This is a genomic window from Nonomuraea cavernae, from assembly GCF_040655715.1.
Lineage (GTDB): Bacteria > Actinomycetota > Actinomycetes > Streptosporangiales > Streptosporangiaceae > Nonomuraea > Nonomuraea cavernae_A.
Map to the genome: position 1 here is coordinate 169,189 of NZ_JBFAKL010000001.1, position 56,370 is coordinate 225,558.

Genomic DNA, 56,370 nt, shown 5'->3' on the forward strand with positions numbered 1-56,370 from the left:
GCGATGGCGCCAGGACTCGTGCCGGCGGCGAAGCGCAGCGGCAGGTCGAGCCCGATCCGCGGTCGTGGGGCGGCCAATGCGTGCCTCCTTGGGCGGTGACGCCCAGGGTGACGAGGCCGGCGTTACCCGCGACGTTACGTACCGCGCCCGTAACCCTGCGGTGAACGACGGCCAGTGAAGATCAGGATCCGACCAACCAGGAGGCACGAGGATGACAGTCGAGCGTTTCCCGGTCGAGGGCGGCCACATCATGATGTTCGCGCGGGCCATCGGGGATGCCAATCCGGCTTTCCACGGCGCGCTCACCGGCGCTCCGTCGATCGCGCCGCCGACCTTCGTCTGGGCGGCGGACCACTACGACCCGGACAGCGCGGTCCGCCCGAAGCCGGACCAGCCCTGGATCGGGTCGGGCGGCGAGCCGTCGGGAGCCCCCGTCGACGATCCGGCCGGCCTCGGCCTGCACGCCGAACAGCGTTACGAGTACCACCGGCCGGTGCGCGAGGGCGACGTGCTGAGCGCGGTGAGCCGTCCCGGCCGGACCTGGCGGAAGGCCGGGCGCCGGGGCGGCTCGCTGACCTTCTCCGAGCAGATCACCGAGTACCGCGACCAGGACGGCGAGCCGGTCGTCACCGCGACGATGGTGATGGTGCGGACCTCCCAGACCGTCGGAGCGGGCCGGTGACGGCCGTCGGCGAGGTCAGGGAGCTGGTCGCCGTCCGGGATCTGACGCGGACGCGGATCGTCCAGTACGCGGGCGCCTCGGGTGACTTCAACCCCGTGCACACCGACGAGCGGTTCGCGGTGGAGGCCGCCGGTTACCCGTCGGTGTTCGCGCACGGCATGTTGACGATGGCGATGGCCGGGCGGGTGCTCACCGACTGGTTCGGCCCCGAGGCGCTGGTGCGTTACGAGGCACGGTTCCGCGCGCCGGTGTTCCCGGGCGCGACGCTCACCGTCCGGGCCCGCGTCGAGTCGGTCGACGCCGAGGGGACGGCCGCGGTCGCCCTGACCGTGACCGACCAGCACGACGCGGTCGTGATGACGGGCAACGCGGTCGCGCGCGGCCCTGCCGTACAGAAGTAGCACTCTGTCCCGTACGCGGGTGAAGGAGAGGACAGCCATGCCGGAAGCCAAGCCGCAGGACAAGCCGGGCGGAAACCCCTTGATCGACCGCGTCGGCTTCGGCAGCGGCACCATGATCGCGCAGGGATACGGCGCGGTGGACGAGGACGCCGCGCGGGGCGCCGTGGACGCCGCCTACGAGGCGGGGGTGCGGTTCTTCGACACCGCGCACTTCTACGGCTCCGGCCGGTCCGAGGCGCTCGTCGGCGAGATGCTGGACGGCCGGCGTGACCAGGTCCGGCTGTGCACCAAGGGCGGGGTCCGCTACACCGACCCCACCGACCTGCTGACCCTGGTGCGCGACTCGTCCTACGACGCGCTGCGTGAGTTCATGGAGCAGTCGCTGACCCGGCTGCGCACCGACCACGTCGACGTCTACCTCCTGCACCAGTTCGATCCCTCGCTGACGCCGGAGCAGCAGATGGAGAACCTGGGGCGGCTGAAGGACGAGGGGCTCGCCCGCGACGTCGGCTTCTGCAACTTCGGCGCCGAGGCGAGCAGGCGGGCCCTGGCGACCGGCATCCCGACGGCGGTCGAGTACAGCTTCAGCCTGCTCGACCACCGCTACCTGAACGAGCTCGCCGACGCCGGCCGGCGTGGCGGGCTGCGCGTCACCTACGGCTCGTACGTGCACGGGCTGCTGTCGGAGAACTTCGCCGAGGACCACGAGTTCGAGCCCGACGACTGGCGCGGGCGCAGCCGGCTGGAGGGGCGTTCCGGGACGTCGGGGAACGTGTTCTTCGCCGGTGAGGCGTTCGCCGCCAACGTGGCGATCGCCCGGCGGCTGCGCGCGCTCGCCGACTCGGTGGGGCTGTCGCTCGCGGCGTTCGTGCTGGCGGTGACGGTGCGGCAACCGCATTCGGACATCGCGTTGTTCGGCTGCCGCAACGCGGGCGAGGTGCGCGACGGCCTGCGCGGCCTGTCGACGACCATCGACGACGACCTGCTCGCGCGCGTGGCGGAGATCCTGGCCACCGCGGAGCGCCCGGCCGAGAACCGCCTCGGCCTGCCCGATCACGTTAGCGGGCGATCGTAACGGCCTCGTTAACGAGGCTCCCCCCAGTATCTGGTCCGCCGGCGCTTCGCCGTCACGTTCCAGGTGGCTCCGCTGCGGAGCCGTACAAAACAAGAGGTTGAGATGCGAAAGAGCGACCTGCGTAAGAGCGAACGGCGAACGAGCGAACGGCGAAAGAGCAAGCAGCGCATGAGCAAGCTGGGCGCCATCCTGTGCGCCGGCCTGCTGGTGGCGGCGTGCTCGTCCGGGAACGGCGGCGACGGCGACTCGGCGGCGACGGAGGGGCTTCCGGCCACCGTCAAGGTCGGCGTGCCGCTGGACCTGAGCGGCGCGGCGGGCATCGCCGGAGTGGGCACGGCCGAGCGCGACGGCATCCGGCTGGCCGCCAAGGAGATCAACGACACCGGCTTCCTGGGCGCCACGAAGGTCGAGCTGGTCGAGATCGACACCAAGGCGAGCAAGCAGGAGGCCGTCCAGTCGGTGCTCAAGCTGACCTCCGACGGCGTCGACGCGGTCGTCGGCTTCACCCTCACCCCGTCGTTCCTGGCCGCTGGACCGCAGCTCCAGCAGGCGGGCATCCCGACGGTGACGGTCGGGCTCTCCGCCTCCGGAGTCACGGAGGTCGGCGATTACATGTTCCGCCTCTATCCGGACATGGCGAACGTGATGCCGCCCGCGGACAAGGAGTTCGCCGAGGCGTTCGGCAACGTCAAGACCGCCGCCTACATGTACCAGAGCGACTCCGAGGCGGCCAAGGTCGTCACCGACAAGCGCAAGGAGGTGCTGGAGGGGATGGGCATCCAGACCGTGGGTGAGGAGACCTTCGTCGGCACCGACACCGACGTGCGGGCGCAGCTCACCAACATCAAGGGCAAGAACCCCGACGTCCTGGTGACGATGCCGCTGCCCGGCATGATGAGCACGATCTACCTGCAGCTGGAGGAGGTCGGCTACGACGGCCTGGTGTTCGCCGCCCCGGACGCCAGCGACGCCACCCTGGAGCAGGCGGGCAAGGCCATGCAGTGCCTGGTGTACGCGACGGCGTGGAACGGGCAGAGCACCGAGGGCAACAACACCCACTTCCTGGAGTACTGGAAGGCGAACGGCGAGAACCGCTCCGCCACGGTGTTCGAGGCGGCGGGCTACGCGTCGCTGTGGTCGCTGGCGCACGCGGTCAAGGCGGCCAACACCACGGACAAGAAGGCCGTCCGTGACGCGCTGGCCGCGGTGAAGGACATCGACTCGCCGTTCGGCAAGATCGGCTACACCGAGAACCGCGCCGCCAGCGTCAAGGGCACCAAGCTGCAGATCGTCGACAGCAAGATCACCCTGTTCGACCCGGCGAAGAGCGTGGCCTGCGAGCGCTAGCCACCGCCCGGACCCGGACGACCGCCGCCCCGGCACTTCCCTCGCGGAGGTGCCGGGGCGGCGGCGTTCCCGTGCCCGCCCCATCCGAATGGAGGAACATCCGCATGCCCCTCGGAGCGGACCATCTGATCCACGCCAACGTCGTCTGCTCGGACTTCGAACGATCGCTGGACTTCTACACCCGCCTGCTCGGCGCGCGGGTGATCGGCGAGGTGTTCGAGTTCGACGCCGGCGAGGACTTCATGACGATCCTGGGCGTCACGGGCGGCGCCCGGTGCCGGGCCGCGCTGCTCACCTGGAGCGACGACGACACCGCCACGTACCTCGACCTGCTCGCCTTCGCCGACGGCGGCGGCCACGCGGCGCGCACGGCCAAGGACACCGGGCTCGCCCGGCTGGGGCTGCGCGTACGGGACCTGGCCGCCGCACTGGCCTGGATCGAGGAGCACGGGGTGCCGGTGGTCGGCGGCCCGGTCACGCTCACTCCGATGCCCGGCCGGCAGCGGCACGTGGTCACCATTCGCGACCCCGACGGGACGCTGCTGACCCTGATGGAGTTTCCGGAGCGACGGTGAGCGGGCGGGGGCGTGGGGCCGCGAGGCGTCTCCCGCCGCCCTCGCCGGCGCACGTAACGGCGCTGTTAACGAGGTCACAGGACGCTGTTACCGGCGTCACAGGTGTGGCGCCCCGCCTGACCCGGGGCGGGAACGAGGAACGGGGTTCCGTGTGCAGCAGACCATCAACGGCCTGGCCTTGGGCAGTACGTACGCACTTCTCGGGGTGGGTGTCACCCTGGTGTGGGGAGTGCTCGGCATCCTCACCTTCGCCCACGCCCAGATTCTGACCTGGGGCAGCTTCGCCGCCCTCGTGGCGCTACGGATGGGCGTCCCGGTGCCCGCCGCCATCCTGGTGGGGATGGTGACCGCCGGCCTGCTGTCGGTGCTCGTCGACCTGCTCATCCTCGCGCCGCTGCGCGCCCGCAAGGCGCCCGAGTTCTCCTTCGTGGTCGCGACGATCGGCGTCGGGCTCGTGCTCGCGACGGTGCTTCGCTGGCGTACGGACGCCCAGACCGAAGCCTTCCCTCGCGAGGGTTTCCCCGTGGGCGCCTTCGAGCTGGCCGGCCAGAACGTGCCGCGGCTCCAGGTCGTCATGCTGGCGATCGCCGTCGTGGCCATGGCGGGACTCGGCTACTGGCTGAACCGGACGAGATCCGGCCGCTCGGTGCGGGCCGTGGCCTACAACCGCGAGACCGCCGAACTCCTGGGCGTGAACAGCCAGCTCGTCTTCTCCATCTGCTTCTTCGTGGCCGGCGGCCTCGCGGCGGTGTCGGGGATCTTCGTGGCGGCCTCGGCCGCGCAGGTGTCGTACTCGTCCGGCGACGGCCTGCTGCTGGTCGCCTTCGCGGTCATCATCCTCGGCGGCATGGGTTCGGTGAAGGGCGCCATCGTCGGCGGCCTCGTCCTCGGGGTCATCGAGGTCTACGCCACGGCCTACGTCTCCAGCGTGTTCCGGGAGATCGTCGCCTTCGCCACCATCCTCGCGGTCCTGGTGGTGCGGCCCTCGGGGTTCTTCGGCAACAAGGAGGCCACCCGTGTTTGACTGGCTCGACCCGCTCCAGCTCTTCCGGCTGGACACCGCGCTCATCCTCACCCTGCTGGTGGTGAGCGTGCACCTGACGTTCCGGGTGGGCATCTTCTCGCTGGCGCCGATGGGGTTCGCCGCGGTGGGCGGCTACACCGCCGCGCTCATCGCCATGAACTCGGAGCTGCCGCTCGTGGCGGGGCTCGTCCTCGCCACGCTGGCGGCGGGCGGGATCGGCGCGCTGTTCGCCCCGCCGGTGCTGCGCCTGCGCGGCATCTACATGGCGCTGGGCAGCCTGGCCCTCGCCCAGGCGATCGTCGTCCTGATCCGCATCAGCGACGTGACGAACGGCCCGAACGGCATCGCCGGGATCCCCCAGGGGGTGAGCACCGAGCTGCTGCTCGGCCTGCTGGTCGTCACCTTCTGCGTCCTGCAGCTGAGCCATCGCTCCTACTACGGAAGGGCCGCCAAGGCCGTACGGCTGGACGAGCGCACCGCCGAGGGGCTCGGCATCAACGTGTTCCGCGTCCGGTTCATGAGCTTCACCATGGCCGCCGCCACGGCCGGGCTCGCCGGCGCCCTGGAGGCGCACCGTACCAGCGTGATCAGCCCCGACCAGTACGGCTTCGCCACCCTGGTGATCGTGTTCACCTACGTGCTGGTCGGCGGCAACGGGCACTGGCTCGGGCCGGTGCTCGTCACCTGGGGGCTGACGATCGTCCGCGAGGAGCTGAAGGTCGCCGGCTCGAACTGGGAGGACGTGATCTACGGCGTGCTGCTCGTCCTGGTCCTGCTGGTCGCCCCGAACGGCCTGTCCGATCGCGCGCTCTACCGCGGTCCCCGCCGATGGTGGCGATCCATACGGTCACGGCCGGAGAGCGACACCCCTAGCGCGAAGGTGGCGAACTGATGGCCGCTCTGCTGGAACTGCACGAGGTCAGCAAGTCCTTCGGCGGCATGAAGGCCGTCAGCGACGTGTCGTTCGCGGTGGCCGAAGGGTCGATCTACGGCCTCATCGGCCCGAACGGCGCGGGCAAGACGACGGTGGTCAACCTCATCAGCGGCTACCTCACGCCGACCGCCGGGACCATCCGGGTGGGGGGCGTGGACGTGGCGAACCTGCGCCCGCACCGGCTGGCGGCGGCGGGCATCGCCCGGACCTACCAGAACCTGCAGCTGTTCGACGAGAGCACCGTGCTGGAGAACGTGCTCATCGGCCGGCACATGTCGTTCCGCGGGCGGCGCTGGCAACTGGGCCGGGTGCGCAGGCGGGAGGAGGCCGAGCAGCACGAGGTGGCCCGGCGGCTGATCGACCGGGTGGGCCTCAGCGACGTGGCCGACGCCGACGTGGCCGAGCTCTCCTACGGCATGCGGCGCCGGGTCGAGATCGCCCGGGCGATGGCGACCGAGCCCAGGCTGCTGCTGCTCGACGAGCCGACCGCCGGGATGAGCCGGGCCGAGTCCGACGAGATCGGCGAGCTGATCCGCGCCGTCAACGACGAAGGCGTGACGGTGCTGCTCGTCGACCACAACGTCCGGCTCGTCACCGAGGTCTGCCACCGGGTGGTCGTCCTGGACTGGGGTCAGGTCCTCACCGAGGCCGGTCCGACCGAGGTGTGGCAGGACGAGCGGGTCAAAACGGCCTACCTCGGTACGAACGAGCGGCTCAAGGAGGAGACCCCCGATGCTCGTGGTTGAGTCACTGGTCGCCCGGTACGGCGCCGTCGAGGCGTTGCACGGCGTGAGCCTGGAGGTCGGCGCGGCCGAGGCGGTGGCCATCGTCGGGCCCAACGGCGCCGGCAAGACGACCCTGTTGCGGACCATCTCCGGCCTGGTGCGCCCGGCGAGCGGATCGGTGCGGATCGACGGCCGCCCGCTGGGGCGGATGTCGGCCTACCGGGTGGCCCGGCTGGGGGTCAGTCACGTGCCGGAGGGCCGGGCGATCCTGTCCGCCCTCTCCGTGAAGGACAACCTGCTGATGGGCGGTCACCGGCTGCCCGGAGCCGATGTCGAGGCCCGGATGGAGGAGATGATCGAGCTGTTCCCCGTGCTGGGGCGGCGGCTGGACTCCCTCGGCGGCGTCCTGTCCGGGGGTGAGCAGCAGATGCTGGCGATCGCCCGCGGGCTGATGGCCCGGCCGCGGCTGCTCATGATCGACGAGCCCTCGATGGGGCTGGCGCCGCGCATCGTGGGCGACGTGCTGGACACGCTGCACCGCGTGGTCGAGACCGGCACCGCCGTACTCGTGTCGGAGCAGAACGCCGGCCTGGCGCTGGAGGTGGCCGCCCGCGCCTACGTCATGGTGGTCGGCAACGTCGTCGCGTCCGGCCGCAGCGAGGACCTCCAGGACAACCTGCTCGAAACGTACCTCGCGTAACGGCGCCGCCGTCTGCCATCAGACCGGCGGCCGGGCCGTGCCCGGCCGCCGGTCCGGCCGCTTCGCCGTCACTGTGACGAAGGGGCCGGAGCCGCGTCGGAGCCGCGTCAGAGCCGCTCGATGATCGTGACGTTGGCCTGGCCGCCGCCCTCGCACATCGTCTGCAGCCCGTAGCGGCCGCCCGTCCGCTCCAGGTGGTTGAGGAGCGTCGTCATCAGCCGCGCGCCGGTCGCGCCGAGCGGATGGCCGAGCGCGATCGCCCCGCCGTTGGGGTTGACCTTCTCCGGGTCGAAGCCGGTCTCCTTGAGCCAGGCGAGCACGACCGGCGCGAACGCCTCGTTGATCTCGACGGCGTCGATGTCCCCGGGCGTCATCCCGGCCCGTCGCAGCGCGCGCTCGGTCGCGGGGATCGGCGCGGAGAGCATCATGATCGGGTCGTCGGCCATCACGCTCATGTGGTGGATCCGCGCCCTCGGCATGAGCCCGAGCCGCTTCACCGCCCGCTCGCCGGCGATCAGCAGAGCGGCCGAGCCGTCGCTGATCTGGCTGGCGCAGGCGGCGGTGATGCGGCCATCCGGCAGCAGGGTGGGCAGCGAACGGATCTTGTCCCAGTCGGGCTCGCGCGGACCGTTGTCGGCGTCGAGCCCGTTCAGCGGCGCGATCTCCGGCTCGAAGAGCTTGGCGGCGTTCGCGCGCAGCGCCCGGAGATGCGACTCGACCGCGAACCGCTCCATCTCCTCACGGGAGATGTCCCAGTGCGTCGCCATCATCTCCGCGCCCCGGAACTGGCTGACCTCCCCGGTCCCGAAGCGAGCGGTCCACGCCGGCGAAGTGGAGAACGGGTCGTCGAAGCCCAGCGCCCGGCCGGAGTCGGCCGCCGACATCAGCGGCACCATGCTCATGTTCTGCACGCCGCCGGCGACGACGAGGTCCATCGTGCCGCTCATCACGGCCTGGGCGGCGAAGTGCACCGCCTGCTGCGCCGAGCCGCACTGCCGGTCGATGGTGACGCCCGGGACGTGCAGCGGATACCCGGCGGCCAGCCAGCAGGTGCGGGCGATGTCGAACGACTGCGGGCCCACCGAGTCCACGTTGCCGAAGACCACGTCGTCGACCAGGGCGGGGTCAATGCCGGTCCGCTCAACCAGGGAGCGGATGCTGTGCGCTCCGAGATCGGCGGGGTGAACCGTGCTCAGCGGCCCGCCACGCCTGCTCACGGGGGTTCGGACGGCGTCGATGATGAATGCTTCAGCCATGCCGCCGACCGTACGGACACGGCGTTAACCAGGGGCTCGCCGGGCGCCGGCCCGCGTTACGCGGATCGTTGCCGACTCGGACGCCGGGCGCGTGATCTGTTATCGGGGCCCGCCGTCGCGGTCGGTAATGCCGGGGGTAACAGAGCGCGACCACGCTCCCCCCTACCGCGTCGGGGGACCAAACACCGTGACCAGCCGATGGGACCATCGCCATGCCGAACAGAACCTCCCGCACCAACCGCCCCCGACGGCTCGCCGCCGTCGCCGTGGTGGCGTCCACGCTGGCACTGACCGCAGCATGTTCATCCGCGGACGACGTCTCGTCCGCCGCGGCGCCCGCCGCCTCGTCCGGGGCGGCGGCTCCGCTCAAGCTCGTCGGCATCCTGACCGTGTCCGCGCCGTCGGTCGGGTTCCCGGACCAGGCGGCGGCGATCGAGGCCGCCGTATCGGCGGTGAACGACGCCGGCGGCATCGCCGGCCGCAAGGTCGAGCTGACGGTCTGCAACGACCAGGCCGACCCCAACGTGAGCGCGAAGTGCGCTCAGGACGCGGTCGCCCAGGGGGCGATCGCCGTGATCGGCGGCCTGTCGGTCGGCGGCAGCGGCATGGTGCCGGTGCTCGAACAGGCCGGCATCCCGCTGCTCAGCCACCCGATCAACCCGCTTGAATTCACCAGCGCGAACTCCTGGCCGATCCCCGGCGGCACGCCGGTGTCGTTCAGCGGGGCCGCGATCGGGCTGGTCAAGACCTACGGCTGCAAGAAGGTCGACGCGATCACGCAGTCGCTGCCGTCCTCGATCGCCTCGGCCGACTTCGCCGACGCCGGGCTGAAGTCGCTGGGCATGAAGCTGAACGCGAAGATCGCGGTGCCGACCACCAACGCCGACTACGGGGCCCCGGTCGCCCAGGTCGTGTCGAACGGCGCCGACTGCGTGGTGATCGCGCTGCCGCCGGGCGAGGCCGGCAAGGCGATCGCGGCCCTGGGCGCGGGCGCGCCGGGCGTGAAGGCCGGGCTCGCCGCCGCGTCGCTCACCCAGGCGCTGATCGACCAGGTGGGCAAGGCCGCCGAGGGCGTGCTGCTGTCCGACTCGTTCCTGCCGGTGAACAGCGAGGAGCCCGGCATGGTCGCCTTCCGTGACGCGATGAAGAAGTACCAGCCGGAGGCGAAGCCGACCTCGGCGGGCGTGGTCGTGTGGTCGGCGGTGGCGGCGGTGAAGTCGGCCGCCGAATCCGTCCAGGGCCCGATCGACGCCAAGGCGGTCCAGCAGGCGCTGGGCACGCTCAACGCCGTCGAGACGGGCGTCGGACCGGCCCTCGACCTCACCACGCCGCTCGGCATCAAGGACTTCAGCCGGATCCTCAACACCAACGTCGTCACGTACACGGTCAAGGACGGCACCTACGGCCCGGCCGCCGAGCCGTTCAGCGTGCTCACCGCCGTCAAGGAGAACGGGTGATCCAGACCGGGGACCGGGCGGCGGCCGAACCCCGCCCGGTGGCCGAGCCGATCCTCGAGGCGATCGACCTCGAGGTCGGCTACGGCCACCTCCCCGTGCTGAAGGGGCTGTCGGTGGCGGTGCGTCCGGGCGAGATCGTCGCGCTGCTCGGCGCGAACGGCGCCGGCAAGACCACGACCCTGCTGGCCCTGTCCGGGGTCCTGACACCGATCTCCGGCTCGGTCCGGCTCGACGGCCGGCCCGCGCCGGAGGGGCTGCATCGCAGGTCCGACGCCGGCGTGGCGCTGATCTGCGAGGACCGCTCGGTCTTCATGGGCCTCACCTGCCGGGAGAACCTCCGGCTCGGCCGTGGCGGCGTCGCGGAGAGCCTGGCGCTGATGCCCGAGCTGGAGCCGCTGCTGGATCGCAAGGTGGGGCTGATGTCGGGCGGCGAGCAGCAGATGCTCACCCTGGCCCGCGCGCTGGCCGGCTCGCCGAAGGTGCTGCTCGCCGACGAGCTGACCCTCGGCCTCGCCCCGCTCATCGTGGCCCGGCTGCTCACCCGGCTGCGCGCCGCCGCCGACCGCGGCGTCGGCGTGCTCATCGTCGAGGAGCGGGTCAAGCGCGCCCTCCAGGTGGCCGACCGCGTCTGCGTGCTGCGGCGGGGAGAGATCGTGATCGAGGGCACGGCAGCCGAGATGGGATCGCGGCTGGCCGAGATCGAGGCCAGCTACCTGTCGGCCTCGGCCGACGACCCGGCGGCCGACGACCCGGCGGCCGACGACCTCACGGCCACGATCGGAGGCCACGGATCATGAACGGCGCCATCCAGCTCGCGCTGGTCGGGATGTCCTCGGGGTCGCTCCTGGCGCTGACCGCGCTCGGCATCGTGATCGCCTATCGCGGGTCCGGGATCATCAACTTCTCCCACGGCATCGTCGGGACCGTGGCGGCGTTCGCCTACTGGGAGCTCAACGCGGGCCAGGGGCTCTCCCCCGTGCTCGCGGTGCCCGGCGCGCTGCTCGCCGCCGCACTGTGCGGCTATCTGACCTACCGGCTGGCGATCCAGCGCATGGCGCGCACGTCGACGCTGAGCCGCACCTGCGTCTCGCTGATCGTGCTCGTCGTCGTGCAGTCGGCGCTGACCCTGAGGTACGGCGCGGACGAGCGCATCGTCCAGCCCCTCTTCCCCACCGATCCGGTGTCGCTGTTCGGGATCCACCTGGGCCAGGACCGGATCATCACCTTCCTCATCGCCACCGTGCTCGTCGCCCTGCTCACCGCCGCCTACGGCCGGACCCGGTTCGGGCTGGCCACCTCGGCGCAGGCGGAGAACCCGATCGCGTCGGCGGCGCTGGGCATCTCCCCGGTCCGGATCGCGACCACCAACTGGGTGGTCGGCTCGGTGTTCGCCGGCGTCGCCGGCGTCCTGCTCGCCCCGATCGTCGGCGTGCAGATCGTCACGCTGACCCACCTGATCGTCCCGGCGCTCGCCGCCGCGCTGATCGGCGGGCTGCGCTCGTTCCCGCTGACGTACCTGGGCGCCCTGCTCATCGGGGTGACGCAGGCCGAGGTGACCCGCTACGTGGCCACGCCCGGCTGGGCGGACGCGGTGCCGTTCCTGCTCATCGTGCTGGTGATGGTGTGGCGCGGCGCGGGCGACCGGATCCGCACGGCCATCGTCGAGCGGCGGCCGAAGGTCGGCGACGGTCACCCCCGCCCCCTCGTCCTGCTCGTGCTCGTCGGCGGCGCGATCGTGCTGCTCACGGCGGTGTTCGACCTGTCGTACGTCACGGCGATGACGATCACCTGCACGTACGGGATCATCCTGCTGTCCAGCGTCGTCATCACCGGTTACACCGGGCAGCTGTCGCTCAGCCAGTTCAGCTTCGCCGGCATCGGCGCGGTGATCACCGGGCTGCTGCTGACCCGCACCGGGATGCCGTTCCTCCTGGCGATCGCGCTCAGCCTGGTCGCGACCTTCGTCGTCGGCGCGCTGCTCGGCGTGCCGCTGCTGCGCACCCGTGGCGTGAACTTCGCGGTGGCCACGCTCGGCTCCGCCGTGGCGATCCAGGGCGTGCTGCTGCAGAACCCGACGTACTCCGGCGCGTACGTGCCCCTGCCGAACCCGCTGGAGGTGTTCGGCTGGCGCGTCGACTCGCTCGCCCATCCCGAGCGGTGGGCGATCGTCTGCCTGGTCGCGTTCCTGCTCGCCGGTCTCGTGGTCGCCAACGTCCGGCGCGGCCGCGTCGGACGCCGCATGATCGCGGTCCGCACCAACGAGCGGGCCGCCGAGTCCGTCGGGCTGAACCCGTGGCGGGTCCGCCTCTACGCGTTCGCCCTCTCCGCGGCGATCGCCGCGCTGGGCGGAATCCTCGTGGTGTTCCGGCAGCCGACCATGGTGTTCGAGCGGGGGTTCGCGGCCTTCGACTCGATCCTGGGGCTCTCCCAGGTCGTCCTGGGCGGCATCGGTTACATCGCCGGCCCGTTGCTCGGCGTGCTCGGGCACCCCGGCGGCTTCATCTCCACGCTGCTCGACTCCGACAGCGCGACGACGCCGCTGTGGATCGCCCTCGTGGGCGGCGTGCTGTCCATCTGGTACCTGCAGGCGCGGCCGGACGGGGCCGCGGAGGGCATCGGGCGGCACCTCCACCTGCCGCGCCGGTCCCGCCCGGCTCCGGTGGCCGTCACGACCACGGCCGCGCCCGGCCGCGTGCCCGAGCGGGTGCTGCGGGGTCAGGGGCTGACGGTCGCCTTCGGCGGTGTGGTCGCGGTCGACGACGCCTCGCTGGACGTCGGGCCAGGTGAGATCGTCGGCCTCATCGGGCCGAACGGCGCTGGCAAGACGACACTGATCGACGCGATCACTGGCGCGACCAGGCCGAAGGCGGGCACGGTCACGCTCGGCGACAAGCCGATCGGGTCCATGCGGATGTACCGCCGGGTCCGCGAGGGGATCGGCCGGTCGTTCCAGAGCCTCGAACTCTTCGATGACATGACCGTGGCCGACAACCTCAAGGCGTCGGTCGACGCGCGGTCCGGCAGCGCCTACGTGACCGACCTGGTCTGGCCGCGCCCGACCGCCTTCACCGCGGGGGCACTCGCCGCCGTCGAGCTGTTCGAGCTCGGCCCCGACCTCGGCCGGCTGCCCACCGAGCTGCCGTACGGCCGGCGCCGGCTGGTCGGCATCGCCCGCGCGGTGGCCGCCGAGCCGTCCATCCTCTGCCTCGACGAGCCGGCGGCCGGGTTGAGCTCGACCGAGTCGGCCGAGCTGGGCGTGCTGCTCCGGCGGCTCGCCGACGAGCGCGGCATGGGCGTGCTGGTGGTCGAGCACGACATGGAGCTGGTCATGCGGGTGTGCGACCGGGTGATCGTGATGGAACGCGGGCGGGTCATCGCCGACGGGACACCGGGCGACGTACGCCGTGACCCCCGGGTCATCGCGGCCTACCTCGGCGACGAGTCGTCGGACACCGAAGCGCAGGAGACCGCGCCCTCGGTGACCGAGCCCCCGGTGACCGAGCCGCAGGAAAGCGAGTCGCAGACCGTCGAGCCGCAGGAGACCGAGGCGCAGACCGTCGAGCCGCAGGAGACCGAGCCACAGTCCGTCGAAGCGCGGAACGAGACCGTGCGGAAGAGAGAGGGAGTCGAGCAATGAGGTCCGACGATCGGATCGAGGCGGCGCTCGCCCGCGCCGTCGAGCTGGGCGAGGTCGGCGTGCAGGTCGCCGCCTACCTCGGCGAGGAGCTCATCGTCGACGCGTGGACCGGCGTCGCCGACGCGCGGGACGGCCGGCCGGTCGACGGCGACACCCTGTTCCCCGTGTTCTCGGTGAGCAAGGCGCTGCTCGCGACGGCGATCCAGCTCCAGTGCGAACGGGGGCTCGTGGATCTGGACGAGCCGATCGCGACGTACTGGCCGGAGTACGGGCAGCGCGGCAAGGAGCGCATCACCGTCGGCCACGTGCTCACGCACCACGCCGGTGTCCCGCACATGCCGCCGGACCTGGACGCCGCCGGGCTGGCGGACTGGGACGCGATCACCTCCTGGCTCTCGGAGGTCGAACCGCTGCACCCGCCGGGCGAACGCTCCATGTACCACTCGATGAGCTTCGGGCACATCCTCGGCGAGGTCATCCGCCGCACCGACCCGGGCCACCGTCCGTACGACCGGTTCCTCCGCGAGGAGCTGTGCCTGCCGATCGGCGCCGAGGACGTCTGGGACGTGCTCCCGGCGGAGCAGGAGCACCGGGTCGCCCGGCTGACCTGGGGACCGAACCCGCCGAAGCGCGCGCCGATGACCGGGGTGTCGCTGCTGTCGATGCCGCCGGAGATCCGCCCGGACGCCGACCGCTGGAACGACCCCCGGTTCCGGTCGTCGTCGGTCCCTGCGGCCGGCGCGGTGATGTCGGCCCGTGCGGGCGCGCGGTTCTTCAGCCTGCTCGCGAACCGTGGCGAACTCGGCGGCCGCCGGTACCTCTCGGCCGGCCGCCTGCTCGCCCTGACCTGGCCGCGGCCGAACGCCGGCGAGTTCGACGAGGTCTACCAGGGCCCCACCTGGATCGGCACCGGCGGCTACTGGCTGGGCGGCGAGTCCCCGCCGGCCGACCCGCTGCTCGGCCGGTCGACTCAGGTGCTCGCCCATGCCGGGGTGGGCGGGTCGATGGGATGGGCCGACCTCGCGAGCGGGCTGGCCGTCGTCATCACCCACAACCGGATGTTCCTCGGCGCCGCGCCGGGCGCCGAACCGTTCGTCCCGCTGGCCGACGCCGTGCGCGCGGTCGCGGGCGTGAAGTGAGGGGTGACCGCGATGGAGTATCGGCCGTTCGGGCGGACCGGCGTACGGGTGAGCGCCCTGGGCCTCGGATGCTGGATGTTCGGCGACCGGGCCGACGAGGCCGAGTCGGCCCGGATCATCGACCGGGCGCTCGACCTCGGGGTCAACTTCTTCGACACGGCGAACAACTACGGCGGAGCCCCCGGGCGCAGTGAGTCGATCGTGGGGGCCAACCTGGCGAGGTCGTCCCGGCGTGACCGGGTGGTGATCAACACCAAGGCGTACATGCCGGTCGACCCCGACGACCCCAACGGGTGGGGCGTGAGCCGCCGGCACCTGATCCGCCAGTGTGAGGAGAGCCTGCGGCGGCTGCGGACGGACCACGTCGACGTGTTCACGCTGCACCGGTTCGACCCCGGCACGCCGGTCGACGAGCCGTTGCGCGCCCTGGACGACCTGGTGCGCGCGGGCAAGGTCCGTTACCTGGGGGTGAGCACGGCCGCCGCGTGGGAGGTCGTGGAGTCGCTGTGGGTGGCCAAGGAGTTCGGGCTCAACCGGATCGTGGCCGAGACCCCGCCGTACAACCTCCTCGACCGGCGGGTCGAGCGTGAGCTGCTGCCGATGGCCGCGACGTTCGGGCTCGCGGTCAACCCGTGGGCGCCGCTCGGCGGAGGGGTGCTCACGGGGCAGTACCGGCGCGGCGAGCCGCCGCCCGAGGGCAGCAGGTACGGCGCGGGCGGCGTGCTCGCCGGTTTCGCCGGTGACCGGTTCAGCGACGCCGTGTTCGACGTGCTCGACGTGCTGCGGGAGATCGCGGCCCGGCACGGCGTGACCGTGGCCCAGCTGGCCTACTCCTGGGTGGTGCGGCAGCCCGGCGTGACGAGCGCGCTGTGCGGGCCGGAGCGGCTGGCCGACCTCGACTCGTGCGCGGAGTCGCTGGCGATCGAGTGGACCGCCGAAGATCTGGCCGCGATCGACGCGGTGGCCCCGCCCGGTGACAAGGTCGCCGGGTGGTACGAAGCGCTCGGCGGCCCGCGCTTCCGGCCACACCCGGACAGAGTCTGACCGGTCCGGCCGCAGGACCGGTCCGGCCGTATCGGGAACCGGTCCGGCCGTATCGGGAACCGGTCCGGCCGTATCGGGAACCGGTCCGGCCGTATCCGGACAGAGTTCGACCGGTCCGGCCCCGTCCGCGCGGCGGGGCCGGACCGGTCGTTCCGGCGGACGGCGACGCGAGCGGCCCGGGATCACCTGGCCGCTCGCGTCGTGATCGGTCTCTCGCCGGAGGTCAAGGGGTCCGTCGTGCCGCCGGTCAGGCGCGGGTGAGGGCGGGGATGGACAGGCCGAACAGGTCGATCGCGTTGTCGTGGGTGATCGCCGCCACCGTGGCCTCGTCGACGCCCTGGAAGTCGTGCGCGACCTGCTCCTGGGCGAACGGGAAGTTGCCCTCGGTGTGCGGGTAGTCGCCGGCCCACATGAGGCGCTTCTCGTCGAGCATGGGCAGGGTGAGGATGCCGGGGCGGTCGTCCTCGAAGGTGGCCCAGAACTGGCGGTTGAAATAGTCGCTGGGCTTGAGGGCCAGCTCCGGGACGGTCCAGCGGTGGTGGTCGGTGAACATGTGGTCCATCGTGTTGAGCTGGAAGGCGATCCAGCCGATGCCGCCCTCGACCAGGATGAACCGCAGCCCGGGGTGGCGCTCGGGGACGGCCCCGTAGACCAGCTGCATGAACACCCAGCCCAGGCTGATCTTGTTGCCGATGGCGGTCGTCCAGAACACGCCGGGAGTGGTCTTGTCGTTGAACATGGCCACCTGGCCCGCGGCCTGGTGGAACCCGACGGGCAGCCCGATCTCCTCCAGCGCCGCCCACAGGGGCTCGAAGTGGTCGTCGCCCCACGCCTTGCCGGGGACCGACTGCGGCAGCAGGAAGGTCTTGGCACCGCGCGCGGCCCACTTCCGCGCCTCCTCGATGGCGGGCTCGATCGGGCCGTCGCCGACGGGGAGCGCGGCGGCGCCGATGAGCCGGGCGGGGTCGTGGGCGCAGAACTCCTCGAACAGCCAGTCGTTGTACGCGCGGACGCAGGCGACCTTGAGGTCGAAGTCGGGGATGCTGTGCACGATCAGCCAGCCGGGGTAGACGATCTCGGCCCGGACGCCCTGACTGTCCTGGTCGATCAGGCGGGCGGCGGGGTCGTAGGCGCCGGGGCGCTGGTCCTCGAAGCGGTAGCCGGTGGCTCGGGTGATCACGCCGTTGATCTTCGTATTGATCATCGCGCCCTCGGTGCCGACCGGCTTCGGCGGCATTCCGGTGTTGGGGACCACGAAGTAGTCGCCCTTGTCGGTCGACTGGACCTGGGGCGCCTGGTGCTGGAAGCGTTGCGGCAGCCGCTTGAGCCAGAGGTCCTTGGGCTCCACGACGTGGGAGTCGACCGAGATGAGGGGGCGGGGGTTACCGGTTGACATGATGTAGCACTCTCCATGGTTGGTCTTGCCACGTGAGGGTGGCCGTGTGGAGGTCGTGGGCGGTTCTGCGCGGCCCCTGTGCGAGCACGGTAGGCACCCGCCGTTAAACCGGTCGTTATCCAGCGGTCGCGCCGAGCCGGTCGGCCAGCCAGCGGTTGATCTCGGGCACCGCGATCGACAGGTTGTCCATCTGGCAGTGCTGCGCGCCGCCCTCCTCGCCGGTGAAGATCCGCAACGTCTTGTCCGCGGAGCCGCAGGCGTCGAAGAGGAGACGGGCGTCCGACACGGGGACCTGCTGGTCGTCCTCCCCGTGCACCAGCAGGAACGAGGACCGCATCCGGGGCACCACCTCGGCGAGCCGGAACCCCTCCAGGACCTCCAGCGCCTCCGTCGTGGACGTGGTGCCCGTCGACCAGACGAGGTGGTCGCCGGGGACCGGCAACTGCTTGGCGAACGCGGCCTCGATGCGTTCGCGCCAGATGCGGTGGTAGTCCCAGATCGCTCCCCAGGCGACGCACGCCTTGAACCTCGGCTCCATGCTGGCGCTGCGCGAGGCGTAGTAGCCGCCGAGGCTCAGGGCCATCACGCCGATCCGGTCCGGGTCCACGTCCGGCCGGGTCTCCAGCCAGTCGACGGCGGCGCTGCCGGCCACCTCGTAGTCGTGCCGCAGCGGGATGCCCCGGAAGCGGATGGCCTCGCCGACGCCCGGGCTGTCCAGCGACAGCACGGAGACGCCCCGGGCGACCAGGTCCTCGATGCCGAGGAACCAGTTGAGCTCCTTGTTGCCGTCGAAGCCGTTCATGAACACCACGACCGGCGCGCGCCCGGCGGTCGAGGTCGTCGCGGAGACGAAGAAGGCGGGCAGCGAGCCCGACTCGTACGGCACCTCGACGAACTCGACGCGATGGCGGTCGTCGAGCTCGGCGGCCCGGCGGAAGGCGTCCAGCATCGCCCGGTAGGTGTCGAGCGCGTCGTCGTCCTTGGGGAAGCGGAACCGTTCGGCCGCGAAGTAGTAGCTCGACGCGCGCCGGTAGTGGGCCACCGCGGCGCGGCGGTCGCCGAGGCCGACGGCCTGCTCGGCGAGGGCGCGGACGTGGTCGCCCATGGCCCGCCACTCGCGGAACCACCGCTCGTCGTCGCCGACGTGACCGGCCAGGCGGCGGCAGATCCGGTCGATCTCGCCGACCTCGCCGCCGCCGGTCGGTATCTGGGCGAGCTCGATCATGACGTTGTACGACCACCGGTAGTCGTCGGGGAACTGCGCGTACCAGTCGGCGTCGCGGATCGCGGCAACCACTCGTCCTCCTCAGCACTGGGACTCCGGGCGTCACCCTGGCGCCGGGTCGGGGGGATTGTCGGGGGCCTGCCGGCTCAGAACAGCCGGTAGGAGCTGCGGTAGAACAGCAGCGGCGACGCCCGCTGGTCGAGCGCGAGGTCGAGCACGCGGCCGATCACCAGGGTGTGGTCACCGGCCTCGTGGGTGTCGGCGATCTCGCATTCGAGGTGCGCGTGCACGGCGGTCAGGACGGGCGCGCCGGTGATGCCCGGAGTGTGGGAGACGCCGGCGAAGCGGTCGCCCTTGCGGGCGAACCCGCGGGCCAGCCCCTCCTGGTCGGCCGACAGCACGTTGGCGCAGAAGTGCCCGGCCGCGTGGATCGCGGGCCAGGTGGTCGAGCCGTTCCCCGCGCAGAACAGCACCAGCGGCGGGTCCAGCGACACCGAGACGAACGAGTTGACCGCCATGCCGACCGGGCCGCCCTCCGGCGGGGCCGCGGTGACCACGACGACCCCGGTCGCGAAGCAGGCCATCGCGCCGCGCAGGTCGTCGCCCGCGATCTGCCGGAGCGCGCTCATGCGACCACCCGGTCCGCGTAGCGCGCGCGGTGCTGGTCGGGGTCGCCGAACAGCAGTGCCGACGACGTGGCCCGCTTGAAGTACAGGTGCGCCGGATGCTCCCAGGTGAAGCCGATGCCGCCGTGAATGTGGATGTTCTCGCCCGCCACCAGCGTGTACGCCTCGGAGCAGTACGCCTTGGCCAGGCTCGCGATCGCGGGCAGCTGCGGCAGGTCCGACGCGGCGGCGTACAGCCCGTAGTGGGCCGCGGACCGGGCCGACTCCACCGCCATCAGCAGGTCGGCGCACTTGTGCTTGATCGCCTGGAACGACCCGATCAGCCGCCCGAACTGGGTGCGGACCTTCGCGTACTCGACGGACATCTCCAGGCACCGCTGGGCGCCGCCGAGCTGTTCGGCGGCCAGGCCGACCGCCGCCAGGTCGAGCAGCCGTTCCAGCACCGGCCCCGCGCCGCCCTCGGCGCCGATCAACCGGGCCGGGGTGCCGTCGAACTCCAGGACCGCCTGCTTGCGCGTCTGGTCCATGGTCGGCAGCGGCGTCCGGGTCAGCCGCGAGGCGTCGGCGGAGACCGCGAACAGCGAGAGGCCGGCGGTGCCCCGGGCGAAGACGAGCAGCAGGTCCGCCACCTGGCCGTCGAGGACGAACGACTTGGTCCCCGACACCCTCCAGATGCCGTCACCGGCCGCCGCGCGCGCGGCGAGGTCGGCGGCCCGCCAGGAGCCGGAGCTCTCGGTGACGGCCACCGTGGCGATGGTGGCGCCCGCGGCGATCCCCGGGAGGAAGTCCTCCTGGGCCCGCTCGTCGCCGGAGAGCAGCAGCGCGTTGGCGGCGAGCACCGCGGTGGAGAAGAACGGCGAGCACAGCAGCGCCCGCCCCATCTCCTCCAGCACCACCCCGAGTTCGAGGAAGGAGGCCCCGGAGCCGCCGAACCGCTCGGGGATGGCCAGACCCTGCAGGCCGAGTTGCTCGGCCATCTGCCGCCACACCGCCGGGTCGTACCCGGTGCCGGTCTCCATGAGGCGGCGCACCTGCGACTCCGGAGAGACGCGCTCGACGAACGACCGCACGCTGTCCCGGAAGTCCTCGTGCTCCTCGGCGAGGCCGGTGAATGCCGCGGTCGCGTCAGCCAGCTGTTGAAGTTCGCTCATGGCCCCGGACCGTACGGCGCGGGTGTGGCGCGCGGCATGAGCGGCCGGAGCCGTAACGACAGCGGTAACTATCCATGCGCGATCGTGCGACCTGGTGCCGTTCCGGTGCCGGTCTGATACGAGCCCGTCGCGAACAAGGAGGAACTTACCGTGGATCTCAGCTTCGACGGTCGCGTTGCCGTCGTCACGGGGGCGGGTGGCGGTCTCGGCCGGGCCCACGCTCTCGAACTCGGCCGTCGTGGCGCGAGGGTGGTCGTCAACGACATGGGCGCCTCGCTGTCCGGTGACGGCGCCGAGCGCGACCGGGCGGCGATCGTGGTCAAGGAGATCGAGGCGCTCGGTGGCACCGCGGTGGCCGACACCCACTCGGTCGCCACGGAGGACGGCGGCAGGGCGGTGATCGAGACGGCCGTCTCCGCGTTCGGCCAGGTCGACATCGTGGTGAACAACGCCGGCATCCTGCGCGACAAGACCTTCCACAACACCGGCCCCGGCGACGTGGACCCGGTGCTGGACGTGCACCTCAAGGGCGCCTTCAACGTCACCCGCCCGGCCTGGTCGCTCTTTCGCGACCAGGGGTTCGGGCGGGTCGTGGTGACCTCGTCGTCGGCCGGTTTCTGGGGCAACTTCGGCCAGGCGTCGTACGCGTCGGCCAAGCTCGGGCTGGTCGGGCTGATCAAGGTTCTCGCCATCGAGGGGCGCAAGTACAACATCACGGCCAACGCGATCGGCCCGGTGGCCATGACCCGCATGACCAGCGGCTTCGAGAACCCGCTCGCGGACCACCTGGACCCCGCGCTGGTCTCGGCGGCGGTGGCGTTCCTGTGTCACGAGTCGTGCGAGCTGTCCGGCGAGGTGCTCAGCGCGGGCGGCGGGCGCGTGGCCCGCGTCTTCGTCGGCGTCACGCGCGGCTACCTCAACGGTGAGCTGACCGCGGAGGACATCCGCGACCATCTGCCCGAGATCTTCGACGACACCGGTTACCAGGTCCCCGGCAACAGCATGGACGAGATGAACCTGCTCGCCGCGATGCTGGGGAAGTGAGATGACGGCTCTGCGTGCCCGCCCGGACCGCATCACCGGCCGTCCCCTGTCGAGGATCCAGATCGGCGAGTGGATCGACATGGCCGCCAGGCGTTCCCCGGGACGGGACTGCTTCGTCACCGAGTCGGGGTCGCGCAGCTTCGCCGAGGTCCGCGACCGGGTGCACGGGCTGGCGCGCGGGCTGCGCCAGATGGGCATGCGGCAGGGCGACCGGGTGGCCGTCCTCGCCACCGACACGCCGGAGTACGTCGAGACGTTCCTCGCCCTGTTCAAGATCGGCGCGGTCGCCGTCCCGCTCAACTACCGGCTGTCGCCCGCCGAGATCACCACGTTGCTGCGCACCGCGGAGGCGTCCTGGATCTTCGTCGGCGACCGGTACGCGCCGGACGTGCTGCGGGCGCGGCCGGAGCTGGAGCACCTCGTGCACGTCGTCGGCTACGAGGGGGCCGAGGGCACCGTCTCGTACGACGAGGTCCGCACCCTGGCCGGTGGCGGGGAGCCGCCCGCGGCCGTGGTCGAGGACGAGGACGTGATCGCGCTCGCCTTCACCAGCGGCACGACGGGCCTGCCCAAGGGCGTCATGCAGTCGCACCGCATGTGGAAGAACATGTCCTCCAACGCGGTCCTGGAGTATCGCTTCCTGCGGGACGAGTTCCGCTACTCCGCCTCCCCGCTCTACCACGTGGCCGGCCTCGGGCTGGTGCTCAACGCGATCTGCCGGGGCTCGGCGTCGCTGCTGGTCCCGCAGTGGGACCCGGCGCTGCTGCTCTCCTGGTTCCGCAGGGGCCTCACCGACGTGTTCCTCGTGCCGACGATGATCAACTCGCTGCTGCGGCAGCCGGACGTGAGCGCCGCCGACTTCGCGACCCTGCGCTCGGTCTTCTACGGCGCCGCGCCCATGTCGCCCGACCTGCTCACCAGGGCGATGGCGATGATGGACTGCGACTTCTACAACGGGTTCGGGGCCGGCACCGAGGCGGGCATGCAGACCGTGCTCACCCCCGAGGACCACGTGCTGGCGCTCAACGGGCACCCGCACCTGCTGGGCTCGGTGGGCCGCCCCGGTTACAACATCGACCTGCAGATCTGGGACATCGACGACAACGAGCTGCCGGTGGGCCAGGTCGGCGAGATCGTCACGCGCAGCGACATGGTCATGAGCGGCTACCACGGCCAGCCGGAGAAGACCGCCCAGGTCGTCGTCAACGGCTGGTTCAAGGGCGGTGACCTGGGCTACCTCGATGACGAGGGCTACCTCTACCTGGCCGGCCGCAAGGACGACATGATCATCCGTGGCGGTGAGAACGTCTATCCGATCGAGATCGAGGCGACCCTCTCCGCCTACCCCGGCGTGGTCGAGTGCGCCGTCGTCGGCGTCCCGGACCCGTACTGGGGAGAGACCGTACGGGCGCACGTCGTCATCGCGGAGGGCACCGGCGCGACGGCGGAGGACATCCAGCGGTTCTGCCGCGAGCGCCTGGCGAAGTACAAGGTGCCCGACCAGATCCGAATCCACGGCGACACCCTGCCCAAGAACGCCAGTGGCAAGGTGCTCCACCGTCTGCTGCGGGAGCAATCGTGAGCGAAGAGACCGGACAACACCTGACCCCGGCGGAGCTCGCGTTCCGGGAGGCCGTTACGGCGTTCCTCGACGCGCACGCCAAGCCGATCGCCGAGTGGGAGGCCCGCTGGGGCAACGGCCCGGACGAGCTGAGCGCGGGCGCCGAGCCGACCCGCGAGGAGGAGCTGCGGATGGTCGAGGCCGCCGCGGCCTTCCGCCGCGAGCTCTTCGACGCCGGGTTCGGCTGGCTCACCGGCCCGCCGGAGTTCGGCGGCGGTGGCCTGGACCCGCGTTTCCAGGAGCTGTTCGACGAGGTCGCGCAGGCGTACGAGCTGCCCTCCGAGGCGTGCTTCGTGGTCGGCCATCACATCGTCGCGCCCACGCTGCTCGCGTGGGGCACGCCGGAGGTCAAGGAGAAGTACCTCCGCGCGCTCTACCGGGCGGACCTGTTCGCCTGCCAGCTCTTCTCCGAGCCCGAGGCGGGCTCCGACCTGGCCGGCGTCAAGAGCCGGGCGGTACGCGACGGCGACGGCTGGCGGGTGACCGGCCAGAAGGTGTGGACGTCCGGCGGCCACTTCAGCGACATCGGCGAGATGCTGGTCCGTACCGATCCCAGTGCCTCGAAGCACGCCGGGCTGACCATGCTGATGATCGACATGCACGCCCCCGGCGTCGAGGTCCGCCCGCTGCGTCAGATGACCGGCGGCGAGGCGTTCAACGAGGTGTTCGTGGACGACGTGTTCGTCCCCGACAGCCACGTGCTCGGCAAGCCGGGCGACGGCTGGAAGGTGGCGATGACCACGCTCGGCAACGAGCGCGTGTCCATGGGCTACCGCACCGCCCCGCCCACGTCCGACCCGGTCGAGCGGCTGCTCGCCATGATCAGGCACTTCGGCCTGAGCGACGACCCGGTGATCCGCCAGGACTTCGCGAGGATCGCGATGCGCCGTGACGTCATCCGGTGGACGGCCGCGCGCGCCGCGACCGCCCTGGCCGCCGGCGGCGAGCCCGGCGCCGAGTCCTCGATCATCAAGCTGATGGACTCGGAGAACCTGCTCGCCATCGGCACGCTCGCCGGCCGGATCCTCGGCACGCGGATGACCGCCGACACCGGCGAGTGGGGCACCTACGTCTGGGCCGAGCTGGTGCTCAGCGTGCCGTCACGGCGGATCGCCGGCGGCACCGACGAGATCATGCGCAACATCATGTCCGAGCGCATCCTCGGCCTCCCCCGGGAGTCGGCGCCCAACCGCTGACCCCCCGCCAACGTCCCCCGCCAAGGCCACCCACCAAGGCCACCCACCAACGCCCCGCCCCCGGCCGGCGCGCCGCGTCTGGCCGGCGCGCCGGCACTTCGCGCACACGAGGAGAAGCCACATCCATGGTTGACCGCACCCCAGTGATCGCCGGCATCGGCCTGAGCGACTATCCCAAGGCACCGCATCTGGACGCGGTCGGGCACCACGTGCTCGCCGTCCAGCGGGCACTCGCCGACAGCGGCATGAAGAAGAGCGACATCGACGGGTTCATGTGCGCCCAGGGCGACTTCTCGCTGCCCGACAACGCCGGCAGCATGGCGGAGTACCTAGGCATCAACCCGCGCTACTTCGACGGCACGGCCGTCGGCGGCTCCAGCTTCGAGTTGCACGTCCAGCACGCGATGGCCGCGATCCGGGCGGGCATGTGCACCAACGTGCTCATCGTCTACGGCTCGGACCTGTACACGAAGTCGGGCACCAACCCGGGCTTCGGGGCCAGGGAGGCGGGCGCCAAGGTCGCCGGCGCGCTGCAGTTCGAGGCGCCGTGGGGCAACAGCCTCATCGGCGCGTACGCGATGGCCGCGCAGCGGCACATGCACGAGTACGGCACCACGTCCGAGCAGCTCGCGGCCATCGCCGTGGCCTGCCGTACGCACGCCGGGCTCAACCCTGACGCGCAGTACCGCAAGCCGATGACGGTCGAGGACGTCGTCAACTCCCGCATGATCGCCGACCCGCTGCACCTGCTGGACTGCTGCGTGGTCTCCGACGGCGGCGGCGCGGTGATCGTCACCACCGCCGAACGCGCCCGGGACCTGAGGCAGCCGCCCGTGCACATCCTGGGCGCCGCGTCGGCCCAGACGCACTGGAACATCAGCCAGATGCCCGACTACACCCGGACCGCGGCCGAGCGCAGCGGCCAGGAGGCCTTCGCCCAGGCCGGCCTCACCCCGGACGACGTCGACACGGTCCAGCTCTACGACAGTTTCACGATCACCGCGCTGCTCATGCTGGAGGACCTGGGGTTCTGCAAGAAGGGCGAGGGCGGCCCCTTCGCGGCGTCGGGCGCGCTGCAACTCGGCGGCGCGCTGCCGCTCAACACCGACGGCGGCGCGCTCAGCTCGTGCCACCCCGGCATGCGCGGCATCTTCCTGCTCATCGAGGCCACCCGGCAGCTGCGCGGCCAGGCCGGCGCCGCGCAGGTGAAGGACGCCGAGGTCGCGCTGGCCTGCGGCTCCGGCGGCTGGCTCTCGGCGATGGGCACCGTGATCCTCGGAAAGGACAAGGCATGACGAACCTGGGCGCACCCGAGACCGACGGCCGTCCCGTCCCCCTGCTGGACGCCTCGACGAGACCGTACTGGGAGGCCACCCTCCGCGGCGAGCTGCTGGTGCAGGAGTGCGCCGCGTGCGGTCACCGGCAGTTCTACCCCCGGTCCATCTGCGTCGAGTGCGGCGACACGCCCGGCTGGCTGACCACGGCGGGCAAGGGCACCGTCCACACCTACTCGGTGGTGCGGCAGTCCGGCGCGTTCCCGTTCAACCAGTGGACGCCGTACGCGGTCGCCATCGTCGAGCTCGACGAGGGTCCGCGCGTGATGGGCAACGTGATCGGCTGCGAGGTGGACGAGGTCCGCATCGGCATGCGGGTCGAGGTGGAGTTCGTCCCGTTGAACGATGAGGCGTCCCTGCCGTTCTGGCGGCCCGCGGTCACCTGACGGCGGACGCCGGGCGAGCGCGCGGTCAGACCGTCCGCAGCGCGTTCGCCCGGCGGGCGGTCAGACCGTCCGCAGCACGCGCTCGCCCGGCGGGCACGGCGCCACCGGCAGGTGCAGGGAGAGCCAGTCGGCGATCAGGTTGAGCGCCGGCCCCGGATCGTCGGTCTGCATGTGCTCCGCGCCGCCCTCGTCGGCGGTGAAGACGCGCAGCCGCTTGTCGGCCGACCCCGCGGCCTCGAAGGCGCGGCGCGCGTCGGCGACGGGGATCTCCCGGTCGTTCTCCCCGTGCACGATGAGCAGGGGCTGCCGCACCCTCGGCCACACGTCGGCCAGCGTCCACTGCTCCATCCTGGTGAGGGCCTCCTCGATCGAGGGCGTGCCCATCACCCAGGGCAGAAACCACGACGCCGGCTCGGGGCCGGAGCGCTCGTTCCACCGGCGCCGCCAGACGGCGCCGCTGTCCCAGGTGCCGGCCCACGAGACGCACGCCGAGACCCGCGGCTCGAACGCCGCCGAACGGGCCGCGTAGTAGCCGCCGAAGCTGATGCCCAGCACGGCGACGTGCCGCCCGTCCACGTCGTGCCGGGTCTCCAGGTGGTCGATGATCGCCGCCGTCGGCACCTCGTAGTCGGGACGCGACGGCACCCCGCGCAGCCGGATCAGCTCGCCCGCGCCGGGGGTGTCGATGACCAGGCAGGTGATGCCCCGGCGGGCGAACCTGTCGCCCACGACGGCGTACAGCAGCTCCTTGGTCAGGTCCAGGCCGCCGTACACGATGACCACCGGCTGCGGGTCGGCGGTGTCCGGCGCGATCAGGTAACCGGGCAGCGTGCCGTCCGGGGAGTCGACGTGGATCCGCTCCAGCGAGACGGGCGCGTAGTCCACGGCGTTGCCGAACGCCTGCAGGGCCGCGGCGTAGCTCTCGGACTTGGCCGGGCCCAGCGGGATCTGCCGCTGCCCGCTCGCGTGGTAGACCGACGCTCGCAGGTAGCGGGCTCCCGCCGTCGCCAGATATCCGTCCTTGACGTCGCCGGCGGCGATCAGCTCCTGCTGGTGCGCCATGCCCGCCCAGGCCGCCGCCCAGGCGTCCAGGTCCGCTGCCGGAGCGTCCCGGAGCGGGCTCAACCAGCGCTGAACGTCGCCGAGCGAGCCACCGGCCATCAGGGCCAGATTGACGGTCGTCGACCAGGCGTGGTTGCCCGGGAAGAACTCGAACACGGCGACTCCTCGCGGGACGGCGTGACAATGGCGCGACCCCGCGCCGCGCACGTCCATCGACATCTGCGTACTTACTTATATGTAGTGGATCATTACCTTCGGCGTTACTCGGCGCGCCCGCCCTTGTCGAACGGCAGACGCGCCGGCATCGCCGACCCGTGGGAGGTCAGGGCGTGGTCCACTGCGCCCGGGGGCGCTCCTCCGGGCCCGCCAGGCCGCCGATCTCCGGGTAGACCTTGTTCGCCATCAGCTCCATCTCACGGATCAGGTCGTCCGTGGGCTGCTGCGCCCAGTGCCAGATCAGCACCGAGTACTCGTACGGCACCTCTTCCCACTCCGCCGCGAACTGGGCCTTGGCCTGGTCCACGGTACCGCCCAGGAACAGGCCGGAGTCCTTGATGCCCTGCAGCACGTCCGAGCCGACCGGCATCTTGTGCTTGAAGAACTTCGAGTAGAAGTTCTCGAAGATGTCCGCGTCGTAGTCCATGAGGGCCTTGTCGAACGCGGCCTGCGAGTCCGTCACATGCGGCCAGCGCACGGGAGCCTGGTTGGCGCCGAGCGGCAGCGGGTGACCGGACTTGGCGGCCTCGTCGGCGTAGATCCTGGCGAACTCGGCGGTGCGTGAGGCGGGCGAGAAGCTGGTCAGGACGAAGCCGTTGCGCGCGCAGTAGCGGACCGACTCCTCCGAGCTCGACGACGCCACGAACACCGGCGGGTGCGGCCGCTGGTACGGCGGCGGCGTGACCGAGACCTTCCGGATGGCGCCGTTCTCGTCGACCTCGTCCGTCGCGCCCATCAGCGCCGCGGTGTCCGCGCCGGGATAGCCGGCGACGCCGGTCTCGTACGGGAACGGGACCTGGACCCTGGAACCCTTGTAGTCGAAGGAGTCCTGGGTCCAGGCCTTGAGCATCAGCTCGACCTGCTCCTCGAAGATCCCCCGGTTGGCCTTGTCGGCCGCCCCGCCGTCGGAGAGCGTGGCCTGGGTGCCCAGGTGCTGGCCGAGCACGTCGGTCCAGCGGGACTGGTAGCCCCGGCTGACACCGGCCCAGAACCGGCCTTCGAGCATGTGGTCCAGCACCGCGCACTCCTCCGCCACCCGGATGGCGTCCTGGGTGCCGAGCACGTAGCCGTTGGTGCCGATGTTGATCCGGCTCGTCTGCGCCGCCAGCCACGCGTTGATCACGCCGGGGGACGGGGAGACCTCGTAGCCCTCGGAGTGGAAGTGATGCTCGATGCCCGCGATGCCCCAGTACCCCAGGTCCTCGGCGGCCTTGGCGATCTTCGCCCAGTCCCGCATCACCTTCTGGAACTCATCGCGGTCGCGTCCCAGCGGACGTCGGGCCGCACGTCCCGCGGCACCACCTTCGGCAGGTATGACCGGATACAACTGAACAATCGCCTTGACGCTCAAAATCTCACCCCTAGTGCGGTATGTGACCGAACCCCTTGCCCGTATCAAAACGGGCGCGCAGTTACAGAGCCGTTCCAACTGGTCAGTAACGACGGATTAACGGCCCGCGCCGTAGAACGCAGTGCCAGATGAACCGGACATCCGGCCGCGATCCACGGAGGCTCTGACGATGCGTCCCCCGATACTGCGTGAGCGCGACCTGCCGATCCCGCTCGCGGACGGCGTGGTGCTGCGCGCGGACGTCCACCGCGACCCGTCGCCGGGACGACGGCCGGTCCTCCTCCAGCTCACCGCCTACGACAAGTCCAACTGGGCTTCGGTCAACGGCGTCATCAATCCCGAACGCGCGGTGGACCACGGGTTCGCCGTCGTCGTGGTGGACGCGCGCGGCAGGCACCGCTCCGGCGGCGACGAGCCGTTCCGCCCGTTCGCCGGTTTGGGCGAGGACGCCGCCGCGTGCGTCGAGTGGGCCGCCGCGCAGCCGTGGTCCAACGGCCAGGTCGGCATGTACGGCGCCTCCAACAACGGCGTCCCGCAGTGGCAGGCGTTGCGGCATCGGCCACCGGCGCTGCGCACGATCGTGCCGCACTTCACCACGTCCGCGTACGACGACGGCTGGGTCTGGCGCGGCGGGGCGTTCCAGCTCGGCTTCAACCTCTGGTGGAGCCTGGCCAACCTGGCCCCCGACCAGATGCGCCGCGCGGTGGCCCGCGACGGCGCCGACCGGCACGAGAACGCCGCGACCGCGCTGGCGGGGGCGCTGCGCGACCCGGACACCGCGTTCGGCCGGCTTCCGCTCGACGACGTCCCGGCCCTCGACGGCATCGCCCCGCACTACCGGGAGTGGCTCGCCCACCCGCCCGGCGACCCGTACTGGCGCGAGCTGAGCGCACGGGAGGCGCTGGCCGGCACCGAGCTGCCCGTGCTGCACGTGGCCGGCTGGTACAACGTGCACCTGGACGGCAACCTGGCCGACTACGCGGCGATCAAGGCCGCCGGCGGGCCGGCCGCCGAGCGGCAGCGTCTCATCATCGGCCCGTGGACACAGTGGTCGCCCGCGCTGTTCGGCGACACGTGCGGCCCGGAGCGGCGCTTCCCGTCCACGATCGACATGGAGGGCCTGCAGCTCGCCTGGTTCGGCCAGCACCTGGCCGGCGGGCCCGGCCCCGGCCTGCCGCCGGTGCGGCTGTTCGTGATGGGCGTGGACGAGTGGCGCGACGAGCAGGAGTGGCCGCCGGCCCGCGCCCGCGCCACCGAGTGGTTCCTGCGCGGCGAGGGCGCGGCCAACTCGCGTCACGGGGACGGCCGGCTCAGCCTCACGCCGCCGCCGGGCGCCGAGCCGCACGACACGTTCCTGTACGACCCGCGCCGGCCCGTGCCCACGCGCGGCGGCGCGACGTACCTGCCCAACCCGGCGGCCAACTCCGGGCCGATGGACCAGCGCCCGGTCGAGGACCGTGACGACGTCCTGGTCTACACGAGCGATCCGCTGGCCGAGCCGGTCGAGGTCACCGGTCCGGTGCGTGCCGTGCTGCACCTGCGCACCACCGCCCCGGCCACGGACCTGACGGCCAAGCTCGTCGACGTCCATCCCGACGGCCGGGCGGAGCTGCTCTGCGACGGCATCCGGCGCGTCACCGCCGCGCACCTGTCGGCCGCCGGGGACGCTCCGGTCCGCGTCGAGGTGGACCTGATCGCCACCAGCAACGTGTTCCTGCCAGGCCACCGGATCCGCCTGGAGGTCTCCAGCAGCTCGTTCCCGAAGTACGACCGGCACGGCAACACCGAGCGCGGCGCGGCGTCGCCGGAAGACGATCCGCGGCCCGCGGTGCAGACGATCGTCCACGACGACAGGCACCCCTCGGCACTCGTGCTCCCCATCGTCCCCGCCACCGACACCACAGAGGTGAGACCTTGACCCGCCCGCTGCCCCTGGCCGACGTACGCGTGATCTGCGTCGAGCAGTTCGGCGCCGGCCCGTTCGGCTCGATGCACCTGGCCGACCTGGGCGCCGACATCATCAAGATCGAGGACCCGGCGACCGGCGGCGACGTCGGCCGGCACATCCCGCCGTTCCAGGAGCAGGAGGACAGCCTGTTCTTCGAGACCTTCAACCGCAACAAGCGCAGCGTCGCGCTCGACCTGTCGGCCCCCGCCGGCCGCGAGGTGTTCGAGGCGCTGGTGACACGGGCGGACGCGGTCTACTCCAACCTGCGCGGCGACGTGCCCGAGCGGCTCGGCCTCACCTACGAGCAGCTCAAGCACCTCAACCCGCGCCTGGTCTGCGTGTCGCTGAGCGGCTACGGCATGACCGGCCCGAGACGCGCCGAGCCCGGCTACGACTACATCATGCAGGGCATCGCCGGCTGGATGTCCCTCACCGGCGAGCCGGGCGGGCCGCCCACCAAGTCGGGGCTGTCCATCGTGGACTTCTGCGGCGGCCTCGTCGCCGGGCAGGCGCTGCTGGCCGGCGTCCTCGCCGCGCGCCGCGACGGGATCGGGACCGACTGCGACCTGAGCCTGTACGACACCGCGCTCGCCATGCTCACCTATCCCGCCACCTGGCACCTCACCGGCGGCTTCACCCCGTCGCGCCGCGCCCGCTCGGCCCACCCCTCGCTGGTCCCCTTCCAGAACTTCCCGACGGCCGACGGCTGGCTGGTCGTCGCCTGCGCGAAGGAGAAGTTCTTCGCCCGCATGGCCGACGCGATCGACGCCCCCGAGCTCCGCGACGATCCCCGCTTCGCCGACTTCGACGGCCGGCGGCGGCACGAGGACGAGCTGCTGCCGCTGCTGGAGGCCGCGTTCGCGCGGCGGGGCACGGCCGAGTGGCTGAAGCGCCTCAGCGCGGCCGGTGTGCCCTGCGGCCCGATCAACACCGTCGCCGAGGCGCTCACCGATCCGCAGGCCGAGGCGCGCGGCATGGTCGTCGAGACCGAGCATCCCAGGTTCGGTCCGGTGCGCCAGGTCGGCAGCCCGGTGCGGGTCGGCCCCGGCCGCACGGAGCACCGGCGCGCGCCCCGGCTCGGCGAGGACGGAGACGACGTGCTGCGGGGGCTGCTGGAGTACGACGACGACGCCGTGACCAGGCTGCGCGCCGCCGGCGCGTTCGGACCTGCCACGACACACACCGACCAGGAGGACCGCCATGCCGGCTGACGAACCCGAGGGCCTGGTCCCGATGCTCTCCGTGAAGGAGGCGGCACGGGTCGCCGTCGCCACCGGCATGCGCGAGGAGATGTCGCGCATCCACTTCTACCGGCTGCTGCTGAACTCACCGCAGGCCGGCCGGGTCGAGAACGAGATCAACGACCGCATCCTGTGGGAGGGGCGGCTGACCGTGCGCCCGGAGGCGACCCGGCTGCGCGAGCTCGCGATCATGCAGGTGGCCTGGGTGACCGGCTCCGAGTACCTGTGGGCGCACCACTACGCCCCGGCTGTCGACGTCGACCTGCCCGGCAAGCGGCCTGCCGACGTGCTCGGGGTGCGCGAGGGCGCGGCGTACCCGGGGTTCGGCCCCGCCGAACGCGCCGTGATGCGCGCGGTGGACGAGATGGTCCGCGACGACCGGATCTCCGAGGAGACCCTGGACGTCCTCAAGTCGCTGCTGGCGAGTAACGGCGAGGTGGTCGAGCTCTGCTACGTGATCGCGATCTGGCGGGCGCTCACCACGCTGATGGCCACCTTCCAGGTGCCGCTCGAACCGGGTTACCAGGCGTGGGCCCCGGACGGCCGCCGGCCGGGGGCGGAAGGGTCGCGCCCGTGAGCGACTTCGAGGAGTACCGCGACCTCTTCGCCGACGTGCGGATGACGCGGCGGGACGGCATCCTGCAGGTCACCCTGCACACCGACGGCGGCTCGCTGAAGTGGTCGGAGCGGGCGCACCGCGAGCTGCCCCAGGCGTTCCGGCGGATCGCCACCGACCCCGGCAACCGCGTGGTCATCCTCACCGGCAGTGGCGACGACTTCCTGACCGAGATGGCGTTCGAGAAACGGAACACCACCCCTCGGGGCTGGGACCGGATCGCGCACGAGGGGCGGCACCTGCTCTTCGACCTGCTCGACATCGAGGTCCCGGTCATCGCGGCGGTGAACGGGCCCGCCACCGAGCACGCCGAGCTGGCGCTGCTCTCGGACATCGTCCTCGCCGCCGAGTCGGCCACCTTCGCCGATCACCAGCACGTGGTCGCCGGGGTGGTCCCCGGAGACGGCGTGCACATCATCTGGCCGTGGCTGCTGGGCATGAACCGGGCCCGGCACTTCCTGCTGACCGGGCGGACCCTCGACGCGCGCGAGGCGCTGGAGCTCGGCCTGGTGGCCGAGGTGCTGCCGGCGGACCGGCTGCTCGACCGGGCCTGGGAGCTCGCCCGCGAGCTGGCGGCCAACACGACGCTCACCCTGCGCTACACCCGCGCCTGCCTGACCATGCTGATCCGGCGCGAGCTGCAGTTCGGCCTCGGCCCGGGCCTCGCACTCGAATCACTGGCCGCGGTCGACGCCCGTTCGTTCGCGGACGCGCGGGACACCGGGGGCGAGCCGCGGTCGTGACGCCGGCCTCGCGCCACGCGGGCCGGCCGTCCGCGCCCACGACTCACACCGGAACGACTCGCGTCGGGACCGGTCACGCCGGGATCGGTCACGCCGGGATCGGTCACGCCGGGATCTCCTGGGGGTCGTCGCCGGTGAAGAGGGCGCTGATCGGGGCCGGCTCGTGCCGGGTGCTCTCGCCCTGGAAGAGGTCGGCCCGGAACCGCCCGGCCGTGGCCGCCGACCAGTCCTCCGGCTGCCGGGCGGTGTGCCGCGGCGACCAGGTCGTCATCCGCCGCACGGTATGACCGGCGACCACGAAGACCTGCCCGGTGACGTCCTCGCCGCTCGGGCCGGCCAGCCAGGCGACCAGGGTCGCGACCTGCTCGGCGGACAGCGCGTCGCCGCCGGCGGGCAGCGCGCCGAAGGCCGCCTCGCTCATCGGGGTACGGGCCCGGGGCGCGATCGCGTTGACGCAGACGCCGTATCGGGCGAGCTCGGCGGCCAGGGTCAGGGTCAGCGAGGCCAGCCCGGCCTTGGCCGCCGCGTAGTTGCTCTGCCCCGCGTTGCCGTACAGGCCGGATTCGCTGCTCGTGTTGACGATGCGGCGCCCCGCGCGCCGGGGTTGCGCGCGCCAGTGCCGGGACAGGGCACGGCACAGCCGGAACGGCGCGGTCAGGTTGACGGCGAGCACCGTGTCCCAGTCGTCGTCGTCAAGGTTGAAGACCATCCGGTCGCGGACGATGCCGGCGTTGTTGACCAGCACGGAGATGGGCCGGCCGAGGGACTGGGCGGCGGCCAGCACGTCCTCGGCCGCGCCGCGTTCGGTGAGGTCGCCCTGCCAGGACAGGGCGGCGCCGCCCTCGTCGCGGATCGCGTCGACCAGTGTGGCGGTGTCGGACCGATCGGCGCAGAGCACGGCTCCGCCGCGTCGCGCGAGCAACCGTGCCTCCGCCGCTCCGATGCCCTGGGCGGCGCCGGTGACGACGCAGGTGTGGCCCGTCAGGTCGAGCGCGCGGGGGGCGGCACTTGAGGTCCTCATAACATTTTCTCCCATTACCGAGAATCAAATCGCCAGGTAATCCAACTGGCCGCGATCCGCGATAATCATAACCGAATAAAGCACGCCACAGCCAGCGCGTCCGGCCTCTTTTTCGCAGGTAGACCGGCCATTTCAGCATGACATGATTTCGATTGCCAGCAGGGACAGGGCCGGAGAACAGAATTCTCTGACCGCCCGCGAATTTCACGAATGGGGCGCTTTTCCGGTGTCCGGGAATTCGCCTCACCGCTGAGCCGTTGACCGGCACGGTGTATGTTGCCGACGCCGAGTTCGCCGCGCGGGCGGGACAAACGACGAGAGGCGCGCAGGATGACGGTTCAGCAATGGGTCGACTCCATACTCCGGCTCGTCGGCCACCTCGTCTCGTGGCCGGTCGTGACCCTGGTCATCGTGATCATCTTCCGAAGGCGCATCATCTCCGCGCTCAGCGCGCTGACCGGGCGGGCGCGGAGCGCGTCGGTCGGGCCGCTCAGCGTCGAGTTCGACGAGGTCGCGGTGGAGGCGTTACAGGACACGGTCCGGCAGGCGGTCCAGGAGCCCGGCGCCGATCCGACCCGGCTCGCCGACTTCCTCGGCGAGCAGATCTCGAAGATGACCGGGCAGTCCTCCAAACGCGACGACGAGTCCTTCCCCGGCAGCCGCATCCTGTGGGCCGACGACAACCTCCGGCACCATCTCTTCGAGGTCAACTACCTGCACCGGCTCGGCGTGGACCTTGAGAAGGCGAGCACGACGACGCAGGCGCTCCAGGCCCTCGACTCGGGGAGGTTCGACCTCGTCATCTCCGACATGCACCGGGTCGAGGACGGCACCGAGGAGCCGCGCGCGGGCCTGAAACTGCTGCGTGAGATGCGGTCCGGCCGCCGGCGGACTCCGCTGATCTTCTACACCTCCAACGCCGTGCCGTTCCAGGGGGACGAGGAGATCTCCGCGTACGGCGCGACCGTCACGGACACCACGAGCGACCTGTTCGCCGAGATCAGACGGACACTACGCCGGCAACCCGAGGACGCCTGACTCCCACCGGTGACTCTGCCGCCCGCCGTACGTGGGGCTGCGCCATCCGCCCCAGTCGCCTCCGGTTTGTCGCTGACACTAGAGGGCAGCCACCGGACATGGATGCCGAAAACGGTCAAACCGACGGGGCCTGGCTGGCGCGCGCCCAAGGGGCGTGCAACGTGCTGGGAGGCGTCTGGCCGTTGGCGCACATGTCCAGCTTCGAGAAGGTCTTCGGCGTCAAGATCGACCGCTGGCTGGTGCGTACCGTCGCCGGGCTGCTGGTCGGGATCGGTTACAGCCAGATCCGCGCGTCCGGCACGCCCGCCGGATCGGCCTGACCACCGCCGCGACGCTGCTGAGCGTCGACCTCGCGTACGTGCCCACGGGGCGGATCCGCGCCACGTACCTGCTGGACGCGCTGGCGGAGGCCGGCTGGATCTACGCCTGGCGCCGATCGCGTTGAGCGGTGGATCCGCCCGAGGCGCCGAACGGAGGGCGCGTGTCCCATAACAGGGTCAATGAGATGAATGTGGTTGTTTGTGCCAATTCACCTCGGGTAGCGCCCCGAGACGCCGCTATCGCCTCGAAGGGAGCAGGTCAGCGCCAATGAGCATCCCGCATGACGACACCCACGGCGGCCCCGCGAAGGACTGACCGCCGGGGTCGCCCGCACAGAAAGTCGATCTTCATTATCGCTCCAGGAGAGACCATGAAAGAGTCCCATCCGGTGAAAGCAGCGGTCGACAAGGTCGTCGACGCGGTGACCGGCGACGGCCCCGAGATTCCGGGCGCGCCGAGCAGCCGGCCGCCGGCCGTCGAGGAGCCGACCGAGCCCAGGGAGCCGTTGCCGCCCAAGCCCGACCAGCGCGGGCCGGAGCCCTACTCCCCCACCGGGCAACCCCTGGACGTGCCGCCCTCGGACCTCGCGCAGGGCGGCGCCTACCTGACGACCGCCCAGGGCCTGCGGCTGCGGGACACCGACCACTCGCTCAAGGCGGGGCCCCGGGGGCCCGTGCTGCTGCAGGACCACCACCTGCGCGAGAAGATCATGCACTTCGACCACGAACGCATCCCCGAGCGCGTCGTGCACGCCCGGGGCGCCGCCGCCCACGGCGTGTTCAAGTCCTACGGCACGGCCACGACCGTCACCAAGGCGGCCCTGTTCGCCAAGGGCGCCGAGACCCCGGTCTTCGTGCGCTTCTCCACCGTGCTCGGCTCACGCGGCTCGGCCGACACCGTACGCGACACCCGCGGCTTCGCCACGAAGTTCTACACCAGCGAAGGCGTCTGGGACCTGGTCGGCAACAACATCCCGGTGTTCTTCATCCAGGACGCGATCAAGTTCCCCGACATCATCCACGCCGCCAAGCCGCACCCGGACCGGGAGATCCCGCAGGCGCAGAGCGCCCACGACACCTTCTGGGACTTCGTCTCCCTGCACACCGAGGCGACCCACCACACGCTGTGGAACATGTCCGACCGCGGCATCCCGCGCTCGTTCCGGACCATGGAGGGCTTCGGCATCCACACCTTCCGCCTGGTGGACGCGGAGGGGGCGACGACCCTGGTGAAGTTCCACTGGAAGCCCAAGGCCGGGGTGCACTCCCTGACCTGGGAGGAGGCCCAGCTGATCAACGGCATGGACCCGGACTTCCACCGGAGGGACCTGGCCGACGCGATCGAGGCGGGCGCGTATCCGCAGTGGGAGCTGGGCATCCAGACCTTCCCCGACACGCCCGAGCAGACCTTCCAGGGCATCGACCTGCTGGACCCGACGAAGATCGTGCCGGAGGAGCTCGCGCCCGTCCAGCCGATCGGCCTGCTGACGCTCAACGCCAACCCGTCCAACTTCTTCGCCGAGACCGAGCAGGTCGCCTTCCATCCCGGCCACCTGGTGCCCGGCATCGACGTCACCGACGACCCACTGCTCGCCGGGCGGCTCTTCTCCTACCTCGACACGCAGCTCACCCGGCTGGGCGGGCCCAACTTCGCCCAGATCCCGATCAACCGCACCCACGCCCCCGTCAACGACATGCTGCGCGACGGCATGCACCAGACGGCGGTGCACCAGGGTGTGGCGCCGTACCGGCCCAACTCGCTCGACGGCGGGTGTCCCTTCGTCGCGGGCGCGCAGAACGGCGCGTACGTCGAGGTGCCGGTCGAAGTGGCCGCGGCGCCCAAGGTGCGGGAGGCCCCGGCCTCGTTCGCCGACCACTTCACCCAGCCGCGGCTGTTCTGGCTGAGCCTGTCACCGGTCGAGCGGGAGCACGTCATCGCCGCCTACACCTTCGAGCTGGGCAAGGTCTACGAGCAGGCCATCAGGGAGCGCAACCTGCGGGTGCTCGCCGAGATCGATCCGCACCTGTGCGAGCAGGTCGCCCAGGGGCTGGGCCTGCCCGCCCCCGAGCCGTCCCAACCGCTGCCGAACCCGCAGCCCAGCCCGGCGCTGTCCCAGGTGGGCGACACCTGGCCGGTCACCGGCCGGATCGTCGGCATCATCGCCGACGGCGACGGCGACCTGCGGGCGGTCAGCGCCCTCCGCCAGGAGGTGCTGGACGCCGACATGGTCCCGCTGGTCATCGCGCCGACCGGCGGCACGCTCGCGGCCGACGGCGCTGAGCCCGTCACCGTGCAGCGCACGTTCGCGACCGCGCGATCGGTGGAGTTCGACGCGCTGCTCCTGGCCGGATCGCCCGCTCCGGGCATGGACGCGTACGGCGCGCGCGACGCCAAGGCCGGCACGGCCACGATCACCGAGACCGTGGTCGACCCGCGCGTGCTGCTCATGCTCTCCGAGGCCTACCGGCACGCCAAGCCGGTCGGCGGCTGGGGTGACATCTCCGGGGTGCTCGAACTGGCCGGAGTGCCCACCCAGGCGCCCGGTGTCCTCGTCGCCTCCGACGCCCAGGCGGCACTGCGGGAGACCATCCGGCTCCTGACCGAGCACCGAGTCTGGAACCGCTTCCCCAGCGCACCCATGTCCTGACGTCCCACGCCTGAGCTCTCCCACCGCGACCGGCGGCGGGAGAGCTCTCGCGTGTATGCCATGACCGAACCATCTCATCGCGATCTGGAACGGCGCTGAAACGGCGCCGAACCCGTCATCGCGCTGGGCTCCGACCGGGGCCGGGAAGTCGGGGCAGCCCGGAAAGCGGCGTCGTTCCGGGCCCCGCTTCAGGCTCACATCAGCAACGCTTCAGCCCTCGGTGCGACAGTTCCCACGGCCAACGGTTTCCGGAGCAGCGCCAAGGCGATCAGGGGAGCGATCGTCGAGCGTCAGGTCGTAGCCGGGATCTTTCCCGCCACGGTGCCGGCGGCCAGGGGGATTCACCGGATTTCCGTGCCCGCGTCAACGCGGCGGGGCGCGGGAACCGGCCGTGCGCGGAGATGGCGCTCGGCCGTGCCCGGACTTCCCGGCACATGACGGTGAGCAAGACATCTCGGAGGGGAAACACGGTGCTGGAGAAGATAGTCGAAGGCGAGCTTCCGCCGGTCATCCTGGTGGACTTCGCCATGTTCTCCGTGGCCGACACGATGACGACCCTGATGGGAGTCGAGGGATCGGGGCGGGCGATCTACCGCGTCGACGCCGTACAGGATCTCGAAACCCACGGGGCCATGTCCATCGACCGGCTGGCGGATCTGTACACGCGGGAGATCACGGAGCTGGCGAGCCCGCCCGCCGGGGTGCTCGGCTACTGCAGCGCGGCGACGCTCGCCCTGGAGATCGCGAACCGCCTCGGCGAGGACCCGCCCCAGGTGGTGCTCGTCGAGCCGACGTGGCTGACCACCGACCTGATCGGGCAGGAGCTGGCGAACCTGCGTACGTCGCTCGGCGCCACCGGCGATCCACCCGCCGAGATCACGCCCGCCTCCGTGCTCAAGACGCTCACCGGCGACCTGGTGACGAAGCTGGCGGCGGAGGGCATGCCCGAGGCCGAGGTCGACACCTGTGTCACGATGCTGACCGACCGGTACGAGGCCTGGTTCGGCTTCCTCTTCTCCACGGCGGACGCGGCCGTGCCCACACCGAGGACACCGGTCTCGCTCGTCATCAGCGGCGACAGCGACAAGGAGCCGGCGCCGGGATGGACGCCGGCCCAGTGCGCGCTCGTACGCGTGGACGTGCCCACGGGCCAGTTCCTCGGCAGCGAGGCGGTCCGCCGGCAGATCCTCCGCCTGATCGATCAGCGCGACGAACACCGCCATGAGCATCGCTGACGGGCCGGAGCGTCGTCCGTTCACGGCGCGGGTGTACTGCTTCGCGCATGCCGGGGGCTCCGCCGGGGAGTTCCGCACGTGGGCGGACCTCGCGGACCTCGCGGACGACGCGGACGCCGCGGACGACGTGCGGATCGTCGGCGTCGAACGCCCCGGACGCGGCTCCAGGTTCGGCGAACCCGCCTCGCGGGACCTGCTGGGCCTGGCCGCGGAACTGGCCGGCTCCCTGGCGCTGGACCTGCCGTTCAGTCTGTTCGGCCACAGCTTCGGCGCCCTGCTCGCGTTCGAGATCGCGCACGTGCTCCGCGCTCGCGGCCTCAGGACGCCGGACCGGTTGTGGCTCTCCAGCTTTCCCAGCCCCGACCTCCCACGGCACGAGCCGGAGGTACGGCACCTGCCCGACGCCGAACTGCTGTGGACGCTGCAGGGACGGCACGACGGGATTCCCGCCGAGGTGCTGGAGAGTCCCGAGTTGCTCGAGATCGTGGCGACGTACATGAGGGCCGACTACGCGGCCATGGAGACCTACCGCTTCCAGGACCGAGAGCCGCTGCCGTGCGCCCTGGACGTCCTGGCCGGGACCGACGAGCACGACCTGCACGACAGGCTGGCCGGCTGGGAGAAGCACGCCACCGGCGGGTTCTCCACGCGTTTCCTACCGGGCGGGCATTTCTACCTGCGCCACCCGGACAACAGGCGCCACCTCGTGCAGGCGATGCGCGATGCGGTGATGACCATCGTTCCGACTCCGGGGGTGGAGCAATGAGGGAGATTTCGATCAGCCCGCGACGCGACAAGGGCGGACGCTCATGACCGCGCGGCAGCGAGAGTGGGGACGGGCCTCCGAGGTCGACGCCGAGTCCTGCGTGGGCGAGCTGATCGTCAAGGCGGGCGCCGACTTCGCCGGGCTGCCCGCGGTCCACGAGGCGGGACGCGGACTGACGCTGACCTACGCGCAGCTCCTCCGCCAGGTCGAGACACAGGCCGACGGGCTGCTGGCGCGCGGGGTCGACGCCGGTGACCACGTGGTCGTCGCGGTGCCGCGCTCCGCCGAGGAGATCGTCGCGGTGCTCGCCGTGCTCAGCGTGGGAGCGGTCTACGTCCCGATGGACGGCTCGCTCCCCCTGGCGAGACTCAGGGTGATGCTCGAACGGGTCCGGCCGAAGGCCGTGATCGGCGACTTCGCCGCGGCCCGGTCCATCGTCCGGGCGGCACCCGGCCCATGCGTCCCCGTCGATCCGGTGGCCATGACCGGCCCGGCTCCGGTGGCCATGACCGGCCGCCCCGCCGACGAGCCCGTACGGGACTGGGCGCGTCGCGAGCCCGGTGACGTCGCGTACATCACGTTCACCTCGGGTTCGACAGGCGTGCCGAAAGCGGTGCGCATCCCGCACCGGGGCGTCGTACGCCTGGTGCGCGGGGCCTCCTACCTGCGGCAGGGGCCCGGCGAGCGGATCCTGCGGCTCGCCCCGCTGGCCTTCGACGCGTCGACGCTGGAGATCTTCTGCGCGCTGGCGACCGGCGCGACCGTGGAGGTGTTCCCCGACGGGCCGGTGTCGCCGGGCGAACTGGCCACGTTCATGCGCGAGACCGAGGTGACCGTGGCGTTCCTCACCGCGGGACTGTTCAGGGTCGTGGTCGCCGAGGCGATCGAGGCGTTCGCCACCGTGCGCCAGGTGTTCACCGGCGGTGACATAGTGCCCGCCGACGCGGTGCGAGCCCTGCTGTCGCGCCACCCCGGCCTGGAGGTCGTCAGCGCGTACGGGCCGACCGAGAATACGACGTTCTCCACCGTGCACCCGATGGCGGGCGTCGCGGAGGTCGAGACGCCGGTGCCGATCGGCAGGCCGATCGCGGGCACGTCCGCCCTGGTGCTCGACGAGGCCGGCGAGCCGGTCCGTCCGGGCGAGATCGGCGAGCTGTACCTCGGCGGGAGCGGGCTGGCGGTGGACTACCTGGACGCGCCCGAGGAGACGGCGCAGGCGTTCGTCCGGCCTTCGGGGGCTCGGGAGCGGTTCTACCGCACCGGCGATCTCGTGCACTGGGACGCCACCGGGCGGCTGCACTTCGATGGCCGGCGTGATCGCCAGGTGAAGGTGCGCGGCTACCGGATCGAGCTGACCGAGATCGAGGGGCGGCTGAGCGAGCGCGAGGAGGTGCGGGACGTCGCCGTCGTCGTGGTCGGCGCCGACGCCGGATCCAAGCGGCTGCTCGCCGCGATCGTCCCGAACCGGAGCGCGACAGCCCCGGAAGCAGCGTCCCGGAACGCGACAGACCGGAGCGCGACAGACCGGGACGCGGCGGCCCCGGACGCGGCGGCCTCCGGCGCGACAGGTCGGGCGGAGGGGCTGGTGGCGCGCCTGCGGGACGCGCTCCGCGAGGAGTTGCCCGGCTACATGGTGCCGGTGCTCTGGGTCGTGACCGACCGGCTGCCGTACACGCCGAACGGCAAGGTGGACGTCGCCGAACTCGAACGCCGGGCCACGGCGGCCAGGTCCCCCGTCCAGGCCGCCCCCTCCGGGCCCGCACCCGCCCACCGCACCGAGGTCCCCGGCCACGACGTCCCGCACGACTCCAAGAACGACCCTGAGCACGACTTCAAGCACGCCCCCAGGAACGACTCCAGGAACGACTCCAGGAACGACTCCGGGAACGGCTCCGGGCAGGACCTCGGGGAAGACGACTTCGAGGACGTCATCGCCGGGGTGTGGAGCGAGGTGCTCGGCACCAGCGACTTCGGTGTCCGGGACCCCTTCTTCGAGATCGGCGGCGACTCGCTGCTGGCCGGTCGCGTGCACATGCGCCTGTGCGCCGAACTGCCCGGCCACCCGCTGCGCATCGTGGACATCTTCCAGCATCCGACCGTACGAGCGCTGGCCGAGCACCTGAGAGGAACGGCCCGATGAGCCGCGCGGAAGGCGTCGCGATCATCGGCTTCGGGCTGCGTCTGCCCGGAGCGGAGACCCCCGAGCGGTTCTGGGACAACATCACGGCGGGGAGGGAGTGCCTCACCAGGTTCGACCTGGACGAGCTGGCGGCCGAGGGGGTGCCGGAGTCCGAGCTCGCGAACCCGGCCTACGTCCCCGTCCGCGGGGTCGTCTCCGGCGTGGAGGACTTCGACGCCGACCTGTTCGGCATGCCGCCGCGCGAGGCCCAGGTCACGGACCCGCAGCAGCGGCTCTTCCTCGAATGCGCCCTGGAGGCCCTGGAGCACGCCGGGTACACCCAGGAGACGGCCGTCGGCCCGATCGGCGTGTTCGCCGGCACGGGCAAGAACCACTACCTGCTCCGTCATGTGCTCGGCCACACCGAGCTGCTCAGGAGCCTGGGTGACATGGCGATGCTCGTCGGCCACGAGAAGGACCACGTCGCGACGCGTACGGCCTACCGGCTCGGCCTGCACGGCCCCGCCATCGCCATGCAGACCTCCTGCTCGACGTCACTCGTCGCCGTGCACATGGCGGTGCAGAGCCTGCTCAGGCACGAGGCGGATCTCATGCTGGCCGGCGGCGCGTCGATCAGCCTGCCGCAGAAGGCCGGTTACGTGTACAGCCCGCACGACATCCTGTCGCCCGACGGGCACTGCCGGGCCTTCGCCAAGGACGCCAGGGGCGCCGTGCCGGGCAACGGGGTCGGCGTCGTGGCGCTGAAGCGGCTCGGCGAGGCCGTACGTGACCGGGACACGATCTACGCGGTGATCAAGGGCTCCGCGATCAACAACGACGGCGGGCGCAAGGTCGGTTACACCGCCCCGAGCGTGCGGGGGCAGGCGGACGTCATCCGCGCCGCGCACGCCGCCGCGGACGTGGACGCGAGCACCATCCAGTACGTCGAGACCCACGGCACCGGCACGGAGCTGGGCGACCGCATCGAGGTCGAGGCCCTGACCCAGGCGTTCGGAGCCGGCGGAGGTCCGGGCTCCTGCGCGCTCGGCACCCTGAAGCCGAACATCGGGCACGTGGACATCGCCGCCGGAGTCGCCGGCCTCATCAAGGCCGCGCTCGCTCTGTGGCACGGCCGGCTGCCGCCGAGCATCCACTGCGAGCAGGAGGAACCGGAGCTCAAGCTGCACGACGGCCCCTTCTACATCAACCGCGTGCTGCGGCCGTGGCCGGCGACGCGGGGCCCGCGCAGGGGCTCGGTCAGCGCCTTCGGCGTGGGCGGGACGAACGCGCACGTCGTGCTCGAACAAGCGCCCGTACCCGAAGACGCCAGGTCCGCGCCCGGCGCGTGTGTCATCGTGCCGGTCTCGGCGCACACCTCACACGCCCTGGCCCGGCTCACCGACCGGCTGACCGAGCACGCGCGCTCGCATCCCGAGATCGACGCGCGCGACGTGGCGCGCACGTTGCGCGACGGCCGCCGTCATCGCGAGTACCGCTCCGCCGCCGTGGTGAGGAGCGTCGCCGAGCTGGCCGACCCTGCGGCGTTCCGGATGCCGTCGCGCAGCCGGAGCGGCGTGAGCATCGGCTTCCTGTTCACCGGGCAGGGCAACCAGCATCCGGGGATGGCCGCCGACCTGTACGACCGCTTCCCCGTCTTCCAGACGGCCATGGACGACTGCGCCAGGGAGTTCTCCGCCGGCACCGGCACCGCCACCGGCACGGACATCCGCTGGACGCTGTGCGAGTTCCCCACCGACCGCGCCGCCGCCCAGGCCGAGCTGGACGGCATGGCGCTCGCCCAACCGGCCGTCTTCGCCATGGAGTACGCGACCGCGAGGTTGCTGCTGTCGCTGGGGCTGCGGCCGAAGGCGTTGCTCGGGCACAGCCTGGGCGAGTACGCGGCGGCCTGCGTCGCCGGGGCGATGAGCCTGGCCGACGCCGCCGCGCTGGTCGGAGCCCGTGGCCGGCTACTGGACCGGGTGCGTGGCGGGGCGATGCTGGCGGTCTTCGCCGGCGAGGACACCGTCGCCGCGATGTTGCCGCCGTCCCTGTCGCTGGCCGCGGTCAACGCGCCGCGGTCGGTCGTGGTGACCGGCCCGGCCCGCGCGATGCCCGACCTGATCGAGCGGCTCGACGCGGACGGCATCGGGCACCGCGCGGTGCCGGTGCCGATCGCGGCGCACTCCGCGATGCTGGACGGCCTGCTCGACGAGTTCCGGGCCCACGCCGACAGGCTCACCTACCACCCGCCGTCCATCCCGGTGATCTCCGGGGTGACGGGGCGGCCCGTCGATCGGGGCTTCGACGCGGACTACTGGACGCGCCATCTGCGGCGGACCGTCCGGTTCGCCGACGCGGTCGAGCACACGCTCCAGTGGCGCGACCCGCTGCTCATCGAGGTGGGCCCCGGTAACACGCTCACCACCCTCGTGCACGAGACGGCGGCGGGGCGGCCGGTCGTGGCGCTGGCCACGCTGCCCGGACGCAAGGACGAGGCACGGCCGTTGGCGACCATGCTGGAGGCCATCGCCGGGGCGTGGTGCGCCGGAGCCGAGGTGGACTGGACCGCGCTGGACGCCGACCCGGACGCTCGCCGCGTGCCCCTGCCCGGCTATCCGTTCCAGCGTTCCCGGCACTGGCTCGACCCGGTGACGCCGGAGCCGCTCCCGGCCCGCCCCACGACCTCCGTCCCAGACACCACGACCACCGCTCCGGACACCACGACCTCCGTTCCAGACACCGCGACCACCGCTCCGGAGATCGCCGCCCCCGCCGCCGAGGAGGAGGAGCCCGGTCACCCGGTGGAACGGGAGATCACCGCGATCTGGCGTGACCTCCTGGGCGTCGAGAACCTCGGCCCCGACGACAACTTCTTCGCGCTCGGCGGCCAGTCGCTCCTGCTCGTCCGCATGATCGCCCGGCTCAAGGAGCGGACCGGGGTCGCCATCGCGCTGCGGGACGCGGTCGCGGCTCCGACCGTGGCCGGGATCGCGGCGCTCGTCGCCCACCACACGAGGGGGCCGGCATGACAGCGCCCAGGCTCGCGATCGTCTTCGGCGAGGGCGCGGTGGCCCTCGGCGACCTGCTGGTCGGCCTGAGCTTCTGCCCCGACCTGGTCTTCGTACTGCCGGCGGGCCCGGAGAGCGCGCGGTACGCGACCCTGCTGGACTCGGCCGGCGCCGTCCTCACCCTCACCGGGGACCCGGGCGCCGACGCCGGGGCGCTGCGTGCCGTGGCGGCGACGGGCATCGTGACCTTCAGCGAGGACGCGTTGCCCGTCGCCGCCCGGCTCGCCGCCGGAGCCGGCCTGCCGTTCCACAGCCCCGAGACCGCCGAACGGCTCACCGACAAGCACCTCCAGCGGCGGGCGATGCGCGAGCACGGCATCGAGACCCCCGCGTCGTGGCTGCTGCGCGGCCCCGGCGCGCAGTGGCCGGACGGGCTCCGCCTGCCCGCCGTGCTCAAGCCGGCCCGGGGCGTGGGCAGCAGGAACACCTTCCTGGTACGCACCGCGGACGAGGGCATCGCCCTGGCCGACCGGCTCCTCGACCCCGACGGCCCGGAGACCGAGGAGTGCCTCGTCGTCGAGGAGTGCCTCATCGGAGTCCCGAGCGAACCGTTCGGCGACTACGTCTCGGTGGAGAGCGCCTGCTCGGGGGACGACATCCAGACCATCGGGGTGACCGGGAAGCTGCCGCTGCTGCCGCCGTTCAGGGAGAACGGCCAGTTCTTCCCCGACGCCCTCGACGACGCCCTGCGCGGCGAGGTGGTCGCGCTGGCGGAGCGCACCCTGCGGGCTCTCGGCGTACGGCACGGCCTGACGCACACCGAGATCAAGATCACCGCGCAGGGGCCCCGGGTCATCGAGGTCAACGGGCGCATCGGCGGGTTCATCAACGAGCTCTACGGGCGGGCGACCGGCCTCGACCTCATCGAGGCGGCGGGACGGCTCGCGCTCGGGCAGCACGTGGACCTGTCCACCCGCCCCGTCAACGGCGTGTACTTCCAGCACTACGCGCGGCCGTTGCCCGAGGCGACCCGGCTCGCCGCGATCGAAGGGGCCCGTTCGCTCACCCGGACGCCGGGGATCACCGCGCGCCGCCAGCTCGTCCAGCCGGGCACGGACCTGCCGCGCGACGGCAAGGCCGTCTATCTCGACCTGACCGTCGGGGACGCGCCGTCGCATCGGGAGATGCTCGCCGTCCTGGACCGAGGTCTGCCGGCGATCCGGTTCACCTTCGACACGCCCGCGGGGCCCGTCACCAGAGGTGGCGACGAACTGCGAGCCAGGGTTCCGATCCCCGGGTGACCCGGGCGACGCCGGCTACACACAAGGGGGATTGAGTGGAGGACAACGAGACCGGGCTGGGGGTCGCGGTCGTCGGCTACGGCAACGCCGGACGGCAGCACGTACAGGCCCTGGCCGGCGCCGGGAGCGCGCACGCGGTCGCGGTGGTGGAGAGCGATCCGGCCGCCGCCGCGCGGGCGCGGGCGGAGGGGCTGGCGGTGCGTGAGCTGGACGACGTGCTGGCCGACGGCGGGGTCCACGCGCTGGCGCTGTGCCTGCCGCCCGGTGCGCGGACGGGCCTCGCTGAGGCGGCGGTGGCGGCGGGCAAGCACCTGCTGCTGGAGAAGCCGCCCGCGCGCACCCCGGAGGAGCTCGCCGGGCTGCTCTCGCTGGCCGGAGCCGGTGGGGTGCTGGCCGCGGTGATGTTCCAGCACCGCTTCGCGCTCCCCCGGCGGCTGCTCGCCGCCGACCCGGAGCGGTGGGCGGGCGCCGTGGCCGCCCTGACCATTTCGCGCCCGCGCGCCGACGCGCACTACCGGCAGGCGGGCTGGCGCTCCGACCCGCGCGACGCCCTCGGCGGCGTCACGGCCCACCTCGGGGTGCACTACCTCGACCTGGCGTGCCAGCTGCTCGGCACGCCGCGCGAGGTGGTGCCGCTGTCCAGGATCGACGCCGCGCCGGGCATCGACACGCAGCTGTGCGGGCACATCGTGTTCGCGTCGGGCGCCCGGCTGTCGGTCACCGTCACCAGCCGTTCGGCCGCCAGGTTCGAGCAGCTCACGGTGCTCGGCGGCGACGCCTGGCTGGAGGTGCGGTCGGGCGCCGTCACCGGCGAGTTGGGCGGAGAGCCGATCAGCGGGCCGTCCCGTCCCGCGTCGCGGCTGCGGGCCGAGCTCTACCAGGAGCTCGCCGACGCCGCCGCGGGCGGCCCGCCCCTCGACGTGGCCGCGCTGAGCCGCGCCGTCGGGGTGGTCGCGGCCCTGAACGGCCTGCTCAACCAGCCCGCCCACTCCCTGATGGAGCCGGTTTCATGACCGGCGTACCGGCCATCGGACTCAGCTCGGGGACCCTCCCGCAGGCGGGCGCCACCGAGCTCGCCCGCGCGGCGCTCAGGTACGGCGGGTCCGGGGTGGACCTGCGGATCGGCAAGGGCCAGGGCTGGGACAGCGACGGCGTGGCCGAAGGGCTGCGGGCGGTCGCCGAGGCCGGGGCCGAGGTCTTCTTCACCGGCGTCGGCTGGCGGCTGGGCGATCCCGGCCTGGCGCCGGCGGAGGCGGCCGAGGCGGCCGGGGTGCCGTCGCGGTGGCCGGTGAAGGTCTTCTGCGTGGAACGGCCCGACCTGGGGCTGGTCGCCGAGCAGGTAAGCGGCGCGGCCGACGCCGGATTCGCGTTGTGGGTCGAGACGCATGCAGGCGGACCGGCCGTGGACGGCCTGATCGACCTCGCCGCGCGTACCGGGGCGGGGGTCGTGCTCGACGTGCTGGGCCTGCGGGAGATCGGCGGCGCGGACCGCCACCAGCTCGCCGACCTCGCGCCGCACGTGCACGCGGCCCAGGTCAAGGGCGTCCTGCGCACTCCGGAAGGGGTACGGCACCGGCCGCTGACGCCGCCCGACCTCGACCCCGTCCTGAACGTCCTGGAACGTGGCCCGCTGCGGTCCATCACCGTCGAGTCCCGCGCCGGCGCGCCGGACTCCGACCTGGCCGTGCTCGCCCACGTCCTCGTACCGAACATGACTCTTGAGGAGCTGGACAGATGCCGATGAGACTCGCGGTGATCGGCGACGAGCTGACCCAGGACTGCCGGATGGTCGCCAAGACCACCGCCGAGCTGGGGTTCGACGCCGTCGAGATCAGGTCGATGGAGGGCACGCCACCCCACCTGCTGAGCGACGAACAGCTCGTCGCGGCGCGCGGGCTCCTGGAGGAGCACGGGCTGGTGGCGGCCGGGTTCGCGCCGCCGGCGTTGAAGGCCGAGCTGCCCGAGACGGACGACGACCTGCGGGCCGCGGCCGACCTGCTGGTCGACTCCTGCCGCCGGGCGGCACTGCTCGGCGCGCCGCACGTCAGGATCTTCAGCTTCTACCGGAACGGCGACCCCGACCCCGTACGAGCCGGGCGGGTCGCCGCCTCCCTGCTGGACGGCCTGGAGCTGCCCGTCCCGCTCGTCGTGGAGAACGGCACCAGGACGAACACGCCGACGGTGCGGCACCTCGTGACCTTCCTGGAGGAGCTCGGCCGCGACGACGTCGGCATCCTCTGGGACCCGGGCAACAGCGTCTTCAGCGGCTGGGACGCCACACCCTTCCCCGCCGACTACGAGGCGGGCCGTGACCGCATCCGCCACGTGCACGTCAAGGACCCCGACTCCACCCACGGGTACGTCCGGCTCGGCGACGGCGACCTGGACTGGCCGGCGATCCTCCGGCGACTGGCCGAAGACGGCTACGAGGGCTACGTCAGCCTGGAGACGCACTGGCGGCAGGGCAGGCGGCTGACCGCCGCCGAGCGTGACAACCCGTGGGGCGAGACGTTCTCGCGCGGCGGCTACTCGGCCAGCGTGGCGTGCATGCGGCGGCTGCGCGACTGGATGGACGAGCTGGCCGGGAAGAGCGCGGGCAGGTGAGCACGTCCGGGTCCCCGCCGCTCATCCTGCTCGGCGCCCAGCGCTCGGGCACCACCGCCCTGGGTGCGGTGCTCGACGCCGCGTTCGACGCCGTCGACGGCGTCTTCACCATCAACGGCAAGCTGCCCTACCTGCTGCACCGCTGGTGCACCGAGGAGGACGTCCGGGCTCGCCATCTGCGGGCCGACGAGATGCTGCACGCCCTGCGCCGGCGGCCGCCGTACGGGCTGAGGAGCGAGCGGTGGCTCGCCACGGTGGAGGGCGTGCTGCGCGAGGCGGCCGCCGACGTCGCGGCCGGATCGGCCCTCGACGCGGCGACGCTGCGGCGGGACCTCGTACGGCGGGCCTACGCGGGCGCGACCCGGTTCGGCGAGAAGTACAACGAGTACCTCCTGGAGCTCGACCGGCTGGCCCAGACCGTGCCCGACGCGCACTGGGTGCTGCTGGTCCGCCATCCGGCGGCCGTGGCGGACTCGATGCTGCGCTGGTCCGGCGACCGCCCCTGGCGGCCCGGCACATGGGAGGCCGCGCTGGACAAGTGGGCCGCCTGGCACGAGCCGTGGCTGCGGCACGAGCGCGCCCGCGATCCGGCCCGCAGCACCGTGGTCGAGTACGGCCGGCTGTGCGCGGGCGACGACCTCGACCGGCTCTCCGCCGTGGTGGGCCTCGACCTCGCCCCGCACGCGGGCCTGCTCGCGGAACGTCCGCCCCCGGAGCCGCCACGATCACTGCCGCCGCGCATCGAGCGGATCTGGCAGGCCCTGGCCGGCACCCCTCACCATGGAGATTCCCGATCAAGTCTTCGATGAAAGGCATTCCGGCATGAACGACCGCCAGCAGCCCCTGCCCTACGAGACCACCGCGATCACGTCCGCCTTCGGCCTCGGCCTGCACCACGTGCAACTCGCCCTGCCGCCGGGCGAGGAGGACGTGTGCCGCCGCTTCTACGTGGACGTGCTCGGCATGACGGAGATCCAGAAGCCGCCGGTGCTCGCCGCCCGAGGCGGCCTGTGGGTACGCACCGACGGCCTGGAGATCCACCTGGGCGTCGAGGAGGACTTCCGCCCGGCGCGCAAGGCCCATCCCGGCATCCTCGTGGCCGACATCGACGCGCTCGCCGAGCACCTGACCGGCCAGGGGGTCAAGGTCACCTGGGACGACAACTTCCCCGGTCACCGGCGCTTCTACGCCATCGACTGCCACGAGAACCGGCTGGAGTTCCTCAGCCCCGACGAAGAGACGGGGCCATGAAGGCCCCGCCCTTACTGCGCGGCCTGGCCCGCGACTGGATCGGCCTGCCCGATGTGCCCGGCGTGCGGCGCTGGGCGTGGGTCGCGGTCATCGACGCGATCGGCACGGGCATGCGGATCCCGGTCACCGTCATCTACCTGACCACGGTGGTCGGCCTGCCCGCCGCGTCGGTGGGCATCGGCCTCGGCGTCGCCGCCCTGGCCGGAACCGTGTGCGCGCCCCTGAGCGGGGCGCTCATCGACAGGCTCGGTCCCAGGACCATGGTGATCGCCTGCTTCCTGACGGCGGCGGCCGGCTACCTCGGCTATCTCGCGATCTGGGACCTGGCGTCCTTCCTGGTGGTCGCGATCATCGCCGAGATCGCCGAGCACAGTGGCCGCCCCGCCAAGCAGGCGCTGGTGGCCGCCATGGTCACCGCCGAGCAGCGGGTGCCCCTGATGGCCTTCCAGCGGTCGGTGCGCAACATCGGCTTCGGCCTCGGCGGGCTGACCAGCGCGGCGCTCCTGACCCTCGACGCCCAGGCCGGCTACCACGCCGTCCTGGCCGGCGACGCGATCTCGTTCCTGGTCGCCGCCGGGCTCGTCACCGGCATCCACGTGACGCACCAGCGGGCCACCTCCCGGCGGGCCGCCGGGCAGGGCGTCGAGCGGGGTGCCGAGCAGGCCGCCGGACAGGCCGCCGGGCAGGGCGCCGGGCAGGGCGCCGGGCAGGGGTCCAAGGGCGGCTTCCGTGAGGTGCTCGCCGACCGCAGGTACGTCGCGCTGGCCGTGCTCAACACGATGGTCATGACCCACGTCACCGCCCTGAACGTGGGCGTGCCGCTCTGGATCCACCAGCACACCTCGGCCCCGCCGGGGCTGGTCGGCGTGCTGTTCGCGATGAACACGGCGCTCGTCGTGATCCTGCAGGTCCGGCTGACCAAGGGCGTCTCCACCGCGGGGCAGACGCCGCCGGTGTACGTGCGGGCCGCCGCCGCCTTCGCGCTCGCCGCCGTCGTCTACTGGGCGGCCTCGGTGGCCGGTGACGCGCTGGTGCTCGTGGTGGCCCTCCTGGTGGTCGGCGTACTGGCTCACACCGTCGCCGAGTTGTACGGCGCGGTCGGCGAGTGGACGGTCTCCGTCAACCTCGCCCCGGAGCACCTGCGTGGGCGCTACCTGTCGCTGTTCTCCATCAGCTTCTCCGCGCACCAGGCCATCGGCCCGGTGCTCGTCATCCTCCTCATCACCCAGGCGCCCGAGTTCGCCTGGTTCGTCCTGGCCGCCGTCCTGGGGGCGGGCTGCCTGGCCAGCGCGTGGCTGGCCCGCGGCGCCCGAGAACCGGCCGAACCGAAAGAAATGAGCACCACGCCATGACCACACCTGGTTCCACCTACTCGGCGGCCGACGTGCTCGGCGAGGCCTGGCAGGCCGCGCTGGGCACGCCCCCTGCCGGGCCGGACGCGGACTTCTTCGCCTCGGGCGGCGACTCGCTGCTGGCGATCCGGATGCTGAGCCGGTTGCGGCAGGCCCGGGTCGTCTCGACCACCGCCGACATCCTGCGCGGGCGTACGTTCGGCGGCATCCTGTCCAGGCTTGAGGCCCGCGGCGCGGAGGTCGCGGCGGCACCGGTCGAGGAGGCCGGAGCCGGGGCCGTGCCGCTGCTGCCGACGCAGCGCCGGTGGATCGCCAACGGGTTCGCCGAGCCCGACCACTTCTCCCTCGGCTGGATCTTCGACGTGCCCGAGCGCACACCTGACGGCCGCATCGTGGACACCGGCGCCGTGGAGGCCGCCGTACTGGCCCTGGTCCGCAGGCACGAGGCGCTGCGTACCAGATACCTGCTCGACGGGGACGGCGCGCCGCGCGCCGAAGTGCTGCCCGGCGTGCCGGACGGCGTGTTCGCGGTGGTGGACGTGCCCGGAGACGAACTGTCCGGGCAAGCCGTGTCCGGGCATGCCGTGTCCGGAGACGAGCTGTCCAAGGATTCCGTGTCCGATGTGTTGCGGGCCGGATGGCGGGGGCACCGGCTGGCCGAGGGCCGGGTGCTGGCCGCGCGCTGGCTGCCCGCGCAACGGCTGCTCCAGCTCGCCCTGCACCACCTGACGCTCGACGGCTTCTCCGTCGAACTCCTCGCCGACGACCTCGAAGCGCTCCTCACCGGCGCCGAGCCCGTGGCCGAACCCGGCACTCCCCGAGGTCAGGCCCAGGCCGTATCCACCTGGCTGGCCTCAGCCGAGGCGGAACAGGACGCCAAGGCATGGGCCGGGCAGAACTGGCAGGAGGTCGCGCGGGTTCCCGCCGAGCTGGCCGGGCTGGGGCTGCTCCCCAGCATGGACCTCGTGAGCGCCGAACTCGACGCGCGTGAGACGGCGGCGGCACAGCGGCTGGCCACCGAGGCGGGGCTCACGTTCGAGTCGCTGGTGCTGGCCGCCGCCGCCACCGCGATCATGCGGCGGTTCGGGCTGCCCGCCGTGAGCGTGGACACCTATCACCACGGGCGCGACCGGCTGCCCGGCGGCCCCGACATCACCTCTGGGATCGGCTACTTCCAGGCCAACTACCCCGTCGTGGTCACCGGCGGACCGGGCGACTGGCTGGAGCGCGCGGCGGCCGGGTTCGACCGGGTACCGAAGAACCGGTTCGGCTTCGACGCGCTGCGCTTCGCCGGTCACCCCGCGCTGACCGACCTGCCGGGCAGCGGCATCCGGCTGAACTTCCGCAGCAGGATGAGCGAGATCAACGCCAGGACGTCGGACTGGCTGCCGCCGTCGCAGACCTCGGCCGGTGGCCGCCGCTCGCCCCGGCAGACGGAGCCGTACCTGCTGATGCTGGAGGCCGACCAGGTCGGCGAACGATTCGCCTTCGCCATCAAGTACAGCCGCGACCATTTCACCAGCCAGACGGTCGAGCACCTGGTGCGATCCACGCTCGCCCTGCTCGCGGGGACCGCGGTCGTCCGTGACGGGGTGGACGCATGACACCGCCATCGGCCGGGCCTTCCCTACCGGCTTCCGACCTGCCCGCATCCCACCTGCCGGATCGGCGGGCGTCCGAGCTGCCGCCCGCGCTCGAACTGCGGGACGTCGTGTTGTCCGTCGGGCCGCCCGGCGCCGAACGGGTGCTGCTGCGTGGCGCCGACCTGCGGGTCGGCGAGGGTGAGAAGGTCCTGCTGTCCGGGCTGGACCGCGAGGCCCGCAACAGCGTGACGGCCCTCCTGGACGGGCGCATGCCCCCCAGGTACGGCGTGGTCAGCGCCGGCCGGGTGCGCAGCGGACGGCTCGGCCGGCTCCGGCCCAGTCCGGGCACCACGGTGCTGGACGCCGGCGACGGCCCCGACGGGGTGAGCCCGGCCGCCCTGCCGGCGGCCGACGAGCCGGGCAGCGTGGTCGTTCTCGCCGGGCATGACTGGGACGGGCTCAGCGTGCCAGTTCGGTACCGGTCACTGCGGCTGGACGGCGGGCAGTTCGTGGAGACCCCGGCCGCCCCCAAGCCGGAATCCGCCCCCCGGCCGGAATCCGCCCGCGTCCGGCTGGCCGAGCTGCACCGCCGTACGGTGGCGGCGCTGCTGGCCGCCGGGGTGGACGAGGCGTCCGCCGAGGCCGCGAGCGGCGTGCTGGTCGACGCCGAGCGCCGGGGACACCGCTCGCACGGCATCGCCCTGCTGCCCACGTACCTGCGGCGGATCGAGGAGGGCGGGATCCGGCTCGGGACCCGGCCGCGCCTCACCGAGATCGGCCCCGTGATCGCCTCGGTGGACGCCGGCGGCGGCCTCGGTCAGCCCGCGGCCCGGCTGGCGGCGGAGTGGTGCGCCGCCAGAGCCGCCGAACACGGGCTGGCGGCCGTCGCGGTGCACGACAACAACCACGTCGGGATGCTCGCCGCCTACCGGCACACCTTCCAGGAGCATCAGGTGGTGGGCCTCCTGCTCAACACCTCCGGCCCGTCGATCGCCGCGCCCGGCGCGAGCAGGCCGACCCTGGGCAGCAACGCCATCTGCCTGGTCACCCCCACCGACGGTGACGAGCCGTTCTGCGTGGACCTGGCCACCGGTGTCGTCGCCGCGGGCAAGATCAGAGACGCCGCGAACCGGGGCGTGCCGGTGCCTCCGGGCTGGCTGCAGGACGCCTCGGGCGCGCCCACGACCGACCCGCGCCAGCTCGACCGCAACGGCTCCATCCCGCTGTTCGGCGACTACAAGGGGCTGTGCGTCACGCTCCTGGCCGAGGTCCTGGCCGGCGCGCTGGCCGGTGGCCGGGTCAGCCCGGACGTCGGCAAGCAGCGCAAGCAGCTCGATCGGGTGATGGGCTGTTCGCAGCTGTTCGTCGGCTTCTCCGCCCGGCACTTCCCGTCGGGGGACGCGCAGGAGGGGCTCTCCGGATTCGTACGGCGGCTGCGCGAGGCCGTGCTGGACGGCTACGCGTCGGAGCCGGCCCGCCCGTGGTTCCCCGACCAGCCGGAGGAGGACCACGCCGTGGGCGCGGACGCTCATGGGGTCGAGGTGCCGGCGTCGGTGCTGGCCGAGCTGGGCTGGGGGCTCCGGTGAGCGCCGCCCTCGCCGACCCCGCGCTGGGCTCCGCTCCCGGCTGGCCGCTGGTGCTGTACTTCCACCACGTCAACGCCCTCGTCGACCACTACACGGCGCTCTCTCCGGACGACTTCCGGCGGGGACTGGAGACGGTGCTGGACCTGGTCGGCCCGGCACTCGACCCGGCCGCCGTCGGGCCCGGGTTCCGGCCGCCGGACCAGCCGAGCGTGCTGTTCACGTTCGACGACGGCTACCGGGACAATCTGGAGATCGCCGCGCCGCTGCTCGCGGAGTTCGGCGTCAAGGTCCTGCTCTTCTGCGTCACGGGCGAACTCGACGCGGCCGAACGGCTGGGCGAGTCCGAGCGGGCGGCGCTGCCGCCCAGGAAGTCCTTCCTCACCTGGGCGGAAGCCGAGCGCTTCAGCGCGGACGGGCACGTGCTGTCCGCGCACACCGTCGGCCACCCCCCGCTGCCCGAGCTCGGCCACGCTGAGGCCGCCGAGCAGGTCGCGGCCTCGCTGCGCAGGGTCGGCGAGCGGACCGGCGGGCCGGTGCGCACGTTCGCCTATCCGTACGGCCTGATCCCCGAGCGGCCTCCGGTTCCCGCCGGGGTGCTGGCCTTCGGAACGGTCAAGGCCGCGCCGGCGTCCTGGGCACACCGCCCGCTGCACATCCGCCGCACGTACCTGCCGGTCGGCCAGGTCGAGCGGTGGGCGGGCCTCGCTATTGGATGGAGAGAGCAGTGGTTCGAATCTCAGTGATCATCCCCACCCGCGACAGGAGCTCTGACCTGCGGCGGTGCCTGGACGCGCTGGCCGAGTGCGCCCGCCGGCTGGACGGCTCGGACTGCCGGGCGAAGCTGCATCAGGTCATCGTGGTGGACGACGCCTCGGCCGCCGCGCACGCCACGGCAGCGGCCGGGTCCTCGCCGCTGCCTGTCGAGGTGCTGCGCAACCGCCACCAGATCGGAGCCGGCGCCAGCCGGCGGTGCGGGGTCGAGCTGGCCACCGGCGACCTGCTGGCCTTCCTGGACGACGACGCGGCCCCGCGAGGCGACTGGCTCATCCAGGCCGCAGCGGTGGACGATGAGCGTCCCGCGATCACCGGGCGGGTGCTCTGCTTCGACGACAGCCTGCTGTCACAGGCCCGCCAGGCCCGGTACGACATCCGCTACGCGCGGTTGGAGCGCGATGCCCCGGTCGAATTCTTCGCCGGTGGCAACAGCTCGGTCCTGGCCGAGGTCTTCCACGAGGTGGGCGGCTTCGCGCGGGAGGGCACCGGCGGGGACAACAGCCTCGCCCAGTCCATGGCCGAGCGCGGCAGCCCCGTGCGGTTCCGGCCGGAGCTGGTCATCGCGCACCGCAACGGGAAGGGGTGGGGGCGAGCCCTGTCGGACGCGTGGTC

At 72.2% G+C, this 56,370-nt stretch carries 50 protein-coding genes (2 of these 50 cut by a window edge); 41 read left to right on the plus strand and 9 right to left on the minus strand.

The window, feature by feature from the left end; translation table 11 throughout:
• Positions 1-77: the start of an LLM class flavin-dependent oxidoreductase gene (locus tag AB0I38_RS00805; protein WP_358459680.1), read on the minus strand. The gene continues 853 nt to the left of window position 1, outside the view; the window shows 77 of its 930 coding nt (coding positions 1-77); its start codon is at positions 75-77; its stop codon lies off the left edge, out of view.
• A 134-nt stretch (positions 78-211) separates the two neighbouring features.
• Here AB0I38_RS00805 and AB0I38_RS00810 point away from each other — a divergent pair, with 134 nt between their 5' ends.
• The 9 genes from AB0I38_RS00810 (at position 212) to AB0I38_RS00850 (ending at position 7,463) form a co-directional block, all read left to right on the plus strand.
• On the plus strand, positions 212-682 hold the full coding sequence (locus tag AB0I38_RS00810) for an FAS1-like dehydratase domain-containing protein (RefSeq protein WP_358459683.1): 471 nt from the start codon (positions 212-214) through the stop codon (positions 680-682).
• Positions 679-1,083 (plus strand): MaoC/PaaZ C-terminal domain-containing protein, encoded by a 405-nt coding sequence (locus AB0I38_RS00815; RefSeq protein ID WP_358459686.1) that lies wholly within the window; start codon positions 679-681, stop codon positions 1,081-1,083. Before AB0I38_RS00810 ends, AB0I38_RS00815 begins: the two co-directional genes overlap by 4 nt.
• Positions 1,084-1,120: 37 nt before the next feature.
• Complete coding sequence (locus tag AB0I38_RS00820; protein ID WP_358459689.1) at positions 1,121-2,158, plus strand: aldo/keto reductase; 1,038 nt, start codon at positions 1,121-1,123, stop codon at positions 2,156-2,158.
• Positions 2,159-2,260: 102 nt separating this feature from the next.
• Positions 2,261-3,505 carry an ABC transporter substrate-binding protein gene (locus tag AB0I38_RS00825; RefSeq protein ID WP_358459692.1) on the plus strand — a complete coding sequence of 415 codons (1,245 nt, stop codon included), beginning with the start codon at positions 2,261-2,263 and terminating at the stop codon, positions 3,503-3,505.
• Between the two features lie 104 nt (positions 3,506-3,609).
• Positions 3,610-4,080, plus strand: a complete 471-nt coding sequence (locus AB0I38_RS00830) for a VOC family protein (protein ID WP_358459695.1) — start codon at positions 3,610-3,612, stop codon at positions 4,078-4,080.
• Between the two features lie 151 nt (positions 4,081-4,231).
• Positions 4,232-5,104, plus strand: coding sequence for a branched-chain amino acid ABC transporter permease (locus AB0I38_RS00835; protein ID WP_358459698.1), 873 nt, complete (start codon positions 4,232-4,234; stop codon positions 5,102-5,104).
• Positions 5,097-5,996 (plus strand): branched-chain amino acid ABC transporter permease, encoded by a 900-nt coding sequence (locus AB0I38_RS00840; RefSeq protein WP_358459701.1) that lies wholly within the window; start codon positions 5,097-5,099, stop codon positions 5,994-5,996. Before AB0I38_RS00835 ends, AB0I38_RS00840 begins: the two co-directional genes overlap by 8 nt.
• A complete protein-coding gene (locus AB0I38_RS00845; RefSeq protein WP_358459704.1) occupies positions 5,996-6,784 on the plus strand; it encodes an ABC transporter ATP-binding protein in 789 nt (262 codons plus the stop codon). Before AB0I38_RS00840 ends, AB0I38_RS00845 begins: the two co-directional genes overlap by 1 nt.
• The gene (locus tag AB0I38_RS00850; RefSeq protein ID WP_358459707.1) at positions 6,771-7,463 is read left to right on the plus strand and encodes an ABC transporter ATP-binding protein; all 693 of its coding nucleotides are present in this window, start codon (positions 6,771-6,773) and stop codon (positions 7,461-7,463) included. Before AB0I38_RS00845 ends, AB0I38_RS00850 begins: the two co-directional genes overlap by 14 nt.
• 107 nt (positions 7,464-7,570) lie before the next feature.
• Here the strand turns inward: AB0I38_RS00850 and AB0I38_RS00855 are convergent, their stop codons facing one another.
• On the minus strand, positions 7,571-8,719 hold the full coding sequence (locus AB0I38_RS00855) for an acetyl-CoA C-acetyltransferase (protein ID WP_358459710.1): 1,149 nt from the start codon (positions 8,717-8,719) through the stop codon (positions 7,571-7,573).
• A gap of 212 nt (positions 8,720-8,931) precedes the next feature.
• Between AB0I38_RS00855 and AB0I38_RS00860 the strand changes: the two genes are divergently transcribed.
• Genes AB0I38_RS00860 through AB0I38_RS00880 form a run of 5 tightly spaced genes read left to right on the plus strand, consistent with a single transcriptional unit; the run spans position 8,932 to position 15,996 of the window.
• Positions 8,932-10,176: an ABC transporter substrate-binding protein gene (locus AB0I38_RS00860; protein WP_358459713.1), complete on the plus strand. Its 1,245-nt coding sequence runs from the start codon at positions 8,932-8,934 to the stop codon at positions 10,174-10,176.
• On the plus strand, positions 10,173-10,973 hold the full coding sequence (locus AB0I38_RS00865; protein WP_358459716.1) for an ABC transporter ATP-binding protein: 801 nt from the start codon (positions 10,173-10,175) through the stop codon (positions 10,971-10,973). Before AB0I38_RS00860 ends, AB0I38_RS00865 begins: the two co-directional genes overlap by 4 nt.
• Positions 10,970-13,813, plus strand: coding sequence for an ABC transporter permease subunit (locus AB0I38_RS00870; RefSeq protein WP_358459719.1), 2,844 nt, complete (start codon positions 10,970-10,972; stop codon positions 13,811-13,813). Before AB0I38_RS00865 ends, AB0I38_RS00870 begins: the two co-directional genes overlap by 4 nt.
• On the plus strand, positions 13,810-14,952 hold the full coding sequence (locus AB0I38_RS00875) for a serine hydrolase domain-containing protein (protein ID WP_358459722.1): 1,143 nt from the start codon (positions 13,810-13,812) through the stop codon (positions 14,950-14,952). Before AB0I38_RS00870 ends, AB0I38_RS00875 begins: the two co-directional genes overlap by 4 nt.
• A gap of 12 nt (positions 14,953-14,964) precedes the next feature.
• Positions 14,965-15,996, plus strand: coding sequence for an aldo/keto reductase (locus tag AB0I38_RS00880; RefSeq protein ID WP_358459725.1), 1,032 nt, complete (start codon positions 14,965-14,967; stop codon positions 15,994-15,996).
• A 247-nt stretch (positions 15,997-16,243) separates the two neighbouring features.
• On the opposite strand, the gene AB0I38_RS00885 is transcribed toward AB0I38_RS00880, so the two are convergent.
• From AB0I38_RS00885 to AB0I38_RS00900, 4 genes are all read right to left on the minus strand, one after another.
• A complete protein-coding gene (locus AB0I38_RS00885) occupies positions 16,244-17,392 on the minus strand; it encodes an amidohydrolase family protein (protein WP_358459728.1) in 1,149 nt (382 codons plus the stop codon).
• A 115-nt stretch (positions 17,393-17,507) separates the two neighbouring features.
• On the minus strand, positions 17,508-18,689 hold the full coding sequence (locus AB0I38_RS00890; RefSeq protein ID WP_358459731.1) for an alpha/beta hydrolase family protein: 1,182 nt from the start codon (positions 18,687-18,689) through the stop codon (positions 17,508-17,510).
• A gap of 74 nt (positions 18,690-18,763) precedes the next feature.
• Complete coding sequence (locus tag AB0I38_RS00895; RefSeq protein WP_358459734.1) at positions 18,764-19,246, minus strand: flavin reductase family protein; 483 nt, start codon at positions 19,244-19,246, stop codon at positions 18,764-18,766.
• A complete protein-coding gene (locus AB0I38_RS00900; protein WP_358459736.1) occupies positions 19,243-20,394 on the minus strand; it encodes an acyl-CoA dehydrogenase family protein in 1,152 nt (383 codons plus the stop codon). Before AB0I38_RS00900 ends, AB0I38_RS00895 begins: the two co-directional genes overlap by 4 nt.
• Positions 20,395-20,544: 150 nt before the next feature.
• Between AB0I38_RS00900 and AB0I38_RS00905 the strand changes: the two genes are divergently transcribed.
• The 5 genes from AB0I38_RS00905 (at position 20,545) to AB0I38_RS00925 (ending at position 25,975) form a co-directional block, all read left to right on the plus strand.
• A complete protein-coding gene (locus tag AB0I38_RS00905; protein WP_358459738.1) occupies positions 20,545-21,438 on the plus strand; it encodes an SDR family NAD(P)-dependent oxidoreductase in 894 nt (297 codons plus the stop codon).
• A 1-nt stretch (position 21,439) separates the two neighbouring features.
• A complete protein-coding gene (locus tag AB0I38_RS00910) occupies positions 21,440-23,020 on the plus strand; it encodes a class I adenylate-forming enzyme family protein (protein ID WP_358459741.1) in 1,581 nt (526 codons plus the stop codon).
• Complete coding sequence (locus AB0I38_RS00915) at positions 23,017-24,255, plus strand: acyl-CoA dehydrogenase family protein (RefSeq protein WP_358459744.1); 1,239 nt, start codon at positions 23,017-23,019, stop codon at positions 24,253-24,255. Before AB0I38_RS00910 ends, AB0I38_RS00915 begins: the two co-directional genes overlap by 4 nt.
• Before the next feature lie 125 nt (positions 24,256-24,380).
• A complete protein-coding gene (locus AB0I38_RS00920) occupies positions 24,381-25,550 on the plus strand; it encodes an acetyl-CoA acetyltransferase (RefSeq protein WP_358459747.1) in 1,170 nt (389 codons plus the stop codon).
• Positions 25,547-25,975 carry a Zn-ribbon domain-containing OB-fold protein gene (locus AB0I38_RS00925; RefSeq protein WP_358459750.1) on the plus strand — a complete coding sequence of 143 codons (429 nt, stop codon included), beginning with the start codon at positions 25,547-25,549 and terminating at the stop codon, positions 25,973-25,975. Before AB0I38_RS00920 ends, AB0I38_RS00925 begins: the two co-directional genes overlap by 4 nt.
• A gap of 60 nt (positions 25,976-26,035) precedes the next feature.
• On the opposite strand, the gene AB0I38_RS00930 is transcribed toward AB0I38_RS00925, so the two are convergent.
• Together AB0I38_RS00930 and AB0I38_RS00935 are read right to left on the minus strand one after the other, a co-directional pair.
• Positions 26,036-27,193 (minus strand): alpha/beta hydrolase family protein, encoded by a 1,158-nt coding sequence (locus tag AB0I38_RS00930; RefSeq protein ID WP_358459753.1) that lies wholly within the window; start codon positions 27,191-27,193, stop codon positions 26,036-26,038.
• Positions 27,194-27,359: 166 nt separating this feature from the next.
• Positions 27,360-28,490, minus strand: a complete 1,131-nt coding sequence (locus AB0I38_RS00935) for an LLM class flavin-dependent oxidoreductase (protein ID WP_358459756.1) — start codon at positions 28,488-28,490, stop codon at positions 27,360-27,362.
• Positions 28,491-28,773: 283 nt separating this feature from the next.
• Here AB0I38_RS00935 and AB0I38_RS00940 point away from each other — a divergent pair, with 283 nt between their 5' ends.
• The 4 genes from AB0I38_RS00940 to AB0I38_RS00955 are packed head-to-tail and all read left to right on the plus strand — an operon-like array spanning position 28,774 to position 33,152.
• Positions 28,774-30,522, plus strand: a complete 1,749-nt coding sequence (locus AB0I38_RS00940) for a CocE/NonD family hydrolase (protein ID WP_358459759.1) — start codon at positions 28,774-28,776, stop codon at positions 30,520-30,522.
• Positions 30,519-31,763 carry a CaiB/BaiF CoA transferase family protein gene (locus AB0I38_RS00945; protein ID WP_358459762.1) on the plus strand — a complete coding sequence of 415 codons (1,245 nt, stop codon included), beginning with the start codon at positions 30,519-30,521 and terminating at the stop codon, positions 31,761-31,763. The genes AB0I38_RS00940 and AB0I38_RS00945 overlap by 4 nt, the downstream gene beginning before the upstream one ends.
• Positions 31,753-32,370: a carboxymuconolactone decarboxylase family protein gene (locus tag AB0I38_RS00950; RefSeq protein WP_358459766.1), complete on the plus strand. Its 618-nt coding sequence runs from the start codon at positions 31,753-31,755 to the stop codon at positions 32,368-32,370. Before AB0I38_RS00945 ends, AB0I38_RS00950 begins: the two co-directional genes overlap by 11 nt.
• On the plus strand, positions 32,367-33,152 hold the full coding sequence (locus AB0I38_RS00955) for an enoyl-CoA hydratase/isomerase family protein (RefSeq protein WP_358459768.1): 786 nt from the start codon (positions 32,367-32,369) through the stop codon (positions 33,150-33,152). The genes AB0I38_RS00950 and AB0I38_RS00955 overlap by 4 nt, the downstream gene beginning before the upstream one ends.
• 103 nt (positions 33,153-33,255) lie before the next feature.
• Here the strand turns inward: AB0I38_RS00955 and AB0I38_RS00960 are convergent, their stop codons facing one another.
• On the minus strand, positions 33,256-34,173 hold the full coding sequence (locus AB0I38_RS00960) for an SDR family NAD(P)-dependent oxidoreductase (protein ID WP_358459771.1): 918 nt from the start codon (positions 34,171-34,173) through the stop codon (positions 33,256-33,258).
• 330 nt (positions 34,174-34,503) lie between these two features.
• On the opposite strand from AB0I38_RS00960, the gene AB0I38_RS00965 reads away from it, so the two are divergent.
• From AB0I38_RS00965 to AB0I38_RS01050, 18 genes are all read left to right on the plus strand, one after another.
• Positions 34,504-35,211, plus strand: coding sequence for a response regulator (locus AB0I38_RS00965; RefSeq protein ID WP_358459774.1), 708 nt, complete (start codon positions 34,504-34,506; stop codon positions 35,209-35,211).
• A gap of 98 nt (positions 35,212-35,309) precedes the next feature.
• Positions 35,310-35,531 carry a hypothetical protein gene (locus AB0I38_RS00970; protein ID WP_358459777.1) on the plus strand — a complete coding sequence of 74 codons (222 nt, stop codon included), beginning with the start codon at positions 35,310-35,312 and terminating at the stop codon, positions 35,529-35,531.
• Positions 35,532-35,902: 371 nt separating this feature from the next.
• A complete protein-coding gene (locus AB0I38_RS00975; RefSeq protein WP_358459780.1) occupies positions 35,903-38,179 on the plus strand; it encodes a catalase in 2,277 nt (758 codons plus the stop codon).
• 470 nt (positions 38,180-38,649) lie between these two features.
• Positions 38,650-39,414 carry a hypothetical protein gene (locus tag AB0I38_RS00980; RefSeq protein ID WP_358459783.1) on the plus strand — a complete coding sequence of 255 codons (765 nt, stop codon included), beginning with the start codon at positions 38,650-38,652 and terminating at the stop codon, positions 39,412-39,414.
• The gene (locus AB0I38_RS00985) at positions 39,401-40,180 is read left to right on the plus strand and encodes a thioesterase II family protein (protein ID WP_358459786.1); all 780 of its coding nucleotides are present in this window, start codon (positions 39,401-39,403) and stop codon (positions 40,178-40,180) included. The genes AB0I38_RS00980 and AB0I38_RS00985 overlap by 14 nt, the downstream gene beginning before the upstream one ends.
• A 43-nt stretch (positions 40,181-40,223) precedes the next feature.
• Positions 40,224-42,320, plus strand: a complete 2,097-nt coding sequence (locus tag AB0I38_RS00990; protein WP_358459789.1) for a non-ribosomal peptide synthetase — start codon at positions 40,224-40,226, stop codon at positions 42,318-42,320.
• Entirely contained in the window at positions 42,317-45,328 is a 3,012-nt protein-coding gene (locus tag AB0I38_RS00995) for a type I polyketide synthase (RefSeq protein ID WP_358459792.1), read from the plus strand. Before AB0I38_RS00990 ends, AB0I38_RS00995 begins: the two co-directional genes overlap by 4 nt.
• Complete coding sequence (locus AB0I38_RS01000; RefSeq protein WP_358459795.1) at positions 45,325-46,608, plus strand: ATP-grasp domain-containing protein; 1,284 nt, start codon at positions 45,325-45,327, stop codon at positions 46,606-46,608. Before AB0I38_RS00995 ends, AB0I38_RS01000 begins: the two co-directional genes overlap by 4 nt.
• A gap of 35 nt (positions 46,609-46,643) precedes the next feature.
• Positions 46,644-47,621 (plus strand): Gfo/Idh/MocA family protein, encoded by a 978-nt coding sequence (locus tag AB0I38_RS01005; RefSeq protein WP_358459799.1) that lies wholly within the window; start codon positions 46,644-46,646, stop codon positions 47,619-47,621.
• Positions 47,618-48,352: a hypothetical protein gene (locus AB0I38_RS01010; RefSeq protein ID WP_358459802.1), complete on the plus strand. Its 735-nt coding sequence runs from the start codon at positions 47,618-47,620 to the stop codon at positions 48,350-48,352. The genes AB0I38_RS01005 and AB0I38_RS01010 overlap by 4 nt, the downstream gene beginning before the upstream one ends.
• Positions 48,343-49,212 (plus strand): sugar phosphate isomerase/epimerase family protein, encoded by an 870-nt coding sequence (locus tag AB0I38_RS01015; protein ID WP_358459805.1) that lies wholly within the window; start codon positions 48,343-48,345, stop codon positions 49,210-49,212. Before AB0I38_RS01010 ends, AB0I38_RS01015 begins: the two co-directional genes overlap by 10 nt.
• Positions 49,209-50,021: a sulfotransferase gene (locus AB0I38_RS01020; protein WP_358459808.1), complete on the plus strand. Its 813-nt coding sequence runs from the start codon at positions 49,209-49,211 to the stop codon at positions 50,019-50,021. The genes AB0I38_RS01015 and AB0I38_RS01020 overlap by 4 nt, the downstream gene beginning before the upstream one ends.
• 13 nt (positions 50,022-50,034) lie before the next feature.
• Positions 50,035-50,463 (plus strand): VOC family protein, encoded by a 429-nt coding sequence (locus AB0I38_RS01025; protein WP_358459811.1) that lies wholly within the window; start codon positions 50,035-50,037, stop codon positions 50,461-50,463.
• The gene (locus AB0I38_RS01030) at positions 50,460-51,815 is read left to right on the plus strand and encodes an MFS transporter (RefSeq protein ID WP_358459814.1); all 1,356 of its coding nucleotides are present in this window, start codon (positions 50,460-50,462) and stop codon (positions 51,813-51,815) included. The genes AB0I38_RS01025 and AB0I38_RS01030 overlap by 4 nt, the downstream gene beginning before the upstream one ends.
• Positions 51,812-53,419 (plus strand): condensation domain-containing protein, encoded by a 1,608-nt coding sequence (locus tag AB0I38_RS01035; protein WP_358459817.1) that lies wholly within the window; start codon positions 51,812-51,814, stop codon positions 53,417-53,419. The genes AB0I38_RS01030 and AB0I38_RS01035 overlap by 4 nt, the downstream gene beginning before the upstream one ends.
• Positions 53,416-54,984: an Ldh family oxidoreductase gene (locus tag AB0I38_RS01040; RefSeq protein WP_358459820.1), complete on the plus strand. Its 1,569-nt coding sequence runs from the start codon at positions 53,416-53,418 to the stop codon at positions 54,982-54,984. The genes AB0I38_RS01035 and AB0I38_RS01040 overlap by 4 nt, the downstream gene beginning before the upstream one ends.
• Complete coding sequence (locus AB0I38_RS01045) at positions 54,981-55,727, plus strand: polysaccharide deacetylase family protein (RefSeq protein ID WP_358459822.1); 747 nt, start codon at positions 54,981-54,983, stop codon at positions 55,725-55,727. The genes AB0I38_RS01040 and AB0I38_RS01045 overlap by 4 nt, the downstream gene beginning before the upstream one ends.
• On the plus strand, positions 55,709-56,370 hold the 5' portion of the coding sequence (locus tag AB0I38_RS01050) for a glycosyltransferase family 2 protein (RefSeq protein ID WP_358459825.1). The gene runs 145 nt beyond the window's last position; only the first 662 of its 807 coding nucleotides appear in the window; the start codon lies at positions 55,709-55,711; the stop codon falls past the right edge of the window. Before AB0I38_RS01045 ends, AB0I38_RS01050 begins: the two co-directional genes overlap by 19 nt.

What these genes read in the sequence shown, in the direction of transcription:
- AB0I38_RS00970 (WP_358459777.1), top strand. Translation starts at nt 35,310, where the DNA reads ATGGATGCCGAAAACGGTCAAACCGACGGGGCCTGGCTGGCGCGCGCC.
- AB0I38_RS01010 (WP_358459802.1), top strand. Translation starts at nt 47,618, where the DNA reads ATGACCGGCGTACCGGCCATCGGACTCAGCTCGGGGACCCTCCCGCAG.
- AB0I38_RS01030 (WP_358459814.1), top strand. Translation starts at nt 50,460, where the DNA reads ATGAAGGCCCCGCCCTTACTGCGCGGCCTGGCCCGCGACTGGATCGGC.
- AB0I38_RS00920 (WP_358459747.1), top strand. Translation starts at nt 24,381, where the DNA reads ATGGTTGACCGCACCCCAGTGATCGCCGGCATCGGCCTGAGCGACTAT.
- AB0I38_RS00950 (WP_358459766.1), top strand. Translation starts at nt 31,753, where the DNA reads ATGCCGGCTGACGAACCCGAGGGCCTGGTCCCGATGCTCTCCGTGAAG.
- AB0I38_RS00860 (WP_358459713.1), top strand. Translation starts at nt 8,932, where the DNA reads ATGCCGAACAGAACCTCCCGCACCAACCGCCCCCGACGGCTCGCCGCC.
- AB0I38_RS01035 (WP_358459817.1), top strand. Translation starts at nt 51,812, where the DNA reads ATGACCACACCTGGTTCCACCTACTCGGCGGCCGACGTGCTCGGCGAG.
- AB0I38_RS00885 (WP_358459728.1), bottom strand. Translation starts at nt 17,392, where the DNA reads ATGTCAACCGGTAACCCCCGCCCCCTCATCTCGGTCGACTCCCACGTC.
- AB0I38_RS01015 (WP_358459805.1), top strand. Translation starts at nt 48,343, where the DNA reads ATGCCGATGAGACTCGCGGTGATCGGCGACGAGCTGACCCAGGACTGC.
- AB0I38_RS00910 (WP_358459741.1), top strand. Translation starts at nt 21,440, where the DNA reads ATGACGGCTCTGCGTGCCCGCCCGGACCGCATCACCGGCCGTCCCCTG.
- AB0I38_RS00845 (WP_358459704.1), top strand. Translation starts at nt 5,996, where the DNA reads ATGGCCGCTCTGCTGGAACTGCACGAGGTCAGCAAGTCCTTCGGCGGC.
- AB0I38_RS00850 (WP_358459707.1), top strand. Translation starts at nt 6,771, where the DNA reads ATGCTCGTGGTTGAGTCACTGGTCGCCCGGTACGGCGCCGTCGAGGCG.
- AB0I38_RS00855 (WP_358459710.1), bottom strand. Translation starts at nt 8,719, where the DNA reads ATGGCTGAAGCATTCATCATCGACGCCGTCCGAACCCCCGTGAGCAGG.
- AB0I38_RS00830 (WP_358459695.1), top strand. Translation starts at nt 3,610, where the DNA reads ATGCCCCTCGGAGCGGACCATCTGATCCACGCCAACGTCGTCTGCTCG.
- AB0I38_RS00900 (WP_358459736.1), bottom strand. Translation starts at nt 20,394, where the DNA reads ATGAGCGAACTTCAACAGCTGGCTGACGCGACCGCGGCATTCACCGGC.
- AB0I38_RS00875 (WP_358459722.1), top strand. Translation starts at nt 13,810, where the DNA reads ATGAGGTCCGACGATCGGATCGAGGCGGCGCTCGCCCGCGCCGTCGAG.
- AB0I38_RS00975 (WP_358459780.1), top strand. Translation starts at nt 35,903, where the DNA reads ATGAAAGAGTCCCATCCGGTGAAAGCAGCGGTCGACAAGGTCGTCGAC.
- AB0I38_RS01025 (WP_358459811.1), top strand. Translation starts at nt 50,035, where the DNA reads ATGAACGACCGCCAGCAGCCCCTGCCCTACGAGACCACCGCGATCACG.
- AB0I38_RS00935 (WP_358459756.1), bottom strand. Translation starts at nt 28,490, where the DNA reads ATGCGGGACTGGGCGAAGATCGCCAAGGCCGCCGAGGACCTGGGGTAC.
- AB0I38_RS00940 (WP_358459759.1), top strand. Translation starts at nt 28,774, where the DNA reads ATGCGTCCCCCGATACTGCGTGAGCGCGACCTGCCGATCCCGCTCGCG.
- AB0I38_RS00985 (WP_358459786.1), top strand. Translation starts at nt 39,401, where the DNA reads ATGAGCATCGCTGACGGGCCGGAGCGTCGTCCGTTCACGGCGCGGGTG.
- AB0I38_RS00990 (WP_358459789.1), top strand. Translation starts at nt 40,224, where the DNA reads ATGACCGCGCGGCAGCGAGAGTGGGGACGGGCCTCCGAGGTCGACGCC.
- AB0I38_RS00895 (WP_358459734.1), bottom strand. Translation starts at nt 19,246, where the DNA reads ATGAGCGCGCTCCGGCAGATCGCGGGCGACGACCTGCGCGGCGCGATG.
- AB0I38_RS00870 (WP_358459719.1), top strand. Translation starts at nt 10,970, where the DNA reads ATGAACGGCGCCATCCAGCTCGCGCTGGTCGGGATGTCCTCGGGGTCG.
- AB0I38_RS00960 (WP_358459771.1), bottom strand. Translation starts at nt 34,173, where the DNA reads ATGAGGACCTCAAGTGCCGCCCCCCGCGCGCTCGACCTGACGGGCCAC.
- AB0I38_RS01040 (WP_358459820.1), top strand. Translation starts at nt 53,416, where the DNA reads ATGACACCGCCATCGGCCGGGCCTTCCCTACCGGCTTCCGACCTGCCC.
- AB0I38_RS00925 (WP_358459750.1), top strand. Translation starts at nt 25,547, where the DNA reads ATGACGAACCTGGGCGCACCCGAGACCGACGGCCGTCCCGTCCCCCTG.
- AB0I38_RS00810 (WP_358459683.1), top strand. Translation starts at nt 212, where the DNA reads ATGACAGTCGAGCGTTTCCCGGTCGAGGGCGGCCACATCATGATGTTC.
- AB0I38_RS00820 (WP_358459689.1), top strand. Translation starts at nt 1,121, where the DNA reads ATGCCGGAAGCCAAGCCGCAGGACAAGCCGGGCGGAAACCCCTTGATC.
- AB0I38_RS00965 (WP_358459774.1), top strand. Translation starts at nt 34,504, where the DNA reads ATGACGGTTCAGCAATGGGTCGACTCCATACTCCGGCTCGTCGGCCAC.
- AB0I38_RS00825 (WP_358459692.1), top strand. Translation starts at nt 2,261, where the DNA reads ATGCGAAAGAGCGACCTGCGTAAGAGCGAACGGCGAACGAGCGAACGG.
- AB0I38_RS01000 (WP_358459795.1), top strand. Translation starts at nt 45,325, where the DNA reads ATGACAGCGCCCAGGCTCGCGATCGTCTTCGGCGAGGGCGCGGTGGCC.
- AB0I38_RS00995 (WP_358459792.1), top strand. Translation starts at nt 42,317, where the DNA reads ATGAGCCGCGCGGAAGGCGTCGCGATCATCGGCTTCGGGCTGCGTCTG.
- AB0I38_RS00880 (WP_358459725.1), top strand. Translation starts at nt 14,965, where the DNA reads ATGGAGTATCGGCCGTTCGGGCGGACCGGCGTACGGGTGAGCGCCCTG.